Source organism: Desulfovibrio sp. MES5 (assembly GCF_002237645.1).
Taxonomy (GTDB): Bacteria; Desulfobacterota; Desulfovibrionia; order Desulfovibrionales; family Desulfovibrionaceae; genus Desulfovibrio.
Map to the genome: position 1 here is coordinate 1 of NZ_MJUZ01000022.1, position 57,671 is coordinate 57,671.

General features: G+C 53.4%; 41 protein-coding genes (1 of these 41 running past the window's edge). 21 read left to right on the plus strand and 20 right to left on the minus strand.

Annotation, left to right across the window (positions count from 1 at the left end; all coding sequences use genetic code 11):
- From BCS36_RS06970 to dsrO, 4 genes are all read right to left on the minus strand, one after another.
- A partial coding sequence (locus tag BCS36_RS06970) for a transposase (RefSeq protein WP_291302184.1) occupies window positions 1-182 on the minus strand: 182 nt, incomplete at its 3' end.
- Between the two features lie 175 nt (window positions 183-357).
- Window positions 358-3,480, minus strand: a complete 3,123-nt coding sequence (locus BCS36_RS06975) for a molybdopterin dinucleotide binding domain-containing protein (RefSeq protein WP_291302185.1) — start codon at window positions 3,478-3,480, stop codon at window positions 358-360.
- 12 nt (window positions 3,481-3,492) lie between these two features.
- Complete coding sequence (locus BCS36_RS06980) at window positions 3,493-4,485, minus strand: NrfD/PsrC family molybdoenzyme membrane anchor subunit (RefSeq protein WP_291302186.1); 993 nt, start codon at window positions 4,483-4,485, stop codon at window positions 3,493-3,495.
- Window position 4,486: 1 nt separating this feature from the next.
- Window positions 4,487-5,200: a sulfate reduction electron transfer complex DsrMKJOP subunit DsrO gene (gene dsrO / locus BCS36_RS06985; protein WP_367209265.1), complete on the minus strand. Its 714-nt coding sequence runs from the start codon at window positions 5,198-5,200 to the stop codon at window positions 4,487-4,489.
- Window positions 5,201-6,127: 927 nt separating this feature from the next.
- On the opposite strand from dsrO, the gene kdpA reads away from it, so the two are divergent.
- From kdpA to BCS36_RS07040, 11 genes are all read left to right on the plus strand, one after another.
- The gene (gene kdpA, locus BCS36_RS06990) at window positions 6,128-7,879 is read left to right on the plus strand and encodes a potassium-transporting ATPase subunit KdpA (RefSeq protein ID WP_291302188.1); all 1,752 of its coding nucleotides are present in this window, start codon (window positions 6,128-6,130) and stop codon (window positions 7,877-7,879) included.
- Window positions 7,880-7,932: 53 nt separating this feature from the next.
- Window positions 7,933-9,987, plus strand: coding sequence for a potassium-transporting ATPase subunit KdpB (gene kdpB, locus BCS36_RS06995; protein ID WP_367209299.1), 2,055 nt, complete (start codon window positions 7,933-7,935; stop codon window positions 9,985-9,987).
- Between the two features lie 10 nt (window positions 9,988-9,997).
- Window positions 9,998-10,663 carry a potassium-transporting ATPase subunit C gene (locus tag BCS36_RS07000; RefSeq protein WP_291302190.1) on the plus strand — a complete coding sequence of 222 codons (666 nt, stop codon included), beginning with the start codon at window positions 9,998-10,000 and terminating at the stop codon, window positions 10,661-10,663.
- 33 nt (window positions 10,664-10,696) lie between these two features.
- Complete coding sequence (locus BCS36_RS07005) at window positions 10,697-13,603, plus strand: sensor histidine kinase KdpD (protein ID WP_291302191.1); 2,907 nt, start codon at window positions 10,697-10,699, stop codon at window positions 13,601-13,603.
- A 3-nt stretch (window positions 13,604-13,606) separates the two neighbouring features.
- Entirely contained in the window at window positions 13,607-14,374 is a 768-nt protein-coding gene (locus BCS36_RS07010; RefSeq protein WP_291302192.1) for a response regulator transcription factor, read from the plus strand.
- Window positions 14,375-15,692: 1,318 nt separating this feature from the next.
- Window positions 15,693-16,979 (plus strand): ATP-grasp domain-containing protein, encoded by a 1,287-nt coding sequence (locus tag BCS36_RS07015; protein ID WP_291302193.1) that lies wholly within the window; start codon window positions 15,693-15,695, stop codon window positions 16,977-16,979.
- Between the two features lie 17 nt (window positions 16,980-16,996).
- Window positions 16,997-18,040 carry a radical SAM/SPASM domain-containing protein gene (locus tag BCS36_RS07020; RefSeq protein ID WP_291302194.1) on the plus strand — a complete coding sequence of 348 codons (1,044 nt, stop codon included), beginning with the start codon at window positions 16,997-16,999 and terminating at the stop codon, window positions 18,038-18,040.
- 29 nt (window positions 18,041-18,069) lie between these two features.
- Complete coding sequence (locus BCS36_RS07025; RefSeq protein WP_291302195.1) at window positions 18,070-20,163, plus strand: glycosyltransferase; 2,094 nt, start codon at window positions 18,070-18,072, stop codon at window positions 20,161-20,163.
- A gap of 17 nt (window positions 20,164-20,180) precedes the next feature.
- On the plus strand, window positions 20,181-20,912 hold the full coding sequence (locus BCS36_RS07030) for a WbqC family protein (RefSeq protein ID WP_291302196.1): 732 nt from the start codon (window positions 20,181-20,183) through the stop codon (window positions 20,910-20,912).
- 43 nt (window positions 20,913-20,955) lie between these two features.
- On the plus strand, window positions 20,956-21,951 hold the full coding sequence (locus tag BCS36_RS07035; protein ID WP_291302197.1) for a hypothetical protein: 996 nt from the start codon (window positions 20,956-20,958) through the stop codon (window positions 21,949-21,951).
- 20 nt (window positions 21,952-21,971) lie between these two features.
- Complete coding sequence (locus tag BCS36_RS07040; RefSeq protein WP_291302198.1) at window positions 21,972-24,023, plus strand: glycosyltransferase; 2,052 nt, start codon at window positions 21,972-21,974, stop codon at window positions 24,021-24,023.
- A gap of 42 nt (window positions 24,024-24,065) precedes the next feature.
- Here BCS36_RS07040 and BCS36_RS07045 read toward each other — a convergent pair whose 3' ends face one another.
- From BCS36_RS07045 to BCS36_RS07070, 6 genes are all read right to left on the minus strand, one after another.
- On the minus strand, window positions 24,066-25,196 hold the full coding sequence (locus BCS36_RS07045; protein WP_291302199.1) for a polysaccharide pyruvyl transferase family protein: 1,131 nt from the start codon (window positions 25,194-25,196) through the stop codon (window positions 24,066-24,068).
- 81 nt (window positions 25,197-25,277) lie between these two features.
- Window positions 25,278-26,291 (minus strand): radical SAM/SPASM domain-containing protein, encoded by a 1,014-nt coding sequence (locus BCS36_RS07050; RefSeq protein WP_291302200.1) that lies wholly within the window; start codon window positions 26,289-26,291, stop codon window positions 25,278-25,280.
- A gap of 43 nt (window positions 26,292-26,334) precedes the next feature.
- Window positions 26,335-27,867, minus strand: a complete 1,533-nt coding sequence (locus BCS36_RS07055; RefSeq protein ID WP_291302201.1) for a class I SAM-dependent methyltransferase — start codon at window positions 27,865-27,867, stop codon at window positions 26,335-26,337.
- Between the two features lie 46 nt (window positions 27,868-27,913).
- Window positions 27,914-29,020 (minus strand): DegT/DnrJ/EryC1/StrS aminotransferase family protein, encoded by a 1,107-nt coding sequence (locus BCS36_RS07060; RefSeq protein ID WP_291302202.1) that lies wholly within the window; start codon window positions 29,018-29,020, stop codon window positions 27,914-27,916.
- Between the two features lie 878 nt (window positions 29,021-29,898).
- A complete protein-coding gene (locus tag BCS36_RS07065) occupies window positions 29,899-32,940 on the minus strand; it encodes a hypothetical protein (protein WP_291302203.1) in 3,042 nt (1,013 codons plus the stop codon).
- 230 nt (window positions 32,941-33,170) lie between these two features.
- On the minus strand, window positions 33,171-34,814 hold the full coding sequence (locus BCS36_RS07070; RefSeq protein ID WP_291302204.1) for an outer membrane homotrimeric porin: 1,644 nt from the start codon (window positions 34,812-34,814) through the stop codon (window positions 33,171-33,173).
- Between the two features lie 325 nt (window positions 34,815-35,139).
- Here BCS36_RS07070 and BCS36_RS07075 point away from each other — a divergent pair, with 325 nt between their 5' ends.
- On the plus strand, window positions 35,140-36,066 hold the full coding sequence (locus BCS36_RS07075; protein ID WP_291302205.1) for a LysR family transcriptional regulator: 927 nt from the start codon (window positions 35,140-35,142) through the stop codon (window positions 36,064-36,066).
- 176 nt (window positions 36,067-36,242) lie between these two features.
- Here BCS36_RS07075 and BCS36_RS07080 read toward each other — a convergent pair whose 3' ends face one another.
- The 7 genes from BCS36_RS07080 to BCS36_RS07110 form a co-directional block, all read right to left on the minus strand.
- A complete protein-coding gene (locus BCS36_RS07080) occupies window positions 36,243-38,282 on the minus strand; it encodes a methyl-accepting chemotaxis protein (RefSeq protein ID WP_291302206.1) in 2,040 nt (679 codons plus the stop codon).
- A gap of 167 nt (window positions 38,283-38,449) precedes the next feature.
- Window positions 38,450-39,202: an inorganic diphosphatase gene (locus BCS36_RS07085; protein ID WP_291302207.1), complete on the minus strand. Its 753-nt coding sequence runs from the start codon at window positions 39,200-39,202 to the stop codon at window positions 38,450-38,452.
- Between the two features lie 124 nt (window positions 39,203-39,326).
- Window positions 39,327-40,151: a hypothetical protein gene (locus tag BCS36_RS07090; protein WP_291302208.1), complete on the minus strand. Its 825-nt coding sequence runs from the start codon at window positions 40,149-40,151 to the stop codon at window positions 39,327-39,329.
- Between the two features lie 36 nt (window positions 40,152-40,187).
- Window positions 40,188-41,120 (minus strand): hypothetical protein, encoded by a 933-nt coding sequence (locus tag BCS36_RS07095; protein ID WP_291302209.1) that lies wholly within the window; start codon window positions 41,118-41,120, stop codon window positions 40,188-40,190.
- Window positions 41,121-41,189: 69 nt separating this feature from the next.
- Window positions 41,190-42,752 carry an SLC13 family permease gene (locus tag BCS36_RS07100; protein ID WP_367209267.1) on the minus strand — a complete coding sequence of 521 codons (1,563 nt, stop codon included), beginning with the start codon at window positions 42,750-42,752 and terminating at the stop codon, window positions 41,190-41,192.
- 104 nt (window positions 42,753-42,856) lie between these two features.
- A complete protein-coding gene (locus tag BCS36_RS07105; RefSeq protein WP_291302210.1) occupies window positions 42,857-43,495 on the minus strand; it encodes a hypothetical protein in 639 nt (212 codons plus the stop codon).
- Window positions 43,496-43,513: 18 nt separating this feature from the next.
- Complete coding sequence (locus BCS36_RS07110) at window positions 43,514-43,978, minus strand: CYTH domain-containing protein (RefSeq protein ID WP_291302211.1); 465 nt, start codon at window positions 43,976-43,978, stop codon at window positions 43,514-43,516.
- 238 nt (window positions 43,979-44,216) lie between these two features.
- On the opposite strand from BCS36_RS07110, the gene BCS36_RS07115 reads away from it, so the two are divergent.
- From BCS36_RS07115 to BCS36_RS07125, 3 genes are all read left to right on the plus strand, one after another.
- Window positions 44,217-45,137 (plus strand): hypothetical protein, encoded by a 921-nt coding sequence (locus BCS36_RS07115; RefSeq protein ID WP_291302212.1) that lies wholly within the window; start codon window positions 44,217-44,219, stop codon window positions 45,135-45,137.
- A gap of 179 nt (window positions 45,138-45,316) precedes the next feature.
- The gene (locus BCS36_RS07120; RefSeq protein WP_291302213.1) at window positions 45,317-46,291 is read left to right on the plus strand and encodes a manganese-dependent inorganic pyrophosphatase; all 975 of its coding nucleotides are present in this window, start codon (window positions 45,317-45,319) and stop codon (window positions 46,289-46,291) included.
- A 658-nt stretch (window positions 46,292-46,949) separates the two neighbouring features.
- Window positions 46,950-47,246 carry a pseudouridine synthase gene (locus tag BCS36_RS07125; RefSeq protein ID WP_291302214.1) on the plus strand — a complete coding sequence of 99 codons (297 nt, stop codon included), beginning with the start codon at window positions 46,950-46,952 and terminating at the stop codon, window positions 47,244-47,246.
- Window positions 47,247-47,840: 594 nt separating this feature from the next.
- Here the strand turns inward: BCS36_RS07125 and BCS36_RS07130 are convergent.
- A complete protein-coding gene (locus BCS36_RS07130) occupies window positions 47,841-48,647 on the minus strand; it encodes an exodeoxyribonuclease III (protein ID WP_291302215.1) in 807 nt (268 codons plus the stop codon).
- A gap of 174 nt (window positions 48,648-48,821) precedes the next feature.
- On the opposite strand from BCS36_RS07130, the gene BCS36_RS07135 reads away from it, so the two are divergent.
- A complete protein-coding gene (locus BCS36_RS07135; RefSeq protein WP_291302216.1) occupies window positions 48,822-49,412 on the plus strand; it encodes an IMP cyclohydrolase in 591 nt (196 codons plus the stop codon).
- A gap of 299 nt (window positions 49,413-49,711) precedes the next feature.
- Window positions 49,712-51,190, plus strand: coding sequence for a GTPase HflX (hflX, locus tag BCS36_RS07140; protein WP_291302347.1), 1,479 nt, complete (start codon window positions 49,712-49,714; stop codon window positions 51,188-51,190).
- Between the two features lie 367 nt (window positions 51,191-51,557).
- Here hflX and BCS36_RS07145 read toward each other — a convergent pair whose 3' ends face one another.
- A complete protein-coding gene (locus BCS36_RS07145; RefSeq protein WP_291302217.1) occupies window positions 51,558-52,259 on the minus strand; it encodes a hypothetical protein in 702 nt (233 codons plus the stop codon).
- Between the two features lie 502 nt (window positions 52,260-52,761).
- Between BCS36_RS07145 and rfbF the strand changes: the two genes are divergently transcribed.
- The 4 genes from rfbF to BCS36_RS07165 all read left to right on the plus strand — a co-directional run bounded on the left by rfbF (window position 52,762) and on the right by BCS36_RS07165 (window position 56,215).
- Window positions 52,762-53,526, plus strand: a complete 765-nt coding sequence (gene rfbF / locus BCS36_RS07150) for a glucose-1-phosphate cytidylyltransferase (RefSeq protein ID WP_291302218.1) — start codon at window positions 52,762-52,764, stop codon at window positions 53,524-53,526.
- Between the two features lie 96 nt (window positions 53,527-53,622).
- Complete coding sequence (gene rfbG, locus BCS36_RS07155; protein ID WP_291302219.1) at window positions 53,623-54,738, plus strand: CDP-glucose 4,6-dehydratase; 1,116 nt, start codon at window positions 53,623-53,625, stop codon at window positions 54,736-54,738.
- Window positions 54,738-55,235 carry a dTDP-4-dehydrorhamnose 3,5-epimerase family protein gene (locus BCS36_RS07160; protein WP_291302220.1) on the plus strand — a complete coding sequence of 166 codons (498 nt, stop codon included), beginning with the start codon at window positions 54,738-54,740 and terminating at the stop codon, window positions 55,233-55,235. The genes rfbG and BCS36_RS07160 overlap by 1 nt, the downstream gene beginning before the upstream one ends.
- Window positions 55,236-55,237: 2 nt before the next feature.
- Window positions 55,238-56,215, plus strand: a complete 978-nt coding sequence (locus tag BCS36_RS07165; protein WP_291302221.1) for a prenyltransferase — start codon at window positions 55,238-55,240, stop codon at window positions 56,213-56,215.
- A 442-nt stretch (window positions 56,216-56,657) separates the two neighbouring features.
- On the opposite strand, the gene BCS36_RS07170 is transcribed toward BCS36_RS07165, so the two are convergent.
- A protein-coding gene (locus BCS36_RS07170) for a diguanylate cyclase (protein WP_291302222.1) crosses the window boundary here: on the minus strand, window positions 56,658-57,671 show its 3' end. Its footprint extends 1,887 nt past the window's final position; 1,014 of the gene's 2,901 nt are visible here — the last part of the coding sequence; its start codon lies off the right edge, out of view; the stop codon is at window positions 56,658-56,660.

Here is a 57,671-nt window from a genome sequence, read left to right on the forward strand (position 1 = left end):
CGGCGGTTTGTCGTGCTGGTTTCGAATGCCTGGGCGGCATTGGCCAAAAACGTATCTCGCCAGCGGTAGTACATGCTCTGAGTGATTTGATATTCACTGCAAAGGCTTGCCACAGAGCGCCCCTGCATGCCTTCAAGCACGATGCGGGCTTTACTTTTGCTGTCCCAGATACGGCGTTTCATGTTTCCTCCAGAGCTTGAAGAAAACTACCTTAACAGGGCTGCCATGTTAATGGGGGGTAGTATAACGCCATTTCAAAGTTGCTCTGATCCAGAACGCTTGCCACGATACTAAAAAAGCCCCAACGGTCGCCGGTTCGGCAGCCGTTGGGGCTTTACGCTTTTATGTTCAGGGCAATCAAGCCAGTTTTTCGATACGCAAAGGGATGCCCTGGCGCACGGCACTGCCTGTATCGCTTTCCGTCAAAGCAGAAAAGCCCTTGCGGCTGGGGTCGTCCGGCACAAGATCATTGAGATTGATGCCCGCAGCAGCCCCTTTGAGCGCGACAATGCGCTCGCCGTCCACCACGATGTCTCCAGCGCCCAGAGCCTTGTGCCCAAAGCCGTGCTCAACCCCCACAACGCCGCGCATGATGCCGTCCGACACGGTGGCCTGCGCTGTTTCCACGCCGCCGGGCGTCACCAGACGCACCATGTCGCCATGGGCAATACCCAGCGCATGGGCATCGTCCTTGTTGACCATCACCATATTGATCGGCTTGATGGAGCGCAGACGCGGGGAAATGATGGCGTAGGAATTTATGAGGTTGGACTTGAAAGACACCATGAGCAAGGGATACTCCTTGTCTGTCCAGCGCGTGCGCAAGGGAGTTCCGTCTGTGAACTCCGCATCGCGCAGTCGCGGGATACCGCTGTAGTGCCTGCCGGTCTGCGAATGCACGGCTGTAGCCGCTTCTTCGTTATAAATGCACATGGCCCGCGTCCAGCGGCTCTTGGTCGTGTCGCCTTCATAGCTGTCGGCAGCAGGCTCGTAGCGCCCGCCACGGCTGTAAAGATAGGCCACAGGCCCCTGCTCTTCGGGCTCAAGCACCTTGATAATATCGGCCATTATGCGACCGATGCCCGAAAGCTTTACGTCCTGCTCCGTGGGGGAAGGCAGGGTTTTGCCCTTGAAAAAGGCCATGTTCGCGGCAAGGCGCAGATAATAATCCTGCGGCGTGTGCAGCGGGTGCAGTTCGCCGGAGGCATCAGGAATGGCCTTGTCGCCAAAGCCGGGCAGGTTCATGCGCTTGGCGGCCTCGATCAAAAAAAGCTCCATACACACAGGCTGCCCGGAGGCCGACTTTTGCTGGCGTGGCTCAATGGCGGGCCAGCGCGCCGTGGACATGCGGGTCAGCACGCCGCTCCATGCTTCTGCAAAGCCGCCCCACACCTCATACAGACAGGGGTCTGGCACAAGATAGTCCGCATAGGCGTTGGTTTCGTTATGAAAGGCGTCGATGCCCACAATGAGGGGTAGATCCTTGGGGTCTTTCAGCTTGGCGTCCAGCGCCCGCTTGAGTCCGCCATGGCCGTAAATCACGTTGCCTGTCCAGTTGATCCAGCACTTGAAGGTAAAGGGATAACCGTTGGCGTGGCCCAGCAGATGCTCGGCGGGCAGATTGGGCGCAGTGAGCGGAAACCACGGCATTGCGGCGGGATACGGAGATTCCCCGGCCTCAACCTTCTGCTTGTAGGCAGTGGATTTTTCATAAGCGGCCTTACAGCGGTTTGCCGGAAAGCCCTTGGGTTCCTTTTTGCCGGGGAAATCCGCCAGATTATAGCGCGGACCGGGGAAAGCCGGGTTGTGAAAATTGCCGGGCGCAACACACAAGCCCCCCTTGGCGTTGAGATTGCCAATGAGCGTATTGAGGGTCAGCACGGCAAAGGTGGCGTTCATGCCAGTGGCGGTCATCATGCCGCCGTGAGCGTCCGCCGCCGCTTTTTTTCCGTGGGCGGTAAACTCCCGCGCCAGATCAATGATGGTCTCGCTGGCAACGCCGCACAGGGACGCATATCCCTCCAGCGAGTGCGCCAGGGCTTCTTCCTTGAGCAACTGCAGGGTCGTGGCGGCCTGAACCCGTGCGCCGTCCGGCAGCGTCACTTCGCCGTTGAAAAACAGCGCCGCTTCCGCGCATTTGTCCGCAGGCAGCAACTCGCCAGAGGGCGAAAGTACAAGCGCTTCACCTGGCAGGGGCTTTCCGTCCGGCCCCTTGCTATCGGCCTGCGGCGGCATGCGCAGTATCTTGCCCTGTTCAGGGCCGGAAAGACACACAAGGTGCGTGGCATTGGAAAAAGCGGCCTCTCCGGCATCCGTAGCGGCCTTGAGCGTGGGGCGGCAAAGAAAATGCGCGTCATAACGCTCGTTTTCCAATATCCAGCGGATCATGCCCAGTGCCAGGGCCACATCCATATCGGGCCGTACGGGAATCCAACGGGCCTTGTCGCGTACGGCATCGGTGGTGGAAAGCCGCAGTACCGGATCCACCACGGCGTAGTGCAGCTTGCCATTGGTGCGGGCCTCCGCCACCATGCGCGCCGAATGCTTGAAGGGATTGCCCGCCTGCGCGGGCGCGGTGCCCCAGAACAGGGCAAACTCGCAATTTTCAAAATCCGGTTTTGCGTGCGCGTTGGTAGCCATATCATTCAGCACAAGGCCGGAGCCCATGCGGAACGACAGCCCGCAGTACGCGCCGTGCTTGCCGAAATTGCGCGTACCATACGACTGTACGCCAAAACGCTGAAAGAAAAAGCGTTCGCGGCCATCATCCAAGGCATAGGTCAGCAGCAGCCGGTTGGAGTGCGGCCCGAATTCCGGGTTCTCGGGACTGGCCGGGCCGGGGGTTTCACGGATGGCCCGCAGCCCGTCCACATGGCCTTCGCCAAAAAGGTCGCCGCCCTCAACCACTTCTTCAACAAGCTGCTCAAAGGGAATGGTCTTCCAGCGGCCTTCACCACGCTTGCCCACCCGCTTGAGGCAGTGGGTAATGCGAAAAGGGCTTGCCGAGGCGTCAATCATTGCTGCGCCGCGCCCGCAAACGGTAGAGCGGCGTTCATGCCCTGTGGACTCTTCGTCGCCCGCCCCTCTGGCGGAAAGCCCTACGAGAGCCTCGCGCACAGGCATGCTCATAGGCACGGCGTGCGATGCGGAAAGCGGATTGTAAGGATTGCCCGCCACGCGAACGACCTTATCCTGCGCCTCGTCAATGTGCAGGCGCACGCCGCACATGGTGCAGCAGCCCCAGCAATGGTTAAAGGCGACGCGGCTGCCCTTGCTCAGAGCCACAGCGCCGTCTTCGGCCACCGTAAATTCCGGCTGCAGGGCGTTTTTGTTGATGGGGTCGCGCACCGGTTCACCGGCGGTGCCGTCCACGATGCCATTAATAATTTTTTTGCCGGCGCCCGCAGTGGCGGCGGCCACCGCCCCCGCGCCAATAATCACCGCGCCTGCGCCCAAAAGTTTACGTTTTTTGGTATCCATCAGTATATCCGTCTAAATTTGTTTGGCTTTGGAGGAGGAAGGCAGCAGAACAGGCAGGACCGTCGCCAGAACAACCATCAGACCAACGGTGCCACCAAAAGCGGCCAGCGCGTCCAGCGTGAGGAGGTCGGCAAAAGCTTCACGCGCGGGATACAGCGACGCATTGCGCCCGAATATTTCGCCCATATGAATGATCTTCCACAACAGCAATGTGGCGGAAAACAGCGCAAACGAGCCTCTGGTCGCAAGGCGGGCCAGACTGCCGCTGCCGAGCAGCAGCGTGCAGAGGGCCAGCAGGGCCGACAGAGTCTCCGGCGCATGCCACCACATATCCACAAAGGCGGCATACCCCTGCGGAGCGCGCACCAACAGGGCCAGCACTGCGCACAGCAATTGCAACATCAGGCACACGCTCCCAAGCTTCAGTATTGGTACAGTGTGACTGCCCCCGCGATCAAAGTCATCAAAACGCAGACGCAGCCAGATCAGCAGGACCAGGCCGCTGGCAGCTGCAAGCCCGGCAGCAGTCAGCACCACCGACGACCAGTATCCGACCCAGAGAACCCGGCCCACACAGGCCCGGACTTCGCCCGTGGCATAGGCCATGGCCAAAATGCCCAGGGCTGCCGCAGCAAGGGCCACGGCACGATTGACGGTCTGTTCCCTGCCGCTCTGCCAGAGCAACGTCAGAACGCACACAAGGCACAGGGGCAGAATATAGGCCCCCCAGGCGGTCCAGGAGCTGAATGAAGGATGTGCGGCAAATTCCCACACGCGCAAGGGCTGTTCAAGCGGCACAAATACGCCCATAAGCCCGCAGGCCAGAGAAATGCAGCTTGCCAGAGCCAGCACATGCACCATAAAGGGCTTTGCCCGGCGCAGAGCGGCCAGCCCCGCACCAAAAGCACTCACGCCGCCTGCAAGAATCATGGTCAGAGCCAGAGGTTCCCACGCGCCCCACTCCGGCCTGTTGACAAAGGGCACAAGGTCAAGAATGTCGTGCATGCTACGTCCTCTCCAGCGGTTTGATAGGCATTGGCTGCGGAATGGAATCCGAGCGGGTAAAGAACCTGTCCAACCCAAGATAAAACACATGAGGATCGGTAGATTTTTCGGGATACAAAACAACAACCTTGCCCTTATACGCGGCCAGCATTTTGCTGACAGCACTTTTGGGATCGCGCAGATCGCCAAAAATTCGCGCGCCCCCAACACAGTTTTCTACACAGGCGGGCAGAAGCCCGGCGGCAGTCCGGTGAGCGCAAAAGGTGCACTTGTCCGCAGTGTGGGTTTCCCGGTTCAGAAAGCGGGCGTCGTACGGGCAGGCCTGCACGCAGAACCCGCAGCCGATACAGGTTGTGGCGTCGATCAAGACGAGGCCGTCTGCCCGCTTGAACGTGGCCCCCACAGGACACACGGGCACGCACGGGGGATTTTCGCAATGGTTGCACAGGCGGGGGATGACGGCCACCGAGGGCTCTTTGTGCTCCGAAGGGTCGCCGCCCATGGCGTATTCACTCACTGTGGTGCGAAAGTTCCCCAGTGGCACGACGTTTTCCGCCCCGCACGAGACCGTGCACGACTGACAGCCCACACAGCGCCTCAAATCAATCACCATGACGTATCGGGATTTACTCTCACCTGCCTCAGCAAACGCGCTGCCCGGAAGCAGCGAAGCTGCGCTGACGCAGCAGAGAGAAAGAAATGTTCGACGTTGCATCAAGTCTCCAATTTTTACATCTTGATATGCTATTCCAGGTTAGAGCATTTCAATTTATTTCAAAGTTAAGATGCTCTAACGCTGCACGCAAGTGCAGCGCGCCACAATGTGGCGTGGATTCTGTCGAAAATCGCATTTCCGGCAGAATGACAACTTTGAAATGTAAAACATTTCAAAGTTAATCTAATCTAGTCGCTATTATACATGCGAACCCATTCTGACGCATAATAGTATAACTTAGTCTTGTATGGAGAGGGGTTTGCCGTGTCAATATTGGTATTTTGTGCACAATCATGAAGCTATGGGCGTTAGCATTGCGTCACCCTCACTCATTTTGTCATAAAATACAGATCCGCCTATGCGCTCAGGACGGTTACGCAAATATTTTATCTGTATTCCCAGATGGATATAAACAGCGCCCAGTGCTGACGACGAGGGCAAATTGCTACCTGCAACAACATTCTTCTTGTGACATTGATCGCTAGCAAGGGATGCCGTTCCTTCTTTGCCGGATTATTTTGATGGCAGGCCCAGGCTCGCGCCACATCCAGCCATAGCTCTGGCCGCAGGTTCACGTTGCATCCGCCGCACCATTTATCCCCGGCTAAAAACCGGCAAGTTGGCATTCTTATGATTGTTTACCCTTTCCTTCACTCGGCCTGCAGGTGCGTGGCATCTCCGGTTTTACCGCTCAGAGGCGAGTGGACAATTTGCTAAAGCAGTACAATCAGCGCTGGTTCAAGGTACAGTTCCCGCTCCTCCGCTCAGATAAATACGTATCGCCGAAATGGAGGCTCTTCATTGGCGGTTTGGCCCCCCGCAATTTAAGACGAATTTAATACCATCTGCCCTAATTTAACACCAATTTCATGCTGTTTTTCATAACGTGCTTCTGCGGGAAAGGTTCCCTGTCCGCAGGAGGGTTTTATGGAAAATGTCATTCTTCAATGCGCATTGTACCTTCTATTGTTGGCTGCGCTTGCGTGCCCTTTGGGGATATACATGGGCAAGGTCATGGACGGAGAGCCATTAGGGATCCTCTCCTTCCTTGCGCCCTGTGAACGCGCATTGTACCGGATTCTGGGAGCGAACCCCACGGAACAAATGGGCTGGAAGCGGTATCTGGGCTGCCTGCTGGCCTTTAGCGCTGTCAGTTCCGTGATTCTTGTTCTTCTGCTTATGGTGCAGCACGCTCTGCCCCTGAATCCGCAAGGCATACCCGACACAAGCTGGGACCTTGCCCTGAATACCGCCGTAAGCTTTGTCACCAACACCAACTGGCAGGCCTACTCCGGCGAAAGCTCCATGAGCTATCTGGCGCAGATGGCAGGGCTTACAGTGCAGAACTTCGCTTCCGCCGCTGTGGGTATTGCCGTCCTGTTCGCGTTAATACGAGGCCTGCGTTCTTCAGGAACTGCGGCATTGGGAAATTTTTGGGCTGACGTCACCAGGGGCACTCTGTATATCCTTTTGCCGTTTTCTCTGGTGCTGTCGCTTCTGCTTGTGTGGCAGGGCGTGCCGCAAAATTTCTCAGACTACAAAACTGTTGCTCTGCTGGAACCGCTTTCCACAGAGGACGGAACAGCCGTTACCGAGCAAATGGTTCCTATGGGACCGCAGGCTTCGCAGGTAGCGCCCAAACAGCTGGGAACCAACGGCGGCGGTTATAACGGCGTCAACTCTGCCCACCCGCACGAAAACCCCACTCCCCTGTCGAATATGCTGGAGATGTTGAGTCTTTTGCTCATTCCCGCCGGGTTGTGCTTCACCTTTGGTCAGAAAGTAGGCGACATGCGCCAGGGCTTCGCCGTGTTTGCCGCCATGTTTCTGCTATTGACAATGGCTGTGAGCTTCACGGCATGGGCCGAGCAGGAAGCGACGCCGCAGCTTGCGCAAAACGAACGGATAAATCTGTCCCCGCAAGGCGGCTCCATTGCCCAGCCCGGCGGCAATATGGAAGGCAAGGAAGCGCGTTTCGGCATAGTAAACAGCGCCGTATGGGCGGCCGCGACCACCGCCGCGTCCAACGGCGCGGTCAATGCCATGCACGACAGCCTCACGCCCATAGGCGGTCTTGTACCCATGGTGCTCATGCAACTGGGAGAAGTTGTGTACGGCGGCGTGGGCAGCGGACTTTACGGCATGTTGGCCTTTGTATTGCTGACCGTGTTCCTGGCCGGACTTATGGTGGGCCGCACACCGGAATACCTGGGCAAAAAGGTTGAACCTTTTGAAATGAAGATGGCTGCAGTGGTTTGCCTGGCGACTCCCGTGATCATCCTGATCGGCAGCGGCATCATGTGCCTTGCGCCGCAGGTTGTGGAAAGCCTCAACAACCCTCTGCCGCACGGATTCAGCGAAATCCTCTACGCAGCCACATCCGCCGGGGCCAACAATGGCTCGGCGTTTGCCGGATTAAACGCCAACACGCCGTTCCTCAATGTTCTGTTCAGTGCGCTCATGCTGGCCAGCCGGTTTGTGCCCATTGCCGCCAGTCTCGCGGTCGCGGAAAGCCTGGCGCACAAAAAAAAGGTGGCCGCCAGCGCTGGCACACTTTCGACCAGCAACGGCATATTTGTTTTCCTGCTGGTTTTTGTGGTGCTGCTTGTGGGCGCACTGAGCTTTTTCCCCGCGCTGGCTCTCGGGCCTGTGGCCGAACATTTACAAATGGCGCGCTAGCCTGAATATTGCGCATCAAGGATACTGGTATGTCCACAAAATCAGAACAAAACATGAATGGCAGCCGCATGCTGCAAGCGGCGTTGGCAAGCTCCTTCGCCAAGCTGGCCCCGCGCTCCCAGGCCCGGAACTTTGTCATGTTTACCGTGTATATTTCCGCCATCATGACAACGATTCTGGCCGTTCTGGGCGGTTCTGGCACGATTTCTGTCCACACCGTGCAAGCCGGATTTGCTGGTGCCGTGGCCGTCATCTTGTGGTTCACGGTACTGTTCGCAAACTTTGCCGAGGCCATAGCCGAGGGGCGTGGCAAGGCCCAGGCAGACAGCTTGCGCAAAGCGCGTAAAAACGTCACCGCCCGCCGGCTGCCGAATCCCGCCACGCGCGCTTCGCACGTCATGACGCCATCCACCGACCTGAAGCCCGGCGACTACGTGCTGGTATACGCCGGAGAACAGATCCCCGCCGACGGCGATGTTGCTGAAGGCGCGGCATCTGTTGATGAAAGCGCCATCACAGGAGAATCCGCTCCTGTCATCCGTGAAAGCGGCGGAGACCGCAGCGCCGTTACCGGCGGCACCACGGTTCTTTCCGACTGGCTTGTGATTCGCGTTACCAGCGAGGTGGGACGCAGCTTTCTGGACAGGATGATCGCCATGGTTGAAGGGGCCGCCCGGCAAAAAACCCCCAACGAAATAGCCCTGAACATCCTGCTGGTGGCGCTTACCATTATTTTTCTGCTGGTTTCGGGTTCTTTGTGGTCCTTCGCGCGCTTTGCCGCGGAACAGGGGCACGCCGCCAACCCTGCTGACCTTACTTCGCTGGTGGCGCTGTATGTGTGCCTGGCCCCGACCACTATCGGCGCGCTGCTTTCGTCCATAGGGATTGCGGGCATGAGTCGTCTGAACCGGGCAAATGTTCTCGCCATGAGCGGACGCGCCATTGAAGCGGCGGGCGATGTGGATGTGCTTTTGCTGGACAAAACGGGCACCATCACTCTTGGCAACCGACAGGCCGTGGCTTTCAAACCCGTGGATGGGCACAGTGAACAGTATCTGGCCCAGGCGGCGCAGCTTGCTTCATTGGCGGACGAAACTCCTGAGGGGCGCAGCATTGTGCAGCTTGCTGAAACCATGTCGCCCCGGCGCACCACAGAGCAACATGTCGGCCATATGACTTTTGTGCCTTTTACAGCCCAAACCCGCATGAGCGGCGTTGACGTGCAGGATTCTTCCATCCGCAAAGGGGCGGCCGATGCTGTTGGCCGCTTTGTTGAAAGCATGGGCGGACACATCAGCTCGCGCTGTGCGGAAGAAGTCAACGCCATTGCCCGCCAGGGCGGGACGCCGCTGGTGGTGGCCCGTGACGCCGCGGTGCTTGGCGTTGTTCATCTCAAGGATGTCATCAAGGACGACGTCCGGGAAAAATTTGGCGAACTGCGCCGCATGGGCATAAAAACGGTCATGATTACCGGCGACAATCCGCTTACTGCGGCTGCCATTGCCGCAGAGGCCGGCGTGGACGACTTTTTGGCCGAAGCCACCCCGGAAGCCAAACTGGCGCTTATCCGCGAGTTTCAGGCAAAAGGACATCTGGTGGCGATGACCGGCGACGGAACCAACGATGCCCCGGCTCTGGCGCAGGCAGATGTGGCCGTTGCCATGAATACGGGAACCCAGGCGGCCAAAGAAGCGGGCAATATGGTGGACCTTGATTCATCGCCCACAAAATTGCTGGACATCGTGCGCATCGGCAAGCAGTTGCTCATGACGCGCGGCAGCCTCACAACCTTTTCCCTGGCCAACGACGCGGCCAAATATTTTGCCATCATCCCTGCCCTGTTTATGGGGTTATACCCCGGTCTGGGCGCGCTTAACATCATGGGTCTGCACAGTCCGTTCAGCGCCATCCTTGCCGCCACCATTTACAATGCGCTTATTATTGTGGCGCTTATTCCCCTGGCCCTGCGGGGCGTGAAGTACCGTGAGGAATGTTCCGAGCACCTGCTGCGCCGTAACCTTTTCATTTACGGATTGGGGGGACTGGCCGCACCCTTTGTGGCCATCAAGCTTATTGACCTGTGTCTGGTCGGCCTTGGGCTGGCCTGAGGAGAAAATCATGCACACCTTGGCAGTACTACGCCGCGCTGTGGTTTTTCTGGCGCTTCTGACCATTCTTACATGTGCTTACACCGTGATTGTCACGGCTGCAGGCAAGGCTCTTTTTCCCTTTCAGGTCGGAGGCAGCATTATAACAATCAACGGCAAGACATACAGCACCCTGCTAGGCCAGCCCTTCAACGCCCCCAATCATTTGTGGGGCCGCCCCGTCAGTGTGGACGTTTCTACATATTCCGCCAACCATAAGCCGCTGCTCTATGCCGGGCCGAGCAACAAAAGCCCTGCCACCGCAGAATACGCGGCAAATCTGCGAACCCGGCTTGACCACGTCAGGAACGCCCACCCTGAAAAAGCGGGCATACCTGTTCCGGTTGATCTCGTGACGGAATCTGCCAGCGGCCTTGACCCGCACATTTCGCCCGCCGCAGCAGAATATCAGGTGGAAAGGCTGGCCCGCGCCACGGGCTTTACGCGTGATGAGGTACGCCGTACCATTGCCATGTATACTGAAGGGCGCACCCTGGGACTGTTGGGTGAACCCAGGGTGAATGTGCTCAAGGTCAATCTGGCGCTTGACGGGCTGCTGCCCAGTGGGTGCGCCGCTTCCGGCGATGGCGATACTTCGCCGCAAACTGGGGCTAGGGCGACGGCGTTTGCGCGCTAACCCTTTCACCCTTCAGCCATCAATGGAAAAACCATGGCAGATAGCTATTCCCGTCCATCCCCAGACGCATTACTGGCACAACTGCAACAAACGGCGCTGACCGGCGCCTCATTCAGCGCAGTGGGCGACGCACTGCATGGAGGCGCTTTTCCACCACGCGGGACGCTCAAGATATTTTTCGGCTACGCTGCGGGGGTAGGCAAAACATATGCGATGCTCCGTGCGGCTCACGCCGCCGCAGAGCAAGGGCAGAACGTGGTTGTGGGATATGTTGAACCGCATCCCCGGCCTGAAACTGCGGCCCTGCTTGATGGGCTGAAAATTGTTCCGCCGCTGGTTCTGCCTTACCGGAATATGTCGCTCAATGAGCTGGACGTGGACGCAGTGCTGGCCCTCAGACCGGAAATAGCCCTAGTGGATGAGCTGGCGCATTCCAATGCCGAAGGTTGCCGCAACCGCAAACGGCATCAGGATGTGGAAGAGCTGCTGCAAGCTGGCATATCCGTCTGGACAACCGTCAACGTGCAGCATCTGGAAAGCCTCAATGATGTGGTGGCCGCCATGACCGGCGTTATGGTGCGCGAACGCGTGCCAGACAGCGTGTTGGACGGCGCTGATCATGTGGAACTGGTGGATCTTGAGCCAGACGAACTCATGGCTCGGCTGCGAGAAGGCAAAATCTATGCGGAAGCCCAGGTGCAGCGCGCACTGGGACACTTTTTCCTGCCCGCCAACCTCATAGCCCTGCGTGAACTGGCGCTGCGGCGCATGGCCGACCGCATCAACCGGCGGGCACTGCCCGCCGACAGCAACGGGGGTGAGGCAAAACGACAGATCAAGGAACATATTCTCATCTGTCTTTCGGGCGCGCCCAGCAACGCCCGCGTCATCCGCACCGCCGCGCGCATGGCGGAGGCTTTTCACGCCGATTTTACCGCCCTGTTCGTGCAAAACGAATCCGCAAGCCGTAACAGCGCCAAAAGCCAAAAGACCCTACGAGAAAACACCCGCTTGGCCGAAGACCTGGGCGCGGCCATCATTACCTTGCAGGGCGAGGACATCCCAACGCAAATTGCAGAATACGCCCGCCTGAGCGGCGTGAGCAAAATTGTGGTGGGGCGCTCCCCCACTGGTGGCTGGCCCCCACGCAGAGGAAAAACCCTGGTGGAGCGCATGGCCGAACTCGCCCCGGAAATGGAAACCTACATCATTCCCGACGCAAAAAAGGCTGAGAACGGACGGCAGCACAACAGCCCACTGTATCTGGCCCTGCGCACCCTGCGAAACACCATCCCCTACTCGTGGCGGCAATGGGCAGTTACGGCGCTCCTGCTCTCTGTATGCACCAGCGCGGGTTTTTTGATATTTTCATTGGGCATGCCCAGTTCCAGCATTGCAGGGCTGTACATGCTGGGCGTGCTGGGCGTTTCCATTCTTACTTCCGGGCCATGGTACGGTGTGGCCGCATCCATTGCTGGCGTGGGCCTTTTTGATTTTCTGTTTGTAGCTCCACGATTCAGTTTTACTGTGTACGATGTGGACTATCTGAGCCTTTTCATAGCCATGCTCATGGTTTCAGTGGCAACCAGCGCCATTACCACCCGAGCCAGAAGTCAGGCCCGGCGCAGCGCGGCCAGGGCGCTGCATACAGAACTGCTTTTGGGCAATAGCCGCAGACTGCAAAAAGCCGCAAATGAAGAAGACATCCTTGCGGAAGCCGCCCGTCAGTTCAGCTCTCTGCTTGCTTGCGAGGCCACAATATACCCCGTGCGCAATGGCCGCTTGGCGTCAGGAATCAACTTTTCACATGGCATGAATGCAGCCCCCTACCTCGAAAAAAAAGCTCTCAATAACGATCAAAAATGCCGCCATGACAAGGCGGCAAGCGCAGATAAAAGCCTGATGTACGGTAAAGATGAGCGAGCCGTGGCGGAATGGGTCGCTAAAAATGGACGCCCTGCGGGAGCAGGAACAGATTCCTTGCCCGGTGCGCAACGGAGCTTTGTTCCCATCCGCAGTCAGACAGAGGTCCTTGCCGTTGCCGCGCTGGATTTCCACGCGGGCAATGCAGGATCATTTGCGGATGCGGCCAGCAAAAATCTCGTTTTGGCATTGGCGGGCGAATGCGCCATGGCTCTGGAAAAGGAGCGTCTTGGACGCGCCAACGCAAAAATTGCAGCCCAGGCGCAACAAGAAAAGCTGCGGGCGGATGTGCTGCGCTCCATTTCGCACGATCTGCGCACGCCTTTGACCAGTATTTGCGGCAATGCGGCTATTCTGTCAGGACAAGACCTCGTGATGGAAAACCCGGAACAACGCGCGCAACTGGCAACTGCCATTGAGGAGGACGCTCGCTATCTTGTGGGTATGGTGGAAAACTTGCTGGCTCTGACACGCCTTGAGCAACAGGGCTTTACCTTGCGCCTTGAGCCCGAATTGCTTGAGGACGTTATTTACGAGGCAATGAACATAACTAGTCGCCGCGCCGCACGGCACGAGCTGCGGGCGGAAATTCCCGACACGCTGCTTATGGCCCGTATGGATGCGCGACTTATGGTGCAAGTACTTGTCAACCTGCTGGACAACGCGGTCAAATACACTCCTGAAGGCACCGCCATACAGGTACGCGCGCTGGCCGACGGGCCATGGGCGCGTATAGCAGTGGCGGATGACGGGCCGGGCATTTCCGATGAAGAAAAAAACCATATCTTTGACATGTTCCATGCCGCAGCAGTAAAAAAAGGCGACGGCAGGCGGGGCATGGGGCTTGGGCTGGCTTTGTGTCGCAGTATTGTCCGGGCTCATGGCGGCGACATAGAGGTGTTTGACAATACGCCCCGTGGCGCCGTGTTTTCTCTTACGCTGCCACGAGAAACGGACTATGGCGGACAAACGACAGATTCCGTCCCGCCGCTTGCAACAGAACACAAACAGGGCTGACCCATGCCGCACAATACGCCTTTTCAGGCTGCCTCACACGAACAACAGGGTATTGAAACTCCAGAACGTATCCTTGTGGTGGAAGACGACAAGGCCATTCGCTCTCTTGTAACGGCCACCCTTGAGAGCCACGACATGTTCTTTCTTGCCGCCGCGACGGGACGCGAAGCCATTGCAGCGGCCTCTGCCGCGAATCCTGATGTGATCCTGCTTGATCTGGGGCTGCCCGATATGGATGGCGTGGATATTATTCGCACTGTGCGGCAGTGGTCTATGACGCCCATTATTGTGCTCAGCGCCCGCAGCGAAGACGACGATAAAGTGGCTGCCCTGGATGCTGGCGCCGACGACTACCTGACAAAACCTTTCAGTGTTGATGAACTGTTGGCACGCCTTCGGGCCACCCTGCGCCGCATACGCTATGAACGCGGCAACATGAACCGCGACCAAAGCATATTTGAAAACGGCCCCCTGCACATTGACTTCGCGGCAGGCTGTGTGACCGTCGAAGGGCAGGAAGTGCATCTTGCCCCCACGGAGTACAAACTGCTGTGCCTGCTGGCGCGCAACGCAGGCAAGGTGCTGACGCACAGAACAATCCTCCAGGCCGTCTGGGGCACTATCCTCCCCCAGAATTTACCCTCCCTGCGTGTATTCATGGCTACCCTGCGCAAAAAGCTGGAAGCGGCTTCTCCACAATGCAACTGCATTCATACCCATGTTGGGGTTGGGTACCGCATGGGCCGTCTTGAAACCCCGCCGGAAATTTAGCTATCCACCCAACAAATCCGTTACAGCGGCATAGACAGTGCCGCCACGAGATGAATTTTCAGTCATATCAAGGAGAATGAGCCCTTTATGCAGAGAGTGCACTCTGATGGTACTCGACCGGAATAAAAGGCGAAGTTCGACGCAAAAATAACTGGAAAGGCACTCGTACGACACTGTCTAGTACCCCACCCAGCTCGGCAAGATAGCGGCACCCCAGCCCCCCATAAACGGCACTCGGTATAAGTCGGGCAATTTCCTGCATCAGGGTGAAGTTGCGCGCCGACTTGCCCGTTCTTTCATAGTGCAAGCTGTAACGACATGCCTAGAGCAGGCCGCATTGCCGCACAATACTGCGCTTAGTATGCCGGAATCGACCATGCCTTGCCTGCGGGGTACGCTCACCGCTTCACCCAGCCTTTGACAAAAAAACCGTGCCCTCCCCGCAAGTTGGCCAATTGGGGAATGCAGTTCATGCAAATCCTTCGCTTGCTGACCTCATCAGGCTTGATTTCACCGGCAAAAACTCCAGTGGCCACCCCTTTGAGTTACTTCACCCATTTTACGGATGCGCGTTTGATGGACGCCAACTTCTGAACTGATTTCGGCTATGTTCTTCCCCCAGAATGGCTGCCAAAGTCACCTTGACCTTAAACGCAGGAGCAAGATTTTCGCCTGGATATGGGGCTCTCCTCCGGTGCGTGAGCAGCTATCCTACCTTTCCGAATTTTGGGGCGCACCGCCCTGCAGGACAGAAGAAGGAAAACATCTATGACATAGGTCTGTTAGCGATTATACCTTAGTCGGACAGTAATGAATGCAACCATCTTTTCGGATGCGTTGCGCATGAGCGATCAGGGGCTTTACAACTATGATGTTAAGGGGTTATTGATATTTTGAGTATGTTTATATAATAATTCGCTATCATGACGCTTTCTGGATATGGTCATTTGCGAACCTCATGCAGAAGTCCAATGATGTGCATGTAAATAATGTTATAGTGATACCACGATAATGAGAATGCTATACGGATAGACATTTAGATTGAAAAATTAAAGGGCCGGACTCCGAATTGACGATACACAAATTCTGAAAAGTAAAGTAGCGTCATGACGTTCACGTACGAGGCATCCCTTTGGGGCCTGTTAAAAACAACTATATTTTATCCAGATCATTGATGTAGCATTTATGCATTTTCAAAGAATATGCACACTGTTAATTTTATCTCTGACAGCCTGTGCTCACAGGGTAATGATAAAATTTTAACGGCGGGCAATTTGATGGGAGCATACCATTGTCATATAAAAAGAGATAACACCCGATGCCATTTCCTCCTATTAATATAGCCGTTTTCCCCAGTGAAGCCGAAAATGCATTCGAGTTGCAAAAATCTTTGCGCTATGCCTCCGGCTTCAAAGTGTTCGGCGCATCCAGTCGTTCGGGACACGCTCGTTTTGTCTTTGAAAATCAATACGATCTCCTCCCAACTATTCAAGATGACAAGTTTATTCCTGCATTCAATCATTTTTTGGTAGAAAAACGTATTGATCTCATTTTTCCCACACATGATACGGTAGTCGTATTTTTTAAGGAAAATGAATCGCGCTTGCGTGCAAATGTTGTTTCTTCTTGCCTCGAAACAGCCAGACTTTGCAGAGAAAAGCGATTGCTGTACGCATTGCTGGCTGATGAAGATTTTTGTCCCGCCGTTTATCCGGACGCCTTGGCGATTCCCCACTACCCGGTATTTATAAAGCCCAATATGGGACAAGGCGCGCAAGGCTGTCTGAAGGTCAGTTCAGCAGACGGACTCTACCTGGCCCTTGCAGGGCAGTCTGACAGCATCATTACGGAGTATTTACCCGGTCTGGAGTGTACAGTTGACTGTTTCACAGACAGGCATGGCAAATTGCTTTTTGTCGGACCGCGTAGCCGTGATGTTGTCAAAATGGGGATCGCCTTTGCGTCTTCATCCGTAGACATCACCCCTGAAATAAAACAGATCGCTGAAACGCTGAACAAGCGCATCCGTTTTCGGGGCCTCTGGTTTTTCCAGATAAAACAAGACAGTTCTGGACGCTGGAAATTGCTGGAAACATCCACCCGCATAGCGGGAACCATGGGGCTTTACCGGCAAACGGGCGTGAACTTTGCCTTGCTTGCGGCGTATGACGCTCTGGGGATGGATGTGGAAATTGTGAAAAATGATGTTCCTGTCACCCTCAGTCGTTCTCTTGCAGAACGCTTCAGCATGCCCCTGGACTATGACTACATATATATGGATTTGGACGACACCCTCATCGTCAGGGGAAAAGTCAACCTTTGCGCCATCGCCTTCATCTATCAATGTCTGAACAACGGCAAGTCCGTCATTTTGCTGACCAGACACGATGGCGAACCGGAATCATACCTGCGCTCTTTCTGCATCCCCCCTTTCCTGTTTGAATCAATCATACATATTTCGCCAGACAAGTTGAAATCCGACTACATCAACCAAGAAAAGGCCATCTTTATCGATAATCTCTTTGTGGAACGCCGCGAAGTACGTGCACGCCTGGGGATTCCTGTTTTTGACGTGGACGCAGTGGAAGCTCTTTTACGTTTATAAACCCAAAAGGATTTGCCATGCGAGTATGTCGCCGCCCTTTCAATTACATATACTTTGACCATTTCAATGGAAAAGTCTGGCTATGCCCGTGGATGACAACAGAAGGCATTATTGGAAATATATTTGAATCTGATCTTCTTTCGCTATGGCATGGGGATAAAGCCACAGCCATACGCGCAAAAATAGCCTCTGGGGACTTTTCCGTATGTCGCCCAGAAGCCTGTCCATTAGTTCAGAACGACAGTATCCCCAACATAAGCGACGAAGAATTACCGCAGATAACCACAGTGACCGATTCTCCGGAATATATAAATCTCGCATATGATTTTTTGTGCAACCAGACGTGCGAAACCTGCCGCAAACAAAAATTCAGGCCGCTGCCGGACTACCGGAAAAAAGTCACTGAAATTGGCCGAAAAGTACTGCCCTACATTAACAAAGCGGGCCGTATTTCCATGTCCGGTCATGGTGACCCTTTTGCCAGCCCATATATGATGCAACTCCTCATGGGCATCGAACCGCAAGCCGCAAACCCGATCATAGAAATAGAAACGAATGGGGTCTATTTTGACAAAAAACATTGGAAAAAAATTTCTCATCTAAGTGGTCGAATAGGCGTTTTCAACGTCACGGTGAACAGCTTTGACCCGTTCACCTACTCCCACATCAGCAAGGGCGGCAACTACAAGAAACTGATGGAAAACCTGGCCTTTGCCGCGCAACTTCATGACGAGGGGCATATCGGGGCATTCCTCATTGGCATGGTCTACCAGGATCGCAATTTCAGGGAGATCCCCACCTTCATCCGTCGAGCCCGAGAAGAATTCCGCTGTGACAGGGTTATCCTCAAGCCAGTATACCAATGGGGCACCATGGCGGAGGATGTTTTCTGGTTCAAGGACGTGCTTAATCCGATGCATCCCTACCATGCGGAATGGCTTGAGATTATGGCCGACCCCATACTTCGGGAAGATTATGTATACGACTTCGGCGGTGGGACTGCCCACCCGGCCCGCCCCTTTCCCGGCCACAGCAAAACAGCATCCGGTGAACGCTCATGAACTCGGCAAAACCTCTGGTCTCAATTCTCATGATGACTTACAACCACGCCGCCTTTATACGGGAGGCTCTGGATAGTTGCCTTGGCCAGAAAACAGAATACCCATTTGAAATAATTGTTTGTGACGATGCCTCCACTGACGGTACGGTGGAGATTTTGCAGGCATACGCCCACAAGCACCCCTCGGTTGTCCTCTCGCTGCAGTCGAGAAATACTAAGGGCGCAAAAAACCTTATGGACGGCATGCAAAAAGTGCGCGGCGTCTATGTGGCCTTGTGTGAAGGGGACGACTACTGGACAAACCCCGGCAAGCTGCAAAAACAGGTAAGCTTTATGGAGGCTAACCCGGATTTTTCCGTATGCTGCCACCGCGTTGAAATCATGTTCGACCCGCCCCTTCCAGCAGGGCGCAAGCAATACGTATACAAAAACTGCAAGTCGGAAGAAGCCCGCATTCGTGAAGGCGTTTTTTATGCGGATGAGGCCATTGCCAATTACTTTTTCCACACCAGTTCTTTTGTTTTTCGCTGGCGCTTTCCTAATGGCTTGCCAGAGTGGTTTACCCCGAGCATGACGTGGGATCAATTTTTGTTCATGTTGCATGCCGTGCAAGGCAAAATAAAATATTTTGATGACGACATGAGCGTCTGGCGCAGACATGAAAGCGGGTACTCTTGGCTGCAAACCATAGACAAAAAATTGTTCTTTGCACAAAAGGGACTGGACTGGCTTGCCGTTTTCAAACAGATGGACGCTTTTTTCTCATATCGCTTTACCCTCCAGATTCGGGAACGGGTACTTCTGGCCTTACGGAATACGGTTGATTTGCTGGTCAGTAACGGCAAGCTTGATACTGTGCGTAACGTGGTGGAGGGATATAGCGAATACTTTGAGAAACCTGTTTTGGAAAATGCGTCCATGCTGGACGCCTTGCGGCTGGCCTTTCCTGAAAAAAACGAATTTTGTCCGCCCTGGGCCGCTCCCCGGGTTTTGCCCCAAAGCGGGGACGAGCCTGCAAAAACCGCAGAATCTCCGCCCGCCGTGCAGGAACCTGAGTATACAGAGCAATGTCGCCCTATCGGCGGTATGTTCGAACCCGCGATAACCCTTTTTCCCGAATCGCCGGAAAGTGTGTGGAACACCTGGACAGACGGACGGGAATACGCTTGTTTTACAAACCCGGATCAGGCTGTGCTGACGTGGCTGTGGGAAAAGGCCGCCAGTCGCCGAGTCTGGGTGCCCAGCTACTACCCCCATTCCACGCGGGATGCTCTCAACCAAGTGGGCATTGGCGAATTTCTGTACGAATGCCGCGCTGACATGACGCTCTCCCACGACTTTCTCGCCTTCGTGGAGCCCGGCGATGCGGTTATTTCTATGACCTATATGGGAAAAAGCGTTTCGCCGGAATTTGAGCAAGCCCTATTGGCACGCCCTGATATTCTATGGCTTGAAGATCGAAGACATGCCCTTTTGCCGGAACGACCATCAAAAGCGCAAGCCGTGCTTTACGACCCGACGGAATTTCTCGGCGTACCCGATGGAGCTATTTTGGTCGGAGCGGGCGTGGCCTGTCTGCAACCGGCCCGCCCTGCCGCAAGCAGTGATTTTTTCGACGAACGGGTCATAAACGGCCTGCGCCGATTCGACCTTGTGTACGACATGAAAAAGGCTTTGCTGGAACAGGCCAAAACAGAAAAACAGTGGGAACTGCCTTCCCAGGCATGCAGCCGCCTTACTCGGGAAACCCTCAAGCGTGTGCCTGTCAGAGAGATGGCCGACCGGAGCAAAGCCAACTGGCGCTACCTGGCCCGCCATTTGGCAACATTCGCTTTCTTCCCGGAGGCGGATGTTGATTTTGCGCCTTGGGGTTTTCCCGTCCGTGTTCCGTTCGCCCAGTCCGCCGCAGTAATTTACACGGCACTGCAAGCACAGGGAATATTTTGTCGAAAAAATTTCACCCCTTATAAAAAAAGCAACCACTCCATAGCCAATATGTTCGCAGCCCGTCTGCTTATACTTCCTTGCGATCATCGCTATGGAAGAGCTGACATGGAAAAAGTGGTCTATTTTGCCAACAGATTCCTGAATGGCACTATTACCCCGGCTGACGTGCAAGCATAGAAGGGGAAGGATATCTTATGCGCCTGGCACTGATGCAGCCCTATTTTTTTCCCTACATCGGCTACTTTCAGCTTATCGCCAACACTGATCTCTGGGTTGTTTTCGATACCGCCCAGTTTTCCCTGCAAAGCTGGATGTACCGCAACCGCATCCTCCACCCAAGCCATGGGTGGCAATATATCAGCCTGGACTTGAACAAAGCCTCTCCCAATAAATGCATACTGGAGACAGAACTGCTTGACCGCAAAAAAAGCGAAGAGAAATTGCTCGGCCAATTGGGGCACTACCGCAAGAGAAGCCCATGGTTCAATAAAGTAAAAGAGCTCGTGCAGGAAAGCTTTGCGACCACGCCCGACAACTCGCTGAGCAGACTGAATGTGATCACGCTTGCCTCTGTGTGCGCGTATCTCAATATTCCTTTCAACTACCGTTTTCTCTCCGAGCTTGCCCTGGAAATCCCGCCTGTGGCCTATCCCGGTCAGTGGCCATTGGAGGTATCTACCCAGCTTCAGGCAAAATGCTACATCAACGCGCCTGGAGGAAAGGCGCTTTTCCATCCCGATGACTTCGCCGCTCGCAACATCGACCTCAAGTTTTTGCCCATGCCGGAATTTGTCTATGAATGCCACCCATACAGCTACCAGCCGCATCTTTCCATCTTGGATGTCCTTATGTGGAACAGCCCAGAATGCATACGGGAATACCTGTTGGCGCCCGTAGCGCTTGAGGAAGCGCCGTCCCCGGCGTAAGTGGTTGAAGCGGCGAGTGTGCCGGAAAAGAAGGAACCTCGGCATGAATCGTGAAATCGGCGGATATATGGACATCAGCGGTAACGCTCCAGCGGAAATGGAAATACTTCCCGGAGCGCTATCTTTCAACTCATGCCGAAATGCGCTGGAATTCCTGATCCGAGAACGCAGGTACAAACGCATTCGACTGCCGGTATACGTATGTGCCGATGTTTTTCAAGCCGTGGAACGTGCTGGCGCCAAGGCACTGCTGTATCACATGGATGAAAACCTCATGCCCGTCGACGTAAGCTTGGATGATATTCCGCTTGTATACGTTAATTATTTCGGTCTGGCTGAGGCGAACGTACACACCCTTGCCCGCCTGAGGCATCCTCTAGTAGTGGATAACGCTCAGGCTTTTTTTTCGCGGCCTCTCCCGAAAGTTGATTGCCTGTATTCTCCCCGAAAATTTTTTGGCGTGCCGGATGGGGGTTTGCTTTGTCCGGGCGAGCCCTTCTCAAACGAGTCATTGGCAAATTTTAACGGCATGCCCCGGGCCGTTTCTTTTGAGCACGGAACATGGCTGTTCAAGCGGGCGGATTGCGGCGCATCGGCGGCCTACGCTGACAGACAAGCCAACGAAGAGCGCATCCGAGGGCTCCCTCCCCTGCGTATGTCCGAATCCACCCGCCATCTACTGGCGGCGTGCAATATAGAATATGCGCACAAGCGGCGGCAGGCGAACTGGCGCACTCTGCACAGGGCGCTCGCCCCTTCCAACTTGGCGCCATCCGTACTGTTGACTGCGGGGGATAGCGGAGCGGCGGCACTTTGCTACCCCTACCTGAACAAAAACGCTGCGTGGCTTCGAGAACGCCTTGCCGAAAAAAAAATTTATATTCCACATTATTGGCCCGGACTTGAAACGATTATCAAGTCTGGCTCGATAGAACATCTTTTGCTGGAAAAACTGCTCCCACTCCCCATTGACCAACGCTATGGAGCGAATGACATGACATATATGCTGGATGTCCTTCGCGGCGTCATAAACACCTGACGCGTACGGAGACCATGTTTATGCAACAGCGCATAGTTTTTTATTCAGGGCATATGTGGCCGGTATGGCAAAATACCTTCTTCGCCAACAACCATGACACGCTTAATAAAGCGGGCGTGGCTCTCATGGGTGAAAGGGATCTGAATACTTTTTCAAACGTCAGAGACTATCTTCTCGCAACGGATGACCCAGCCAAACTCGCTGAAGAAATGCAATCGCTTTTGACCGGGCCTGCGCAAACGGTGCTGGTGCCAGCCTATGAATATATTTTTCAACCGCAAAAGCTGCAAAGCCTATTATATTTAACCCGCAAAAAAAATCCATCGGCCGAAATTATTCTGTGCCATGAAATGGCCAACCTTGCATACACTTTTTTGTATGAGCTTTCTATCTGTTATACGATGCATTTTTACCCTCAGATGTATGACGATATCATTGAACACCAAATTAATTGCATAAAAGGCAAAACAACGAGCTACAGGCATTTTTTGCAAAGATTGAGTACTGGCAGTATAAATTTTTTTAATAATATAGATGTGTTTCCAGTATATTCCAGTCCTGCAGGAATGGAAGAAGGAGTAAAGCACCTGCTGCGGCTTGCGGGACTGGATGAAGAGCTTTTTACAACCTTTGATTTTACGCCTCCCCTTATGGGTGCCCCCCTGGCAGACAAAACAAGAGCCTGGATATACACACTCAAGCAGCTTTTCCGGCGCTTCGGCGCAGCATTTTCTTCCTGGGATCACGAGCAGCGTTTGCTCAATGCGGATGGGGAACGCACGGTTCCTTTCAATGAAGAGTCTCTCGTAAAGCTATATGAAGTGTACGCCGAAGACAAAAAATTATTTCCAGACTTTCCTGTTTGGGGTGACTACGCCCAAAACTTTCGGCTCAAAAAACGAAGGGCCTTGCCTGCCCTTGTTCCTGATGATGCAGCGCAAATGCTCACGCTCCACTCTCAGGGCTGCTCCACGATCCTGACTGAGTATTTTTCAAAGCTTACCCCCCGATACCTCACCGTAGAAGAAAGGGAACTTCTGGCTCCCTGGTTAAAGGGCAGTGCTTATCCAATTTCTTCTCCTGTATCCGGCTCCAAAAAACAAGAGAACGAGTTTACCTACATTGGCGGCACACAGACCACGCAGGCAAAGGTAGCCGTCATAACAGCCACATATAACCATGTGCAGTATATTCGAGAATGCATAGAAAGCGTTCTCGCACAAAACGCGCCTTTTCCCATTGAACATATCATAGCAGATGATGGCTCCACTGACGGAACAGCGGAAATCATCAGGGACTACGCAGCCCGTTACCCTCATATTATACCGATATTGCATAATCCCCACGCAGGTGGAGCTATCAACCATGAAGACCTGTACACCATGACCAGGTCGCCTTATGTGGCGGTATGCGAAGGAGATGATTACTTCAGCGACACGACAAAGCTTCGAACCCAAGCGGAATTTTTAGATAAAAACAAAGATATGGCCTTGTGCTTTCACCCGGTACGGGTTGCTTACGAAAACAATCAATATGAAGACCGCTTTTATCCTCCTTCCTCTATGTTCCCAACTGGGCCAGACTTCTGCTACGACCTCGAAGACCTGCTACGCGGCAACATGATTCAGACCAACGCTGTCATGTACCGCTGGCGCTTTACAAACGGACTGCCGGAATGGTTCCAGTGCGGCTTGCTCCCCGGAGACTGGTACTTGCATCTTCTCCATGCCGAAAAGGGGAAAATCGGATTTATTGACAAAGTGATGAGCGTGTATCGGCGGCATGGTCAGGGCACCTACTGGTCAGCCGAAGTGGACCGACTCGAGCACCGCGCCGCAACTGGCATGAAAGAACTTGAAGTATATGATGTCGTCAACAAACATTTTAACAGACGCTACGAATCCATCCTGTTGGATCTCGTCAACGGCGTCTTCGTGGACTGCCTGCTCTACGATTCAGAACGCGGACAAGACGAGGAGCCGATACTTAATACGCTTACCGACAAGCATCCGCATTTCGCCAGGCATTTTCTGGATTCACTCAAAAATCTCAGTTCGCCTAAAGAAAGCTAACGCGCGCACGCCAACAATGCTGCCACGCCCAAATGCTGCACACTACGAATTTGATAGACGCCCTTGGCGATGTTGGCGCATCATTTCTACAAGTTTTTCAAATTTTCGTTCCAATTCGGCTCGCATAAAGGTTGAGTAAAGACGCAAACTTTCACGCTCATTGCACGAAAATGCATATACTTTATGCAGTAAATCAGGGAAATGCTTCCAGTCATAACTGAGCAAATCCGGTCGCATCATATGTGCAAACATATCCTGCAATTTTGTTAAAGGGGCACTATGTATTATGGCAGCGGGCTTTCCTGCGGCCAAAGCAGTCATGGCGCAATGCAGAGAACTGCCAACATAATATCGTGCGCCGCACAGCACGCTTCCCACTTCCCAAACGTTCAATCCTTCCAGAAGAGTGCATCCATCCAAAAGCGGACATAATGTTTTCATGACAGTATACCGCGTGGGCCCGACAGGCAGCAGCACAACTTCAAGGCCGGACCTTTCTTTAAAATTCTGCAACTCATCATGTATAATCGGCAGCATTTCCTGAGGAATTGAAGTCCAATTGCCATTGAATACAATATACTGATCTTTCTCAAGATTTTTAAGCCGGTTAGCTTTGGCTATTGATTGGAGTTGTCGCTCGTAATCAGGAAAAAGCAGCGGAAAGCACCAACCTATATCCGGAACAAGGTCAACATGCAGATTCATAAAGCACGTCCTTCCCTCAAGCAGCTTTTTACTAAGTAAACCCCGCACTCCAACGTATTCGAGGTGCTCAAGCTCTTGGCGCGGAATTTCGGGGGGCGCTTGCGGAAGAGTTAACACACCAACAGAAAACCAGGCTTTAAATACATCCTTTCTTTTTAGCCAACCCCAGAACGTATCAGACGGAAGCCTTTCCATAGATGAAAGATCATACATCTCACTCCAGACTTCTTTGTCATAGCGGTGGATTACCTCACCACCTACAACAACAATAGCATCGGGTGAAAAAGCATCAAGTGCCTCTTCGGAATACTGATAAAACTGCTCATCGCCTATTGTAGTGGCAGACGGACAGAAAAAACGAAACTCGGCATGGGGTTCCAGGCGGGAAATATACTCGCGGGCAGCAAAGGAAAACAGTATATCACCATAATTTCCAATATCGGCAACAGACATCAAAGCGATTTTCATGAGTAAGCATTCTCTTTTTATTCGTATGCCCTACTTTCAGAGGCAAGGGGTACCTCGCACCATTCCGTCTGCTGGAAACTATCACTTGCAAGCATGTTTGAGATACGACATGGATTCCGGGTCCAGCCAGCACAGGGGAGTTTTGAGTGCCGGATGTTGAAGCATGTGGGCGAATTCTTTAAAATCAGGGTTCTTTTCATCAAAAATGGTTACTTCATCATCATAGTGGAGCGTATTTTTGTCGCGATACCGCCTGGTAAACCTGACCTCTATATCCATAGATCCTGCCCATTCGCTGAATTCAGCCATCTCCTTATAATTTGATTTTTGTATCACAAAGGAAAAAAAGATTTTTTTCAGAAGTCCTTTTTCTCTGCACGCGAGAAGGAAATCAAGATTTTTTATGAGCGTTTTCCACCGGGCGCCACACATGATACGTTCATATGTATTCTCGCGTGCAGCGTTTATTGAAACGATCACTGAATGAATATTTGAAAGAAGATCCAGCTCACGACAATGCTTTTCATTACATAATTGACCGTTTGTATGGAGGAGAAAAAGCTTGTCGGGATAGACTGCTCGGATTCTCTTTATAAGGGTGCGGTAATGACGACTGAAAAAAGGATCGCCATCTCCTGCCATATAGACTGCCTTGGCGTTTTTGACCATCGGCAAAAATACGCTGTCAATTTTGCTATTTAAAAATGCAAGCTTATGATCAGAATTGATAATTCTACTATCCCTGCACATAGTGCAATGAATATTACACTCTTTATCATGGCAAAATTTGACTATAACAGGCGCAGACGGCGCTTCACTATATTCAACACTATGCTCTTCAAGAAAGTCGACAGAGGATATATATCGCCCCTTCGTTGCGCAAACATTCAGATTGCATAACGAGTAGTCGCCCCGGAGCAACATACGCCTGATGGATCGTGCTTGCTCAGAGTTCCAGACATCTTCAAACGGAGAGTCCTCATCAACCGTCCCAAACGGTTTGGCAAGATCCACAGGGCAGCATGCAAAGGCGACAATATCTAAACCATTGTGGCAATACACATGAGTATGCGTAAAAGGAAGTGGACATATCATAACATCACCATTTAATCATTACATACCAGATAGAGAATCATCCTTAACACAAGCCGCAAATGATAACCTTGTGGTTGTAATATTCTGGAAATTCTTTCTTCAAGTAATCCAGCATACGCGGAACATGAACATCTCTGGCAAAAATAACAATTGGTACAGGCTCTTTATTGGGCAATTCTAATTCTGGATGGACAAGATCAAGCCCATCAACTTTCCTGCGTTCATTGCTGGACGCAGGAGCAAGGTTGTCAAGCATGGCTATAGGATGGTTTGCTCTGAACACATGTTTATAGTTTTCGTAGGCAATACCGTGCCCCCAAAAATATATGGGAGTGTTCCCGATGCGTTGCGATTCCCGTTTCAGGGCGGCAAGGCGAAGACTGGTCAGCCTTTCGGCATAGTATTTTTCTATATCTGTTGCAGAAAGAGGTGCATTCACAAGTTGAGAAAACTCCTGCTCACTCACTAATGCTCTTATTCTGACTAATTGTGCACGGCGACAATATTCTTCATAATTACAATCGGCGGAACTCTCTGCAAAAGAAGAAAAAATGAGTGGATGCCCTGCGCCATAAGAGATGTAATCGGCAGAAATATTCATAATTCGCTCTATCGACACAGTAAACGCTGCGCTAGAGTGAATGTCAAAGCCAGAAAAGCCCGTTTCGTTCAAAGTTTCTGCAGGGTCTACCCCCAAATAGGATGTAGGAAGTGAAATCGGTTGAGTTTGGGCGTGGCGTGTGCAGGCTGCTTCATACAATGTGCTGGCCTGTTCGGAGTAGTATTTGCGAAGCAGCGCTCCGGTTTGAGTCAGAATTTTTTCTGGAGGGGTATAATACCAATCGAGAAAAAGCATATTCAACACATTGCCAATCTGCTCAAACGCCATTTTTTTATCAATAACAACACAGCCCATGTTTGGTATTGGGGCATAAGAAAAATATTTATGCTTCTGCATAATGGCAGAAAACAGCAATAAATTGCAATATGATTTTTTTTCTATCTCTGGCAATACAGTGGAATATAGGTTTGAAATCGAACTAAGAGCGATATCATGAATCATCAGCACTGCGTTATTGGCAACAAAAGGCAAAAATGACAGATAGCTTAAAAATTCTCCAGGCAATAAATGGACTGTATCAAGAAGAATAAAGTCGATTTCACCACCGATCTCTTCGATGCAATCGCTGATGTCACAGCCAAAATAGGTTTTCCATGCCGCATGCTTTGAAGCGTCATGGTAGGTTTTTGCAAGATACCCCACTTCAAACTTCGCTTCACAGCCGCGAGAGGTTGCAAGAGCGTCAGGAATTTCTAAAACAGTGTTATAGTCCACCGAATAAAGCGTCGCGTCTGAATGTAGACAATCAAAGAAATGACAAGCACTCCCACCAGCAGCAACGCCTATTTCAAGAACCTTTTTCGGCTTCTTTAATTGTAAAAAAAACTTGAGCAATTGTACGTCAGCATGTGACATAAAAGCGTGTTCATTACCGTTTGACAGAGGTTCTTTTTCTATGCCTGGCACGGTAAAAAGATCTTTTGTATCCGCCAAAAATTGTTCAAAATCGGACATAACAGCTTCCCATTCATAGCTATGACATGTTTTTTACCGTGCCAATTTACCTAATATTGCGAGCCAGTATTTCGGCAATGCGTTGAACATCACCTTTTTGCAGCCCCGGATATAATGGTAGACTGAGTACGCGAGGCGCGATGGAATCAGCAATGGGGCACAAGCATTTTTTACTGATTTCAGGCAAATAGGGCAATGTTGTCAGACTTGGATAAAAATAGCGCCGTGGAAAAATGTTGGCCTCTTCCAACGCGCTTTTGATGAGAAGAAGTTCTGCCTCGGAAGAAAAGAGCACTGGAAAGTACGCATAGTTGTACTGAAGACCGTCTTGTAAAGTCGGGCGGGCTACCCCTTCTTTGGGCAAGAATTCCTCATAATAACCAAAGACTTCACTCCGTGACTGCATTATTTCGCCAATATACGGCAACACTGCAAGCCCCATGGCTGCGTGCAGTTCAGACAATTTGCCATTTATGCCAAGCGAATAATGTTGGTCACCGATATGCCCAAAGGCGTGGAGCAGCTCAATGGCGTGCTCCTGCTCCTCACTATGAGAGACAATACAACCGCCCTCTACCGTATGAAAAAGCTTGGTGGCGTGGAAGCTGCACACGGCATAATCGCCGTAATCCAGCAGGCTGCGCCCTTTATAACGAGCTCCGAAGGCATGGGCTGCGTCATAAATACATACGAGGCTATGATCACTGCAGATACGTTCAATCTCTTCAATGTCGCAAGCATTTCCATAGACATGAACAGGCATAATTCCTGCCGCGTCAGGGTGCCTCTGTAATGTTTCAAGGATTGATTTCGGCGAAAGGCATAATGTATCTTGGTCTATGTCGGCAAAAACAGGAGTGCACCCTTCCCACAGCAGCGAAGAAACCGTAGCGACATAACTGAAAGGTGTTGTGACTACCTTTTTGCCACCGAGCCCTGCTTGCCGTATTGCAAGCATCAGAGCTAAGGTTCCATTTGAGACAGGGTGCAAAAAATCAAGGTTGAGATATTTCTTTAATTCTTTGGTCAATTGCTGACAAAAAGGGCCACGATTGGTGAGGTGCGCTGACTCAAATACTTGCTTGGCATACAGCTCATATTTATCCCACGGGGGTAGAAAAGATTTTGTCACATGAATCGGGGATTCATCCATATCCGTGTTCCCTGACCCTTCTGCATCTTTTGTGCGTAAAATATTCAGTCAATATGCCAAGCCGACACCTATTATGCAATGCAACAGAATGGGCAACAGACTAATAAATTATCTACCCCAATGGCTACTGGCAGAGCGAAAAAACCATCACAGTAAGATAAGTCAATAATCTTAAAATAATTTTTCTTCAAGCTCTGATAGTCATCCCCAAGTATGAACATGCTTTAATCTTTAAACAAACACCCTCATTACTGCCCGGTTGAGAGCATAAAAAAACAAAATCTCCACAGCCTGTGGCATGAGGCATTTACGTAACCCCATACCGCACGAGGAGATCCTGGACCTGAATTACCATGCCCCCGCCAGACGCCATCTCTGAATCCCAGGCATGTTTTCATAATTTTGCATGACGGCACAAAACAAGTACCACCTCGGCCCACAAGATTGAAGTCGTGAGCAAGACAGAAGCCCGCAGACGCGCCACATCGTTTACCACGAACCGGAAGTGGCAATCGGTAAGAGTTTTTTTAACCGCTTTCAGCTTGCGCCCAAAACCAAGGGCGACATTTGCAACGACCCTTGGCGGGTCAAAATTTTCTTCAGGGCGATCAAGGAAAGTCTACACCCAAAAAAGTTCGCTGGCGATGCAACATATACCGTTTGCATTCAGCCAGATACGGCCAGACAGCTTTTTTAAGACCTCATAAATCAAACAGTCTTTGAAAAGAGAATTATTCCGTTTTTCCAGCCTGCTGATGCACACATTGCGTAGTATTCCAGCCGAGCGCGGGGCTTGTGGCGGCAAAGAAGCTCTATCCACTCTGAGAGCGCAATGGAGGGGGCAGCGTACCACTGTGTCCTACGCTTCCTGGGAGATTCTACCTCGCCCAATGATGTATATCATTAATTATATCTCTGTTTTTTTGTAAGTAGAAGGTAAGCGCGCTTGAAAATTCACTTCCCAATAGCCCTTTAAGGATAAGAGTGCTCACAACTTTTTCCAACGAAAGCAAATTAAACAGTCCCAAGATAGTATTTTGCTCTTCTGGTGGCGTTGCCAGCATCTTTTTCCAGAACACGTCTCTAGCCCTTGGCTGATAATACCACATGTACATTATATCCAACAGGTGAGCCATCAGCTGGTTGGCCACTGCAGGATTTTTTTCATTCAGGCTGCACCAGAATGCATATGGATCACGAATCATGCTGTTAAGGCTTTGTTGGGGAAAAATAAGCTCCTGGCGAGTAATATTTTTATATAATTGAATAAATTTACCTTCAAAATCTCGTTTCCGCATCTTCAGGTACATATTCCTGTCTGCAAATCCTTCTATAACGGCAGCAACAGCATCTGAGGAGCACTTTGCAACAATTGCAGCGCAATTTTGCAGAAGCATAATTGGATCTGGCAATCCCATTGTCACAAATCCATACAATAATAATTTCCCCATAACCATAGAAAGCGGTATTGATAATGCGCTTCTGAACAAATTTCCGATAACAGCTTCTTTTGGCAATCCTCTGTAGATATTATGCCCTGAAATATAGGCGCTATTAACCACTGCTATCACTGAATAAACCATAAGCGCATCGTTTTCTACAGTAATTCCCAATAGATTTTGCAGAATCCACAGTCGCACAACCACTTCTAATAATGGAACAGATATGCCGGTGTACAACAATGAATCCGCCATACGATTCCAGCTGACATAATACTTCCATGTTACAAGCATGGATGAAGTGATGCCTCCACCAGCCACGACGGATTGTCCAACATTGCGAACCGCCGTGATTGCAAACCACAACAAGGCCCCAAACCAGGTTAACACCCACCAGTTGCCCACATACCAAAATGCCCATTGAGCGGGTATAAAGCCAGCCAATACCTTAAGGATATTGACAAGATTGCTATTCACCAAGGTGTAGTCATGCGTCCCAATCTGTTCTGGCTCAGCAGCGTCATTGGGGCGCACGTCGCGTCCGACCCCTTGCGAGTCAACACCACCCAAGGTCACAAGATTGCCGTCGTTGCACACTCTGGTTGTTTTCTTCTCCAGCCCCCATCCTCGGGTCACCTGCCCCGATCCCACCCCCATGACGCTTTTCAGCACACGCAAGTACCAAGGCAATGAATGCGGGGGCTCATGATAGTGCACAAATCTATAAACATCTGTGTAAATTGGCAAAGTAAGCCGCTGTGCGTTTTTTTCGCGATGCAGCGACCTGCGGGCCTGCACGGGCAATGTTTCTACAAAAACAATTCCCATCCCATGCGTGCGATGCGAACGGCTGGTTGAGTCTGTTCCAATGCGGGAACCCAGACGTGTGATGGCATAAAGTTCCTGAAACTGCTGGATATTATCTAAAATTTTCTGAAAAAGCCTCTGCCGGTCCGGCGGGCTTTCTTCTCCGTCTATAATCTGCCGGATCACTTGCTTTAAGCGAGGAATGCTGCCCTCATTGATGGCCCGCTGCAGAGAATTGATGGCGCTGAGATGCGCAAGCTCGCCATGGCTCCACTGCCGAAGGTTAAAAAGCTCCAGGTGGGTTATACGCCCGCGACCGCGCCACAAAAGTTCAAGAACATCCTGCGCGGTCAAACCAGCAAGATTAAGCACCATTTGGCAAGGGTGCAGAGGAACGAGGCGCTCCAAAAGAGATTCTGGGGAATGCAGCATGACAGCCGGCAACCTGGAATCCGGCTGCGTTGGAAACACGACATCCGGGTTTGCAGCTGGCGTTAGCCACGTTTCAAGAACATCATCCGGTACAAGCCCCTCGAGTTTCTTTTGAACAGCGCCCAGGCTTTCTGCACGCTCCTGGTCTCCTGCCGCAACGGCGGCAGTCTTTGCCGTATCGCACTGTCGCTGCATCAACGGCAGCCATTCATGACAAATGTATTCTGCAAGATGGAGTGAAGAAGGCTGCCGTTGCCCCATATAGGTAAAAAAGTTTTCTTCCTTCAATGGCGGCACAGGGTCGAGCCCCCACAGCAAGGCCAGCCCCGGCGCATGAACTGAATTCCAGGCGCGCAGCAGCTCAAGCAGATATTTGCCCATCCACTCGTTAACGACAGCATATTCTCCAAGTATAGCGGCAATGTCGGGTCTGTGGGTAAGCTCGGCAAAAGATTTGGGCGCTTCTGTGTTGAGTGGAGACCAAATGAATTCTACAAGCTTGCCCCTAAGCGATGCTTTAAACTCTATGCCGATACGTACCGTAATCTCCATAATACGGGCAGCGCGCAACAATTCGTTTGCCACATCACTATCAACCGTATTGTAATAAATAACAGTGAGAAACCTTATCCCCTTCACCCAAGCGTCCATTACCAGATGCGTGGGAGTTTTGCGCCCCTTGGTGCTTGCATCGTGAACATGATGGTCGAATGCGTGCTGATTCCATTCCTCCGGCATTTCGAGCAGATGATACGCGCCAAGCAATTTTCTTATGATGCGGGGGGTTCCACGTACCGCCCTATGAAATTCGTGCGCAAGGGGCAGTTGCCTGGCCCGGTCTGGGCTTGCCCGCACAAGATCTTTCATGATTTGTATAAGCACCCTGGCCGTATTATGCTGCAGGGGAGAATACACAGAATACAGCACCTCATCATGCAGCCGTCGAAGTGCCTGCAACCTCTCTTCAGCCCCTCCATTTTTGAGGCTTTCGAGCAAAATCATGACAGCCTTTGCCATGCGCAGGCCAGGCGCTGAGGTCATTTCAATAATACCATGCGGGTGCAAGCCAGAATCGGGCTGAAACAGGGCCTTGCTGTGCGTGCGCGCCTCCACAATAGTATTGACGAGATTAACAAGTTTGTAATCCTGCGCGTCAAAAAACCATGCAGGATACCGTTCTTCGCTTTGAGATGCAGTCTTGGCGCGCGGTTCTGTTTCATTGGAAGATAATTTATTTTGCATATGGCTGTAAAAGCGCAAATCGATCCGGCAACAGACCGATTTGCGCTTGGAAAGAGGTTACAGGCATGCCCATTGAGAATCGGAAGGACCAACTAAACACTGATGGCGCCGATCTTTCTGAATTCTTATCCCAGCTGCCATGACATCAGACGAACCTTGCAGAATAGAACTGAACGATGTTTTCAGGCTAACAGCGCAAGCATATGGCAGCTCATAAAATGTGAAGCATTCTAGAAAGTATAGTGGAAGTTGAGCCCGACCTTAAAGATATTCGGATTATCAGGCCGCTGTGCCCACTGCCGTCCATAGCTTTTTCCGTTGGGCGCAGTGTAACTCCATGTATCTTTGTCAAAATCAACATAGAGATATGAAGTTTCCAAAACCAACTTGAGGTTTTGGTAGATCTTGTACTCGGTATCAAGGTTTACTTCCATCGCCCAGTCGTTGGTTGTCAGATACGAACCAATGGCGCCAGTTGGAGAAATACCGTCCACGTCCAAACCAAGGCGGTACTGCGATTCAGCGATCTTCTTGGGCATTTCGGCAGAGTTTGTTCCACGCATGTAAAGAATCTTTAAGCTGTTTTTCAGATCTTTGATAAACGAGATGTCAGTAACTTGCAGCGCCACGCCCCATAATCCAAGGGGCTGATAGGCAAACAATCCGTCGTATGCGCCAGAGGCCAACGTTCCCTTAAAGCCGGTATGCGTATATTCCCAGTTGCCAGAAATGGCTGGCATGCGTTCAGAACCGTTTTTCAGGTTGTCGTCGTCGCCAGAGCTGTACCAGCCAAAAACGCCGGGCTTGCCCCAATCAAGGACATATTCGGCGAGCACGCTGGCAAACCAGCCCTTGCGGTCATATCTACTGGCGTCCAATCCGCCATAACTTGCGGGAAGTTTTTTTACGTCCCCGTTATCTTTCATGTAGTTAAGACTTTGCGCAGAACCGTTGCCAAGTTTACTGCCATACATAAAGTCAAACGCTATAAGAATCGGGTCAAGCTTGGTAAGTTTTGCAGAAAGCCCACCCCACCAGGAGTAGGTTTCCCCGCCGCCATACTCCTGCAGCATGGGCGCCTTGCCCGTTCCGGTGTAAACCCCCATGCCTTCCTGAAATTTTTTGCGCGACGTGCTGACGAAATACTCATCATAGTCTTTGCTCGGGTTGCGTGCCACGCCGTCGCCCATGGCCAGCATGCCAGCCCACGGGGTCAACCGCAGTCCATCAAATTTCATGGGCAGCAGTAAGCCGAAAAAGTCCATCGCGTCATTATCCGGCTCGTCACGATTATAGGTATTTCCGTTAAGATATTTGGTAAATTTGGCGTCTGCCACAAGCGGGTTGTCGTTCAGCAACCGTGCCCACAAGGCAGTAATGGCCAGGTTTTCATTAATCGGCTTGGACGCAACAATGCCTGCCGCATCGTCATCAAGCACAAAGTTGCCGCCAGAGGCGAAAAGAGGGAGCGACATGCCTTGAATGCCCATGCGCACCTTGAAATCCGTATGGGGCATGACCCAGTCAAGATACGCACGCTTCAGTTCGACAATTGAACCATCCGCGCCCAATGCCCCGCCATTGGGAAGGCCCTTCTTTGATGCCAGGCCGTAATAAATATCGCCAATTTCAAAATAAACCGTGCCGGACAAAGCCTCTGAGGCAATCGCCTCCAGTTGCAGACGAATACGGGCGCCTGCCGAGAACTGATCATCATTGGCTGCACCGGCGTTTGTGTTGGCAAATTTGTTATTTGTGGCAACTTCGAATGAATAGCTCCAATAGCCCTTTGCTTTAAAATCGACGGCGTAGGTGCTGCTTACCCCCCCCAAGAGTAAGGCCGCACTTAACAATAGTGTCGTCAGTCGTTTCATCCTGCTCCTCCTTTACAGAAATGTGTGTGGCCAGTTTTTTCGACATGTTTATAGCATTATACATAACAACCTGATGCCCACTGCGATTATGTCCGAACTTTAAAGCGCATAACTACTGTTACAGTGATTGTGCGCCTTATTGGAAATAATAATTTGAAATAAAGAATATAACGAAACGTTATTTTAAGTGCTCCCTTAAAAGAAAATTACCAGTGGCAACATTATGTATGGATTATTGACTTGGCTCATGCCATACTTACACAGAGATTATTGGCAGAACAGCAGACTGTTTGTACAATGAATTTTTTTCAAAATTGAATTCCTCATGAATATCGACCATCTGAAATCTTTTCATCGTGTAGCCCTTACGGGCAACTTCAGCCAGGCGGCTCGCGATCTGTTTTTGACCCAGCCAGCTGTCAGTATGCAGGTGCAGAGTCTGGAGCACTCCCTTGGCGCAGCGCTTTTTGATAGGTCACGACGCAAGGTCTGCCTGACAAGCGAGGGCAAGGTTCTTTTTGAATACACCCAAAAAATTTTCGGAATTGTTGAACAGATACAAGATGAGTTTTTACGCCTGAGCGCATTGGATTCGGGCAGGCTTGTGCTTGGGGCGTCAGCCATAATGAGCGCGTATTACCTGCCGACATATCTGGTGGCCTTTCATCAGCGCTATCCCCGGGTGTCCATTGACCTTGCCGTGCATAATTCGCACGTCATTGCAGAAAAGGTATACAAAAACGAATTCGAAATTGGCTTCTGCGGGTCATCGCCAGCGCACCCCAGCCTGCGCAGCCAGTTTTTGCATCGGGAACCGCTTATCGTCGTCGCAGGCAACAAATCCGAACTGTCAAAACATAAATCTGCCATAACGGCTAACGAACTGGCTGGATATCCTTTTATCTTGCGTGAGAAAGGCACGAGGGTCACCAATAAAGTGCGTGACTGGTTCAAGGCCAATGCCAAGAATACAGAGCAAGTGCCATTTATGACTGTAGATAATATGGAAGTAGCCAAGCAGCTCGTGATTAATGGAATGGGTGTTACGGCTTTGCCGCGATATGCTGCAACGCTTGAGCTGTCATCCGGACTTTTACGGCAGGTGCAGCTTGAAAATTTTGACCTTCATGTAGACTACTCGCTTGTCTACCTTGAGGGACAGAGGCTCAGCCGCACCACAGAACGTTTTCTTGCCCTGCTGTTCGAGCTGGGTGTCCCCTTGCCGGACGACATCCTGTCGCGCCTCAAGTAAAGGGAGCCTGCGGAGCCTGGCGACAACTGCCGTTTGTGTACAGACGCTTCAGCCTTTGCCAGTGCGCATGTCTTACTGACGTTGTCGCCGTTTGTGATATGAAAAGGGCCGTCCGCTGTAGCGGACGGCCCTTATATATGGCGAACCCGGCACTGATCCGCCTTTTCCATGGTGGCTTATACAGAAACGCCGTTCTTCATTTGCACTATGAGCCCCTGCAGAATATCAGTCTGCGCTGCAAGATCCTTTACAGATTCTGCCGAGAGACGCATTGCATCAAACGTTTCCGCAGCGATACGGTTTACGCCTGTGAGAGATCTATTAATCTCTTCGCTTGTTTGGGATTGTTGTTCGGCCGCGGCAGCGATGGCATGCACCTGGCTTGCCGTTGATTCCACCAGGGCGACTATCCCCCCCAGGGCTTCGCCCGATACGCTGGCCAACTGCGTTGCTTTGCCAATGATATTATAAACATGCTCCGCGTGCTCCACGTTTCGACGCGTCCCGCTGCGGATGCCGTCTATGGCCTGTCCCACTTGCAAGGTGGCCGCCATAGTTTTTTCTGCCAACTTGCGAACTTCGTCTGCCACCACAGCAAAACCACGCCCAACGTCCCCTGCGCGTGCAGCCTCAATGGCCGCATTGAGCGCGAGCAGGTTGGTTTGATCCGCGATATCGCTGATAACTCCAAGTATTTCGCCCGTGCTCTCGGCCTGGCTACCCAGCGCGGCCATGTCCGTGCGCAAGTCCAGGGCCCGCTGTTGCGCCACACCTATGCCCTGCACCACCTCTTTTACCGCATGCTCGCCTTCCAGAGCCTGAGTTTTGGCATCTTCAGCCGCTTCGGCCGCCTGGGCGGCGCTTCGTGCGACCTCTAAAACGGTTATATTCATTTCTTCCATCGCCGTAGCCGTTTCAGATGCCCGAACAGTCTGCTCCTGCGCGCCATTGCTGGACAGCTTTACCTGCTTGGAAATGTCGCAGGACGCGCCAGTAACGCTGGCAACAATTTCTTCCAGACACGATGCAGCCTGCAGCATGCCCTCAGCCCGCGCAGATTCTGCTTTTTTGCGGGCATCGTTCGCCTCGGCCATGGCTTCTACAGCTTTTGCAGATTCTTGTTTGGCGAGTTTTGAATTTTCATCCGCCTCGGATATTTTTTCTTTAAGATTTGCCACCATGCATTTGAGGCTTGCGGCAAGCTTGCCTATTTCATTACCCAGGCTCAGATCAAGGTTCAAATCCAACTGCCCTTCCGCTACTGCCGAGGCATACGATTCCAATCGAAAAAGAGGCCGAACGACAATTCTGTCAACTGCAAAAAGGCTGATGCCGGTGAGTATGACCATTACAGAAAGTGCGAGACCAGCCAGAATGTTACGCATCTGGAGGGCAGGCTTTTCAATTTCTTCCATATCCCTGCTAAAAACCACAGTCCAGTTCCAACCGGGAACACGAGCCCACGCAAGCATTATTTCATTTGCCTGCTCAATGATTGTTGTTCCAACCTTTTCGTTCAGTATTTGCTTTACCCATGGCTTGTCGCTCATATCACGCATCAGCTGGCCTTCATCCTTGTGGCCGATAATCAGCCCCTTGGGAGAAAGAATAAATGGATGACCACTTTTGCCGATGCCGACATTTTTGATGTAGTCAGTTACCAGCCTGTCGATGTCGTAAGACAGGCAAACGCCGCCAAGCACGATGCCCTCGTCACTCCTGACAGGAACAGCAACACTGACGATAAGCTTTTGTGTTGATGCGCTTTTTGCAGGAGCGTCGCTGAAGCCGTCATGCCCTGCCAGCGCGTCCCGTATGTAGGGGCGATCTCCCCGGTCCTTCAGCTCTCCTGACTGGCCGTGGGCAAAGGTAAGACGCTGTTTGCCATTATGATCAAACACATAGATGGCGTTTATTTCAGGCCCCGCTTTGGACATGGCCGCAACGGTTTTTTTCACCGCAGCTTCATTTTGCCCATCCGCAAGGTATTCCAGCAATAGGGGCGTCTGGGCAACTGCATGCACCAAAAGGCTTTGCTGTTGCGCAAAATTTGCAAGAGATTTGACAATGGTTTCCGTCATCATTGTCATTTCTCGCTGACTGGACTCTATATTGGAATCATAGCTTATTTTTGTAATCACCATTGCAAATGCCGACAGCATGGCAAAAACAATAACTGCCAATAGCAACAGAATGGTAGCCCTGATGCTTCGCATAAACACTTTGCCCCTTGCAGCTATAGTTGATGGGCAACCGAAGAATAAAAATAAACGGGGCGTATCAGGGCGCAAGAGTAGACTCAAGGTCAGTGTCAACCTTGTTGGCGGATGCCCCGGAAAAGCGCCAAGGAGCTATTCCGGGGCAATGGCCGTGGCTGAGAAACCTAGTCGCCTATGTTACGCGCCTGGGGAGAAAAAAATACGTACGGGTTGCCGTTGGGATCCAGCTTGGGCTTGTCGGCCTCGCTGACATGAGACCTTTCATACAACAACGCGGCGTCGCCAATCTTTCGGATTGCGTCAGGCTTTTCCTGAACGCCGCCACTGCTCAGCAAGGGATTTCCGGCCTTGTCCTTGCCGCTGCTGGACACAAACCATGTTTGAAGAATCTGCAGTACGCCGGGGAACTGGTCATCAAGACCCTTGAGACTGTGGATTTTTTCAAAAGGCGAACCAACGGCGGCAAGCACAATCTTGCTGTTCACGCTGCCGTGTTCGTTGAAATTCAGCACGCCCAGAGGGCGCGCCTTGATCACGGCGCCGCGGGGAACAGCACTTCCAAGCACAATTGCGCTCAGGGGGTTGCCGTTGCCGCCGAATTCTTTGGCCAGCATCGTACGGGGAATAAAGCCATAGTTTCCAGGATAGGGCAGATACTGCAGATACTTGGGATTGCCCTGCTGCTGCTCAAGAGCCATAAGGCCGCTCTTCTGATCCACGCTGTATTGCCCGGTGGTTCCTGCCGGCATTTCCACAATCACATTTACGGTTCCGTCCAAATTGTGGGTAGGGTACTCGGTAATAAAATTCTTTTCACCCTTAAGTACCAACTGCTGCGTCTGCACGCCTGTTCCACCCAGAGCGATTACTGGAAAAACCATGATGCTCAGGAACATAAGAAAAATATATTTCTTCATGTAGTTGCTCTCCTGAAGATGCGCTGTTGTGGCGCGCCCCTGCTGCAAAGCCGTCAGAGGGCAGCGCACGCCCGATTAAAAACGGACGGTGTGACATCAAACCCAGGTTGATGCCCCCTGACTTCTACGATGGGTCATCATTGTAAGCCGCTTTTTCAGGCTTTTGCGTGGCCTTTTTTTCCACAGGGGCATCAGGCTTGGGCGTACTTTGCTGCAGTTCTCCTTCATGTACATCATCCAGAGAAAGGTGCTTGTAGGGAGGGGTAGTGAACTTGGGAAAACTGCCGCCAGGCGTCAGCAATATATGAGCGTTTTTCTTGCTTCCCTCATCCTCGTACTTCATTTCGGGGCTTTGCCGCAGCGCCTTGCTCACATAATCAGGTGCATAACCAAGCAGATATACCGCAGACGGGCACCAGGGTTGCCCCCCCGGATCCGTCACGCCCTGAATGAGAATAAAGGCGTTGAGAAGCTGCTCTGGCGTACGGTCAATGTTGCGCTTCGAATAGCGACCAGACTTGTTGTTTACCAGCCAGCAGTGGTTTTTATTGTCATTGATGACTTCGCCGCTAATTCTCCCGGGCCCGCCGGCGGTTCCCGAAACATGCCCGTAGTTTTCGGTGGTTCCGGGCTTGCGCTTGGACTTGTCTTCAGGTCTGAAAAACCCCTGGGGGTAGGTGCGTCCGAATGGGTGGGGCGCTTCCTCGATAAATGCGACGCTGCCTTCAGACGTGACCACATAGTTGTAAATGGGACGCTTGGGATCGAGAACTGCCGGAAAATCCTTGGTTCCGACCTGCAGATATGGATTCAGCATAACGTTGCCTTTTTTATCGGCCTCGTAATGCTTTATATATGACGGACGATTGGCGACGCCATACAGGGCATCAAGATTACTGTCTGCCTGAGCCATCACAGGCATCAAGAAAACCGTTCCAATGATACTCAAAAAAAACTTTTTCATAGCTGTGCTCCCAGATGGATATTACAAAGGCTGGTTAAGCAACATGCGAACCTTGGAGCCGTTCCAACGCCAAGCATTTTGTACGCCCAGGGAGTCTCCAAGCTTTTTGTAAAGCGCCAGCGTGAGCTTTTCACCAGCCTTGTGGGCCACCGCCTGTTGGGAAAAGTCGCCATCATAGCCAAACGAAAAGTCATACACAAAAGGAGCGCCGCCTTCCGTACGCGACCATGCCTCCACAGAAACAGCCAGGGGTTGTTCCAGTCCGTCCAGTTTGATGAAGCCAGGGCGGCATCGCACGCCAAAAGCGGGGATGGCCTGGAGCTTGGTATCAGCAGGAAGGCCCAGCTTGAGCAGTTCCGGCACGTATGCGCCAAACTCCGCCAGGTTCATCTCTCCGAGCTCCGCACGACCCAGATTAAAATTGACGCCCTTTTCAACGTAGCCTGAAAGCTGACCGTCCTTGCCGATGCACACGTTGTCCTCGGCGGAAGCCTTGCCCGCAACGCCCTTGGTTTCCAGCTTGGCCCCAAGTACCTTGGTAAAGGTGCCATTTATGCTTTTAACGGCGATGCGCATGGGGCTGACAGGATAGCCATTCTTAAAGTTTGTCGTAACGCGGACCAGGTAACCCTTCTTCCACAGGTCCAACGAGGGCGTATCAAAAAATGTTTTTACGGTTGGGCTGAGTTCAAAGGGCTTTTTTTCCCTTTCTGTCATGGTTATGCCCATTTCTGCGGCAACACTTTTGGCTTTCGCCCAAATATCTTTAAAAGCCGCACTCATGTCAGGGTTTGTTTTGGCAGGATCAATCAGAATCTTGTATTCTCTGCCAGTGATTTCTTTGGTCTGCCCTTTCCAAACAGACTGGTTTTGCTGGTAAAGGTCGGCAGCTGCCGTTGGGATTCCGCTGGCCAGCCCGTATACCAGAATCAAGGCCACAAAAATTTTGCGCATGAAAACCTCCTGACGGTTTGGTCGCAACGCGGAACAGTGCGACTCACATATTGTACAACATTACCATTATCACCAAAGTTTGCTGTTAAATCCCATCAGCGGCATCACATACTGTGTCCACAATATCAGCATGATCAGGCAGGCGCCCATTTGAATAATGCCGAATTTAAATGATTCCCAGCTGCTGTATTGATTTGTCAGGTAGCTGATATTGGCGGGTTTTGAATTGAAATACAGGACATAGACCTGGTTTATAAGAAACGCCATTGGCAGGCAGAATCCGATGACATCCCAATTGTAATTTTTTGCCACAGAAATAATAATTGGGAACAGCACAATCGTTCTGGCCGTTTTGCTCTCGCTGATAAGGGTCGTTAAGGCAAAGAGCGCTGCCAGTATGGCAAAGACGCTGACTTTGGGCATTGACGCCGCGTTCCAAGAATCAAGCGAATAATGCATCCACAGCCCTACGATGTCGGTCTTGTCCACCAGCCCGCCCAGCACATAGGCTCCCCAGCTGAACATAAGCATGTGCCACGGTATGTCGGCGTCATTCCACTTGATAACGCCTATGGCGGGCAGCTTGCAGACAGAGGGCATAAGTACTGTTATGGCGCCCATAAGCGCCACAACCTCGGCGCGAATACCGTGATACCGGTCTGTGGCCCAAAGAACGAGAACACACAGAAAAACAATGCCCGCGCGCAGTTCCTTGGCCGTAAGCGGCCCCAGCTTTGACAGCTCCTGCTGCAAGCGTTCGTGCCCGCCTTCAAGTTTTGGCGAGGCGTCTTCCTTGCGGATGGGAAAAATCCAGCGAGTGCCAGAGTACCAGGAAAAGGCGCATTGAATGATGGCCAGGGGCAGCAAGGCCATAAGCCAGTCGCTGTAATAAACCTTGTAGCCGGCGTTTTCCAAAAGCTGGGCTGCCAGCAAATTTGCCGCAGACCCCGTGATAAAAGCCGATGCAGAAACATTGTTGGCCAAAAGATTCTGCAAGACCATGTTCTTGCCGACGTTGTTGCGGCTTTCGCTTCCTGTTGAGCCATACATGGCAGATATAACCATGAACAAAGGCAGCAAAAGGGCGGTTTTTGCCGAGGTAGCGCTGACAAAAGCGCCAAGAAGAATATTTATTGCGATGAAGCATGCCAGAATATAGGTAACGTTTTTTCCCATGGCCAAGACAAGATAAAGGCATATCCTTTTGGCCAGGCCCGTAACCATGAGTGCGCTTGCCATGATAAAGCTGGCGATGTTCAGCACCATTACGGGTTCGCCAAGAATGGCGAAGGTCGGGCGCATATTCATGATGCCCGTCATTATTGTTGCAACAATAATAAGAAATGAAGTAAGATAATTAGGAATAGCCTCAGTAAGCCACAGTATCAGCGATGAGGCGAATATTCCAAGAGCCGCATAACAGTGCTCTGCAGGAACTTTTGATTGTGATTCAAAAACCTCGATTGGGCCGCACCATTGCAAATAAAAATATAAAAATAAAAAAATACCCAGCGGCAAACCAATAAACTTGACTCTGTCCATCCAAACGCTGCCCTTGATATCTGGCAGCTTTTCAAGGGAATAATTGCTGACATCCAGTGGATCAAAAGGTTGGGTTTTTGCCTGGGACATGGTGTCTCCTTATGGGCGCTTTCCAAAAAGTGTTTTCTCTTTTCAGAAAGCGCCCGACGCTCAATCAAATGGGTATAGTTTGGCAAGCGTTCTGCTTATGAGCTCTACTCCATCCCAACCACACGGCGAGCGGCCTTGAGATAATTGGTGTTCGGCATGCTGGATATCCCAAGCGCTTCAACAGCCTTTTTCATCCCTTCGTAGTTTTCACTTTCGCAGCAGGCGGATTCGACCAGTGCGCCATTAAACCACACCTGAGCGTATTCGCAGATGATGCCTTCAACTGTGAACCCGTAGCGCATTTTTTCAACCTGAACAGGAACCATTTCGGGGTGACGACGCGCCATTTCAATAAATTCATCGATAGAATAGCTGTCTTTGTCCAGAGACATCTCTACCTTGAGGTGACCGATGATAGTGGCAAGGTCTTCCTTCGGAACCGGAAACTGAAACTTCCCGCGAGGCTGAAAGATTTCGTACCCTTCGGGGGTTTCGCCAACCTTGGTCTTGATATCAAGCAGGCCGTCACGAACCTTGACATTGGCCTCAGTTGTGCGCGCGGACAAAAAATACGTTTCAACAGGCATCTTGCGGGCCTTGTGCAGCACGGCGCCGCAATTCCACATACTGGCCTTTACCTTTTCAATAACATCCGTCCCGAACACCCGAAATTCGGCACGGGGAATGATCTTTGCGGCTTCTTCTGCAGTTGTGGACACATTTTTGGCAAATACGTCGGCCATGAGATGATCTCCTAGGGGTTACCAGCGGGTAAATGGGGTTTTGATGAGGTTGGAATTGAAGTAACGGGGGTCGCCAGTTACCTCCGCACCTATCCATGCGGGCTTGTCGAACTTTTGATCTTCGCTGGTCAGTTCAATCTCGGCTACAATAAGACCCTGGTTTTCGCCGAAAAATTCATCGATTTCCCAGGTAAACTCGCCCTGTTTGATCTTGTAACGCTTCTTTTCGATAAGAGGCTTTTCTGCAAGGTTGTCCAAAAGGGCGTTGCAGTCGTCAAACGGAATTTCATACTCGTATTCCGCCCGTGTAGCTCCAACGGTAATGCCCTTTATAGTCAAAAAGGCCTTTTCCCCTACCGTGCGAACGCGCACAGTGCGTTCCTTGGCGCTGTTGAGATACCCCTGCCGGTACATGGTTCCTTCAGCCAGCATGCGCCACGCATCGCCATTTATAAGGAACTTGCGTTCAATTTCTTTTCCCATTTAATCCTCCTTGATTGGCCATGGACTTGCCATGTGCTCTTGCAGAAACATATCCAAGCGGGCTTTTTGTGCCAAATCAGAAGTTCCTTTGCTGACAATAAGACCTGCTTATATATTACCTGAAGATGCAAATAATTTTCTATTATGAACATCATTCTTCATTTTTATTGTACTTCGCATTTTCGTCATAGTAATAAAAATTCAGGATAGCTATTACAGACACTTATTTGGAGGAGTTATGCGTAAGACCATTTTTTTTATGCTGTTGACCCTGGGCATGCTGTCAGTCGGCCTCCAGGCATCGGCCCAATCCCGTTATGAGGCCAATGTCGCCGCCTGGAAACCTTTTGGGGCTGTTGACAGCTTTGAATACAAGGTCGCGTTGAAACCAGAGTTGTTCCAGTCTGGCAAGGCACTGGCGTCATTTGCGACAATATGGGAAGCGCTGCAAAACCAGGCCAGTCAGAAGGGCTTTGCGCTCAAAGCGGGCAAAGGCAAAATACGCGAACGAACCAAAAGTTACTTTGATACAGCCGATCTGACATTGAAAAAGGCCGGATTCATTATCCGGGTCAACGAAACGTACAAGGATGGCCGCCCCAACGATGAAGTGCGCTTTAGCGTTAAAGTGTCTGGCAAAAGCCCGGATTTCATTCTTGGCGCGCCGCTGAAATCCGCTATCGGCAGAGGCAAGGTCAGCACGGAAGACAACCCGTACGAAGCCGACGGCAAGATAATGAGCAGGCTTGAAAAATCGCTGGACATAAAGATTGACAGCGCAGCGCTTGGCAACCTTCGTAGCCCCACCCTGCAGCAGTTTTCACGCATTGCGCCCATCCTGGAAAAAAGCGGTCTTTCTCCCTCGACGCAGCTGAAGCCGGTGGTGGCGTACAGTTATTCCGCGAAAATGGGCACTGTTAATCTTGGCGGAGTTGATGCCGAGGTATCCCTGGAAGCGTGGACAAATGGCTGGAACGGGGAAACCCTGGTTCTGGAGTTGTCCTTGGGCGTCGAAGATCAGGACTACTATGCAATTCCCAAAGTCGTGGCCGCTGGAGACGCTTTCTTTCAAGATGTCATGATCAAGGGGCTTTCAGACTTTCGACCAAAAGATGAAAAATTCAGCGGTTCCAAGCTGCTCTTGCTGCGCGGCCTTTAACCTTTAAGGAGGCAACAAGTCGTCACTGATGGGATGCGGTGTGGCTCAAAATTTCCACAGCGCAATTCGCCCTCAAAGTGCCTTGTCACCCATTTGCCCTCTAACCACACGAAGGTGCGTGTATGCTTAACATTGCGGCAACATTAATCAAGAAAAGCTGCTGCGCTCTGATTGCAGCCATGTTGGCGGCAACCTTGTCAGCCGGGTACACGCTGGCAGCCCAATCGCCCGATCCCATCCTTGTATTCGGGCACAAAAACCCTGATACCGACAGCATTGTCGGCGCCATTGCGACGGCTCACCTGCTCAATGCCAGAGGAAAAACCGCAAAAGCCATGGCGCAAGGACAGGCAAACCCCGAAACGCAGTTTGTGCTCAACAAATTCAACCTGCAAATGCCCGCCATACTTGGGCCTGTGGCTGGAAAAGAAGTCGCGCTTGTAGATTTTAACGATGCCGCCCAAGGGCCGGACGACCTCAAGGACGCCACGCTGGTGTTTATGGTAGACCATCACAAGCTCGGCGGCCTGAAAACATCTGCGCCGCTGGAGGCATGGCTGCTGCCGCTCGGGAGCAGCAATACGGCGTTATACGAGATGATGAAGTTCTATAATGTCGCGATTCCCAAAAACCTTGCCGGCGGCATGCTGTGCGCCATTCTTTCCGACACTCTTATGTACCAGTCCGTCACAACCACCGAGCGCGACAAGGCCGCAGGCGCAGCACTTGCAAAAATTGCCCAGGTAAAGGACCAAAAGGCTCTTGCTTACGACCTTTTCAAGGCAAAATCGGCTGTTGAAGGCGTATCCGCGCGTGATCTTGTATTGCGCGACTGCAAAAAGTTTGAAATGAGCGGTATGGGCGTTGGGGTTGGACAGATCGAGGTACTTTCCCTGAACATGCTGGACGGAAAAAAAGAAGGCCTCCTGGAAGCAATGCGCCAGATCAAGCAGGAGAGCAAACTTCACAGCATCTTTCTTATGCTCACAGACATCAGCAAACAGGGAACGGAGATGCTGGCTATCTCCGATGATCCTTCATTGCCCGCGACCGCCTTTAAAGCAACATTTAAGGATTCGTCAGCATGGTTGCCCGGCGTAATGAGCCGCAAAAAGCAGGTTATCCCCGTATTGGAAAACATCCTGAAAAAATAGTGTAAAAATGCATTCCAGATCGCGCGCTGCCAGCCCCGGCATAGACTCGCGACTGCCTGTTGCAAGACAAAACGTTTTGGACACACCGCTGCCCCTCACAACATGACATGCTCAACCTCACGGCAACGGCGACCCACGGCCAGCTTCTGCGGCGTAACCCCAAAGAAGCTGGCCGAACAATTTTTTACAACTCGCTGCACACGGTAAAGCGAGTTGTTTTAAACAAAACAGCGTAATGCAGAATACAGGGCAAGCCCCAAAGCCCTGACTGTCATGCTGACAGTTTACCCGCCCTCCTCTGGTCGTGAAGCCGAGGGACGCGAAACATATTGCCGCGCCACATCCCAGTGGGGCGGCATTCTTGCGTGAAAAAATTGGCGCGTTCGCGTCAGGCACGTTTTTCCTCGCAGGATAGCAACGCGATCGTTACGCCCCGCGCTGCCCTGCCCCTTCCCGCTCGTGCCGCCGCAAACGGCTGCTCAGCCCCACGCCGGAGCGCCATAACCTGCCGTAGTCCAGCGGTGACCATGCCCGCGTTATCCCTCAAGGCACAAATTTTGCTTACAAAGCTGCGCAAGACCCGAGTGGTCAATTTTGCCGCCCGTCGTTTCCGTAGTGCCCCGGCAGAACAGGAAACGTCAGCATAAGGAGAAAGCCTGTGGAACTGGAATTCCGTTTTCGCAATAATGACATGGGAATGTTGTTTCCTACATTTCAGGAAAGGGTAAACGCCATGCTGCCCGCCCAAAAGGCGGAAGCCGAAACCGCAGCATCCGCCGCGCGCGAACTGGACCCGCCTGTTACGGATACGCCGCACATGCTCAACAATGAAGAAATGACCCAGGCGCTTGCCCAGGTGGAAGAAGAAGCCGCCCAGCACAGCCAGGAAATGATACAGGCGCACTCCGGCCTGAATGAACAGCGTGTGGCGCGTCTTTTGGGGCTGCTCGACTAGACTGGATCACCGTTGAGCGTGTATGCCCTCAAAGTTTCATGCACGCCAGCCTCTGTGCCTAACAGCGCGGATAGACAGCACTTGTACCTTCGAGCGGACCTCTGCCCACACAGCCGCCGCGCGTATAGAAGCAACAAGCTCTGGGTATTGGGCTCCAGCCCGCCGCCCCTGCCCTGCTCTCGCGTTCAGAAGTCCATTTTTTGACGGCGCGCTTGCTCTGCTCTGAACGCAAGAACCGCCTTTGCCTCCCCTTTTATACGGGGAGAACAAAGGCGGTTTTTTTTCGCGGCCCTTTCGCGGTGGACTGCCGCCCCAGATACTGGCAGCGGACAACGCTCAGACCGCGTAGGGCATACGCTCGACGGACTGGCCGGACTGCGCGAACTGGCCGGACTAGCAATACTGCCTGAACGAGCAGGACAGGCGTTATCCGTGATCCGCGTCAGGGGCAGACCACCAAAAACCACGCCTCGTGCCGCAGCATGCCGCACTGAGACAGGCATGGGCGCAACAGCCGCGTCGCATCAGCGGCCAAGACGTAACGGCCCCATCACAGCAGCCGGGGCCGCCTGGCGCTATCCCTTTCGGGCAGCCCTACACCTCAAGGCTCAGGCCCACAGGGCAATGGTCCGAGCCGTAAACGTCCTGCTCGATCCAGGCGTCACGGATGGCGGACGCAAGCTCCTGCGACACAAAAAAGTAGTCAATGCGCCAGCCCACGTTCTTTTCGCGCGCACGGCTCTTGTACGACCACCACGAATAGTTGTCGGGCGCGTCGCCGTGCACGTGGCGGAACGTGTCCACATACCCCATAGCAACAAAGCGGTCCATAAAAGCCCGCTCTTCGGGCAGAAAACCCGTATTTTTTTCATTCTGCTTGGGCCGGGCCAGATCAATGGGCCGGTGCGCGATATTGAAATCGCCGCAAACAACGATGGGTTTTGTTTTACGGCACTCTTCAGCATAGGCCAAAAAAGCCTCGAAATATCCCATTTTATAGGGCACCCGCTTGAATGCGCCAGTGGGTTTGCCGTTTTCGTCCAGCTCTTCGCCGCCGCCATTGGGGAAATAGCCGTTGAAAAAATGAAATGCCGGGTATTCCAGATGCAGCAGACGCCCCTCGCCCTGATACTCGGGCTGCGGCAGTTCTGCGCTGCAAGACAAAAAAGGTCTGCGGCTGTACACGGCCACGCCGGAATAACCTTTTTTCACAACGCTGGACGCCCAGCGGGACTCCCATCCCGCTGGCTCACGCACTGTCTCGTCCAGCTGTTCGGGGTGGGCCTTGGTTTCTTGCAGGGCCACCACATCCGCATCGGTCTGCGTGAACCAGTCCCATTCAGCCTTGGCGGATACCGCGCGCAGGCCGTTGACGTTCCAGGATACAAGTTTGAACTGCATAAAACCTCCGAGCATAGCATAGCCTTGGTGGCCCGGCCCCGCAAGCTCGCAGGTAACGGACGCGCTGTTGCCGATTGCGCAAAAAGAAGCTTTGCTGTAGTAATAAGCCAGGGTTGCATTACGCAGCGCCGGGCTTTCCGGCGCAAGAGCCCATGAAATTTTAGGAGTCGCTTCATGGAAATTTTGCCCATCAGACGCGCCATATTAAGCGTCACGGACAAAAGCGGCCTTGTGGAATTCGCCACTTTTCTGACAGCCCGCGGCGTGGAGCTTATCTCCACCGGCGGCACCCAGAAAGTGCTGGAGGCGGCGGGGCTGCCCGTCACCGCGGTGAGCACGGTAACCGGTTTCCCCGAAGTTCTCGGAGGCCGGGTAAAAACCCTGCACCCCAAGATTCACGCAGGCATTCTGGCCAACAAGGACGAAGAATCCCACATGCAGACCCTGACCGAAAAAGGCATACGCCCTTTTGATCTCGTCTGCGTCAACCTCTACGACTTTGCGGGCGCAGTGGAGCGGCACCTTTCGCTTGAGGAAGCCGTGGAAGAAATCGACATCGGCGGCCCATGTATGCTGCGGGCGGCTGCCAAGAACTTCCACAGCGTTCTTGTCCTGCCCTCGCCCCAGTGGTATCCTGTAGCCATGGACGAAATGCGCGCCAACAATAACGGCGTTGGCCTGGAATTTCGCCAGATCATGGCCTCGAGGGCCTTTGAGGCCACTTCGCGCTACGACGCCCTCATCACGTCCTATCTTCGTCCTTAACCGTCATGCCACGGGGCGGCCCGGCCGCCCCGTTTTTTCCGTGCACGGTCGCCGCGCCAGTCGCACCGGCCACTGGACATTCAACGATACACGCCCGTCAGGAGCCGACCATTCCAAAACCAGAAGGCAATGTACAGGGGCTGAAACCGAGCCAGCTTACCGCCCTCAACCGTTTGTTCAACCGCCGTTTTCCGGCGGAAGACGTCTATACGGTGGAGCAGGCGCGTGAACTGGCGCTGCTTTCACGCTCCGTAGGACGGCAGGTTGGCCTGCTCATAGACCGCAAGGGCCGCGTGCAGATGGTCATTGTGGGCGAGCCGGGCAGCATATTGATTCCCGAACTGCCCAGAGGCCGCAGCGGCAACGAGCGCCTGCGCGGCCTGCGTCTTTTGCACACGCACCTGACCCCCGGCGGCATCAGCCAGGAAGACCTTATGGATATGCTCTTCCTGCGGCTGGACGCCGTCATAGCGCTCACGGTCAACCCCGTGGGCGACCCTGTGCAGTGGCAGGCGGCGCATTTGCTGCCCTCCAGCGTCAACGGTCAGGCCTACCATCTTGACCAGCCACGCCCCTGGGACCGCACGGCAGCCCATATGACGGACACTGCCGAAGCGCTGGAAGAAGAGCTTTCCCGCAGGGCCGAAGACGCCAAGGAGGCGGACGGCAGCCCGCGAGTCCTGCTGGTTTCCGTGGCTGCTGTGCCCCGCATTATTCAGGAGCGCAACCTGGACGAACTGGGCGAGCTTGCGCGCACCGCCGGGCTGACCGTGGCCGGGCGCATGGTGCAGCGCGTGACCCAGGTGAACCCGCGCCTTATCATGGGCCGGGGCAAGGTGGCGGAGCTTGAAGTGCTGGCCCTGCAAGGCAGGGCGGGCATGCTGGTCTTTGACGGCGAGCTTTCGCCCTCGCAACTGCACAATCTGGCTGACATCACCGAACGCAAGGTCATAGACCGCACCCAGCTTATTCTTGATATCTTTGCCCAGCACGCCGTAAGCCGCGCGGGCAAGTTGCAGGTGGAACTGGCCCAGTTGCGCTACACCCAGCCGCGCCTTGTGGGCAAAAACCGCGCCATGGACCGCCTCATGGGCGGCATCGGCGGACGCGGCCCAGGCGAAACCAAGCTTGAGACTGACCGCCGCAAAATACGCGACCGCATGGCCCGCATCCGCAAGGATCTTGATCAGTTGCGTCGCCAGCGCTCCTTTACCAGAGCGCGCCGCTCACGTCAGGGCATCCCCCTGGCCGCCCTTGTGGGTTATACCAATGCTGGCAAGTCCACGCTGCTCAATACGCTCACCCGCTCCGAGGTACTGGCGGAGAACAAGCTTTTCGCCACTCTTGACCCCACCACGCGGCGGCTGCGCTTTCCCGCAGAAAAAGAGCTTATTCTGGCCGACACCGTAGGGTTCATCCGCAATCTGCCCAAGGAGCTCATGGACGCTTTTCGCGCCACTCTTGAAGAACTGGAGGCAGCCCAGCTGCTTCTGCATGTGGCCGACGCCTCGCATCCCGACCTTTTGCAGCAGATCAACGCCGTGGAAACCATACTGGCCGAAATGGAGCTTGACCGTGTGCCGCGCCTGCTCATCCTCAATAAATGGGATCAGTTGGAAGCCCCCGCCAGGGCGGAACTGGCCGACGCCTTTCCCCTTGCCCTGCCCATCACCGCCAAAACAGGCGAGGGCTGCAAGGTGCTGCTGGAAGAGCTTGAAATGCGTCTGCTGCACGAGGCCACAACCATTGTTGAAGATGTCCCCTACAGCCTCAACTAAACAGTATCGTCCCGAGCGCCTTTCCAATTATTTCTGCGTCGAACTTCGCCTTTTATTTCGGTCGAGTACCATCAGAAGTACACGCCCTGTATAAAAAGCTCGTTCTCCTTGATATGACTGAAAATTCATCTCGTGACGACACTGTCTGGAACATTTGAAATGCCCACATACGGCGGGCATGCATTTTCAGTTCTTGCCCAAACAAGCATCCCCTGACCAGAAGCCTTGCGCGCCAGAACACCGGGGCTCCGACCATGCACAAAAAAACCCCGCACGCCGAAGCATGGGGGGCTTTTTATTTTCATACACTACGCCCTGCACTCTCGTGCAGCGTTGGAGCATGTGCTCTTTCAAAAGGTAACATGCCCTAAATTTTGGTAACGCCCTGCGTATCGCCAGCCATCGTGTCCTGCCCGGGAGCAGGTTTTTCCGGCGCGGGCTGCGGCTTGGGTTCACCAGGCGCAGCGGGGGCGGCAGGAGGGACGGCAGGAGCAGAAGGCACGCTTTTTCCGGCGGCATACTCGCGGGCCGTGCTTTCCATAACGGCCCGTCCCACCACCAGCCACCTGTCGCCAACCTTGCGCAAGGCAAGCCAGCTTGTCATGCGGGCGGGAGTGGTCACCTGGGCCACGGCGGCGTCGGAGCCTATTTCCGTAATCTTGGCGTTATTCAGGCTTTCGGGCACCCAGGGGCAGTTGGGCGTCTCGGCCTCACGGCATTGGGCCATAAGTTCCCCCGTGCTGACGCCACGGTTGAACTGGCTGTGCAGGCGCGACTCCATATCCACGATGCTGCCCAGAATCTCATCCATACCGCCAATGCCGAGCGAGCGGCCCAGGTTGTCCAAAAACCCCAGTGGGGCCTCTTCTCTGGCAAGATTCTTCATTTCATTGTTGGCAAAGCTCTTCATGTCCATACCAGCCAAAAAGGCGGCACTGTCATTCTTTTTCAAGGCCTCGGCCATGCCGTTAAGCGCTTTTTGCGGCCCGGAGGATACGCAGGCGGCCACCAGCGCCGCCAGGATAATCAATACGAAGAAATAACGTGAAGAACGGCTACCCAATTTCATACACACCTCTTGGCAAATCTACAGCATTTCAACTTTGAGAACAGACATCCCCAAAGGTTCACATCGTTCACCTTACTGCGCAACAACGCCAGAAAAGAGCGCTCGCGCCTTTGAGACTGTTGCCTGCGTGAACATGCCACAGGCAATGTCTTTGCGAGATTGCCCCGGCCACACGCCAGACTGCATCAACGGCGAATCTGGAACGCCACAAGCTTTCTATACCCTTTCGCGCGCGCCAGAGCAAATCAACTTTACGAATTTATCTCCGCAACGTCAGAATATGGTCGCCACGGCATGCAACAGCGCGGGCCCGCCGTGATTGCGCAGCCACGGCACGCCCTGCGCACGCGGCGGCCGGGCGGCTTCACAAGGTGAACGCGCTCCAACGCAAGGGGGCCGCCGCTCCGCCACAGGGCTTTTTTTCCTCACGGCCTTCTGCTACACATGGGCCACGAGCAGCGCACGGCATTGTGACTGAGGCGCAGCGTCAGGAGGCACTTACATGAAAGTCATTATTATGTGTGGCGGCAAGGGCACGCGTTTGCGCGAAGAAACCTCGGTCAAACCCAAGCCTATGGTCGAGATCGGCGGACGGCCCGTGCTGTGGCACATCATGTCCATTTATGCCCGCTTCGGCTTCAAGGATTTTGTGCTGCCGCTGGGTTACAAAGGGCAGGTCATAAAGCAGTATTTTCATGACTACAATATCCGCAACACGGATTTCACCGTGGATCTGAAAAACGGGAACATCACCACCTACCCGAGTCACATTGAGGACTGGCGCGTCACCCTGTGCGACACCGGCGAGGACACCCTCAAAGGCGGCCGTCTCAAACGCGTGGCCAAGTATATTGACACCGACCGCTTCATGGTCACCTATGGCGACGGCGTGGCGGACATCGACCTGCACAAGCTTATCGAATTCCACAAGCAGTCCGGCAGCATCGGCACCTTCACGGGCGTACGCATGCCCTCGCGCTTCGGCACCGTGCGCACCGACGATCAGGGCAAAATCCTTTCATGGGAAGAAAAACCCGTGCTGGACGAGTACATCAACTGCGGCTTTTTTGTCTTCAAGCGCGAATTTCTGGACTACCTCAGCGAGGATGAAAGCTGCGACCTTGAAAAAGAACCCCTGCAAAGGCTTGCGGCTGAGGGGCAGCTTTCGATGTACCCGCATCCCGGCCAGTGGCAGTGCATGGACACGCTGCGCGACTCCATCAAGCTCAACGAGCTTTGGGATTCCGGCCGCGCTTTTTGGGTGTAGGCCCGCGTTTTACGTCAGGCGCGTCAGGACGGAGCGGAGCACAGTTGCGCCAGCCTCCGTCCTGTCGCGCTGCAACCATTTCTGAAGGAGCAAACCATGTTTGCCAACGCATATAAAGGACGCCGGGTTTTCGTAACCGGGCACACGGGCTTTAAAGGCTCCTGGCTGGCGGCATGGCTGAGCCAGATGGGCGCTGTGGTGGGCGGCTTTTCCGACGACGTGCCCACCGAACCCTCGCATTACAGCGCCATGAACCTTGGCGCGCACCTTGAGGCCGACCTGCGCGGCGACATACGCGACCGCGATGCCCTGGTGCAGGCCGTGCGCCAGTTCCGCCCGGACGCGGTCTTTCATCTGGCCGCCCAGGCTCTGGTGCGTAAATCCTATGACGATCCTGCGCTCACCTTCGAGTCCAACATGATGGGCACGCTCAACATGCTGGAGGCCGTGCGCGCCTGCCCCGATGTCGGCGCTGTGGTCATGATTACCTCGGACAAGTGCTACCGCAATGACGAATGGGTGTGGGGCTACCGTGAAACCGACCACCTTGGCGGGCACGACCCCTACTCCGCTTCCAAAAGCTGCGCCGAAATCATCGCGCATTCCTATTTTGAGAGCTTTTTCAAGGACGGCCCGGCCTGCGCCACTGTGCGCGCGGGCAACGTCATAGGCGGCGGCGACTGGGCCACAGACCGCATAGTGCCCGACTGCGCCCGTGCCTGGGCCGCAGGCCAGCCGGTGCAGATCCGCAGCCCCTGGGCCACCCGCCCCTGGCAGCTGGTTCTGGAACCCCTTTCGGGCTACCTGTGGCTGGGCGCGCGGCTCCTTCTCGGCCAGAACAGCCCCTTTGACCTGCGCGGCCAGGCGTACAACTTCGGCCCCGCCGCTGATGTGAACAATACCGTGGCCGAAGTGGTTGAAGCCCTGGCCATGCACTGGCCCGGCTTTAACAGCGAAATGGACAAGGCCGGGCAGGCTGGCATGAAGGAATGCACCCTGCTCAAGCTTTGCTGCGACAAGGCCCTGGCCCACCTGGGCTGGAAGGCCACGCTCAATTTTGAAGAAACCATCCGCTACACTGCGGAATGGTACCATTGCTTCTATCAGGGCGAAGGCGGGAAAAAACCGCAGAACATGCTGGACTTCACGCTGGGCCAGATTTCGGCCTATGTGAACGCCGCCGAACAGCGCGGGCAGGTGTGGGTAAAATAATGGAAGCTTCAGAAAGCATGGCGCAGGATGTGGGCATTGAAGGCGCATTGCTGCAACCGCTGGCGGTGATCCCCACTCCCGGCGGCCCGGTGATGCATATGCTGCGCCCAGAATCCGCCCTGCTGCCCGATTTTCGCCAGTGCTTCGGGGAAATATATTTTTCCGAAGTTCTGCCCGGCCACGTCAAGGCGTGGAAGCGCCATACCCGCCAGGTACAGCACTTTGCCGTTCCTTCCGGGCTGTTGCGCATTGTGCTGTATGATGACAGGCAAGGCTCCGCGACCAGAGGCGTTGTGTGCGAACTGGCCCTGGGCAGGCCGGACAACTACGCCCTGCTGCGCATCCCCACGGGCGTGTGGTACGGCTTCTCGGCCATGGGCGACGCGCCTGCCCTCATCTGCAACTGTGCGGACATTCCCCACGATCCGACAGAAGGCCAACGCCTGCCCATGGATGATCCGTCCATTCCCTACGCCTGGGGCGCGGAAGAGGCATAGCCATGAAATATAACAGTCTGTTGCGGGCCGCCTGGCAAGGGCGGCCCGACAATGTCCCGCGCCTGTCGGGCGCAGCGACATTGCGCGCATGGTGGCAGGCCTGCCGACCGCCCTTCTTCATCACGGCGGCCATACCGGTAACCCTGGCTCTGGCCTTTGCCTTTCGCCTCGAGGGGCAGATCAGCCCACGACAGTGGACTGTTTACGGACTTCTTCTGCTCGGCTGCTTTATGGGGCTGACCATCGCCAACTTTGCCAATGATCTCTTCGACCATATCCTTGGTGTGGACGGCGGCGACAATATCGGCGGGTCGCGCGTTATTCAGAACGGTTCCATCAGCCCCCGCCAGCTTTCCGTGGCGCTTATGCTGCTTACCCCCGCCACGCTGGCTGTGGGCGGGCTGCTCATAGCCTTGGCGCCCGCAGCTTTGCGCTGCGGTTTGTGGGCCGCGAGCCTCTTTGCCGTGGCCTCGGCCATTTTTTATGTGGCCCCGCCCCTGCGCTACGGGCACAGGGCGCTCGGAGAACTGTTCGTCTGTCTGAATATGGGCTTTATCATGGTCTGCGCCAGCACGTCCCTGCTGCTGCAAAGCTTTGACCCGCGCAGCATGGCGCTGGCGCTTCCCATAGGTCTTATGGTGGCGGGCGTGCTGTACTATCAGAGCCTGCCCGAAATCGAAACAGATCTCGCCGCGGGCAAACACACCCTGGCCAACAGGCTGGGCAAGGACAAGGCCGCGCTTGTCTTCCGCCTGTGGTGGCCCGCCGTATGGCTGCTGCTGCTCAATCTGTGGGCTGCCGGGCTGGCTGGTTGGCCTGTGGCGCTGGCCTTGCTGGGCCTGCCCTTCTATTTGCGGGCCTGCCGCCATATCGCCGCGGCACAATCCGGCGACTGGCTGCCTCTGGACGCATACGGACACCTGGTGCGCAAATGCTATCTTTTGAGCGGCGCGGCGCTCATTGCCGGAGTGGCCCTTTAGACCAGATTATCTTTGAAATGCTTCCCATTTCAATTTTCCGTTCTGCCAAAAAATAGAATTTTCGGCTGAATCCATGCCACGTTGCGGCTCGCCGCACTCTCGCCACGGTTGCTGGCATTATTCTCCACCGTGCAAGCCGCGCCGCAAGCAGCATTTGCAGTGCAGCCCCACGCTTACGCCTTTACGACAAACGCCTGCCCCCTGCAGCCGCCAGAGCACTTTCCACATGAAATTGCTCCCCGATAGAGGTTTTAGGGGGTGGGGGCGTGGGGGAGGAGACCCTTTTGCAAAAGGGTCCCTCCCCCACAAAACGCCTTTACCTAACCACCCTCCCCCACAAAAATTTTCAAAATAAAATTACCCTGACTCACTGAAAAAGGGGCGGCACAGGCCGCCCCTTTTTTTGTGGAACGCGATATTGAACACGATATTATTTTGCGTCTCAGCCCAGCACGGCCCTTGCTTCGGCCAGCCGGGCCTCGTCTTCACGGTCTAAGGCTCGCAGGGCGCGGGCCAGGGTCTGCCATGCCTCGGGCCTGTCGTGCTGGCCAGCGCTCTTGCGGGCCAGAAGTTCCGCCATGGCCGGGTCTTCGTTGCCGTCAAGGTAGATATTGGCCAACAGCAGCATGGAGGCAGCATCCTGCGGATTGCGCAGCAATGCCTCATGCAGCAGTTCACGGGCTTCGCCGCCCTTGCGCTGCCGGGCAGCCACACGGGCCAGATGCCGCCTGGCCACGCCGGGCCGCCCGGGGGCGGCGTCTTCAATGGCGGCGGCCAGTTCGTAATAACGGCGGGCTTCGGCTCTTTTGCCGCTTTGCTCGCACAACTGCCCCAGGCGTATATGGGCAAACAGATGGTCAGGCGCAGTCTTGACGCACTGCCGGTAATAGCGCGCGGCGGCGCGGCGCTCTCCCAGGCTTTGGCAGACATTGCCGAGATTGTAGTTAATCTGCGTGGCTGTGCTTTCATCCGGCTTATGGCGCAGGGCTTCAAGAAAATGCCTGCGCGCCTCATGCCTGCGCCCCAGGGCCGCCATGCACACGCCAAGAGAATTCCAGGCCATGACGTTGGTTTCGTCCGCCAGCAGGGCGAGCTTGTATTCTTCAAGCGCGCCGAACACGTCGCCAAGGCTGTAGCGCCGGTCGGCACTGATGTTCAGGGCCAGAGAGTTGCATTGCCCCACTCTTGGATGCGGCAGAAGAAGAGCATACTCCAGAGCTCTGAGGGCGCAGTCGGGCATTTCGGCCTTGCGATACTGCAAGAAGGGAAAGGCGGCCAGACCCGCCGCAGCGTCGACGCCCTCGTCATTCAGGGCCGAGCACAGGGCCTCATACAGGGGCACGACGTTCTGCGGCTCTGAACCGGGGTGAAAAAAAATCAGGCTGTTGCTGCCATAAAGCCCGGCCAGGGGAGTGGAGCCCGGATCATGCGGGGCGGCCTCTCGCAGCAGTTTTTC

Coding starts and splice junctions, on each gene's coding strand:
- BCS36_RS06975 (WP_291302185.1), bottom strand. CDS start 3,480: ATGGATACCAAAAAACGTAAACTTTTGGGCGCAGGCGCGGTGATTATT.
- BCS36_RS06980 (WP_291302186.1), bottom strand. CDS start 4,485: ATGCACGACATTCTTGACCTTGTGCCCTTTGTCAACAGGCCGGAGTGG.
- dsrO (WP_367209265.1), bottom strand. CDS start 5,200: ATGCAACGTCGAACATTTCTTTCTCTCTGCTGCGTCAGCGCAGCTTCG.
- kdpA (WP_291302188.1), top strand. CDS start 6,128: ATGGAAAATGTCATTCTTCAATGCGCATTGTACCTTCTATTGTTGGCT.
- kdpB (WP_367209299.1), top strand. CDS start 7,933: ATGAATGGCAGCCGCATGCTGCAAGCGGCGTTGGCAAGCTCCTTCGCC.
- BCS36_RS07000 (WP_291302190.1), top strand. CDS start 9,998: ATGCACACCTTGGCAGTACTACGCCGCGCTGTGGTTTTTCTGGCGCTT.
- BCS36_RS07005 (WP_291302191.1), top strand. CDS start 10,697: ATGGCAGATAGCTATTCCCGTCCATCCCCAGACGCATTACTGGCACAA.
- BCS36_RS07010 (WP_291302192.1), top strand. CDS start 13,607: ATGCCGCACAATACGCCTTTTCAGGCTGCCTCACACGAACAACAGGGT.
- BCS36_RS07015 (WP_291302193.1), top strand. CDS start 15,693: ATGCCATTTCCTCCTATTAATATAGCCGTTTTCCCCAGTGAAGCCGAA.
- BCS36_RS07020 (WP_291302194.1), top strand. CDS start 16,997: ATGCGAGTATGTCGCCGCCCTTTCAATTACATATACTTTGACCATTTC.
- BCS36_RS07025 (WP_291302195.1), top strand. CDS start 18,070: ATGATGACTTACAACCACGCCGCCTTTATACGGGAGGCTCTGGATAGT.
- BCS36_RS07030 (WP_291302196.1), top strand. CDS start 20,181: ATGCGCCTGGCACTGATGCAGCCCTATTTTTTTCCCTACATCGGCTAC.
- BCS36_RS07035 (WP_291302197.1), top strand. CDS start 20,956: ATGAATCGTGAAATCGGCGGATATATGGACATCAGCGGTAACGCTCCA.
- BCS36_RS07040 (WP_291302198.1), top strand. CDS start 21,972: ATGCAACAGCGCATAGTTTTTTATTCAGGGCATATGTGGCCGGTATGG.
- BCS36_RS07045 (WP_291302199.1), bottom strand. CDS start 25,196: ATGAAAATCGCTTTGATGTCTGTTGCCGATATTGGAAATTATGGTGAT.
- BCS36_RS07050 (WP_291302200.1), bottom strand. CDS start 26,291: ATGATATGTCCACTTCCTTTTACGCATACTCATGTGTATTGCCACAAT.
- BCS36_RS07055 (WP_291302201.1), bottom strand. CDS start 27,867: ATGTCCGATTTTGAACAATTTTTGGCGGATACAAAAGATCTTTTTACC.
- BCS36_RS07060 (WP_291302202.1), bottom strand. CDS start 29,020: ATGGATGAATCCCCGATTCATGTGACAAAATCTTTTCTACCCCCGTGG.
- BCS36_RS07065 (WP_291302203.1), bottom strand. CDS start 32,940: ATGCAAAATAAATTATCTTCCAATGAAACAGAACCGCGCGCCAAGACT.
- BCS36_RS07070 (WP_291302204.1), bottom strand. CDS start 34,814: ATGAAACGACTGACGACACTATTGTTAAGTGCGGCCTTACTCTTGGGG.
- BCS36_RS07075 (WP_291302205.1), top strand. CDS start 35,140: ATGAATATCGACCATCTGAAATCTTTTCATCGTGTAGCCCTTACGGGC.
- BCS36_RS07080 (WP_291302206.1), bottom strand. CDS start 38,282: ATGCGAAGCATCAGGGCTACCATTCTGTTGCTATTGGCAGTTATTGTT.
- BCS36_RS07085 (WP_291302207.1), bottom strand. CDS start 39,202: ATGAAGAAATATATTTTTCTTATGTTCCTGAGCATCATGGTTTTTCCA.
- BCS36_RS07095 (WP_291302209.1), bottom strand. CDS start 41,120: ATGCGCAAAATTTTTGTGGCCTTGATTCTGGTATACGGGCTGGCCAGC.
- BCS36_RS07100 (WP_367209267.1), bottom strand. CDS start 42,752: ATGTCCCAGGCAAAAACCCAACCTTTTGATCCACTGGATGTCAGCAAT.
- BCS36_RS07105 (WP_291302210.1), bottom strand. CDS start 43,495: ATGGCCGACGTATTTGCCAAAAATGTGTCCACAACTGCAGAAGAAGCC.
- BCS36_RS07110 (WP_291302211.1), bottom strand. CDS start 43,978: ATGGGAAAAGAAATTGAACGCAAGTTCCTTATAAATGGCGATGCGTGG.
- BCS36_RS07115 (WP_291302212.1), top strand. CDS start 44,217: ATGCGTAAGACCATTTTTTTTATGCTGTTGACCCTGGGCATGCTGTCA.
- BCS36_RS07120 (WP_291302213.1), top strand. CDS start 45,317: ATGTTGGCGGCAACCTTGTCAGCCGGGTACACGCTGGCAGCCCAATCG.
- BCS36_RS07130 (WP_291302215.1), bottom strand. CDS start 48,647: ATGCAGTTCAAACTTGTATCCTGGAACGTCAACGGCCTGCGCGCGGTA.
- BCS36_RS07135 (WP_291302216.1), top strand. CDS start 48,822: ATGGAAATTTTGCCCATCAGACGCGCCATATTAAGCGTCACGGACAAA.
- hflX (WP_291302347.1), top strand. CDS start 49,712: ATGGTCATTGTGGGCGAGCCGGGCAGCATATTGATTCCCGAACTGCCC.
- BCS36_RS07145 (WP_291302217.1), bottom strand. CDS start 52,259: ATGAAATTGGGTAGCCGTTCTTCACGTTATTTCTTCGTATTGATTATC.
- rfbF (WP_291302218.1), top strand. CDS start 52,762: ATGAAAGTCATTATTATGTGTGGCGGCAAGGGCACGCGTTTGCGCGAA.
- rfbG (WP_291302219.1), top strand. CDS start 53,623: ATGTTTGCCAACGCATATAAAGGACGCCGGGTTTTCGTAACCGGGCAC.
- BCS36_RS07160 (WP_291302220.1), top strand. CDS start 54,738: ATGGAAGCTTCAGAAAGCATGGCGCAGGATGTGGGCATTGAAGGCGCA.
- BCS36_RS07165 (WP_291302221.1), top strand. CDS start 55,238: ATGAAATATAACAGTCTGTTGCGGGCCGCCTGGCAAGGGCGGCCCGAC.